The 57671-nt window shown below is 66.2% G+C and carries 53 protein-coding genes and 1 tRNA gene (1 of these 54 running past the window's edge); 23 read left to right on the top strand and 31 right to left on the bottom strand.

Going from position 1 to position 57671, the window contains the following annotated elements:
* A protein-coding gene (locus GOSPT_RS19530) for a DNA polymerase III subunit delta' (protein ID WP_005208332.1) crosses the window boundary here: on the bottom strand, positions 1–298 show its 5' portion. 1094 nt of this gene lie to the left of the window's left edge; 298 of the gene's 1392 nt are visible here — the first part of the coding sequence; its start codon is at positions 296–298; its stop codon lies beyond the left edge, outside the window.
* Between the two features lie 84 nt (positions 299–382).
* On the opposite strand from GOSPT_RS19530, the gene GOSPT_RS19525 reads away from it, so the two are divergent.
* The gene (locus GOSPT_RS19525) at positions 383–1927 is read left to right on the top strand and encodes an adenylate/guanylate cyclase domain-containing protein (protein WP_051994077.1); all 1545 of its coding nucleotides are present in this window, start codon (positions 383–385) and stop codon (positions 1925–1927) included.
* Positions 1928–2026: 99 nt separating this feature from the next.
* On the opposite strand, the gene GOSPT_RS23980 is transcribed toward GOSPT_RS19525, so the two are convergent.
* The 4 genes from GOSPT_RS23980 to GOSPT_RS19505 form a co-directional block, all read right to left on the bottom strand.
* Entirely contained in the window at positions 2027–2203 is a 177-nt protein-coding gene (locus GOSPT_RS23980) for a hypothetical protein (RefSeq protein ID WP_156527414.1), read from the bottom strand.
* A 396-nt stretch (positions 2204–2599) separates the two neighbouring features.
* Positions 2600–5659, bottom strand: coding sequence for a type I DNA topoisomerase (gene topA / locus GOSPT_RS19515; RefSeq protein ID WP_005208330.1), 3060 nt, complete (start codon positions 5657–5659; stop codon positions 2600–2602).
* A 212-nt stretch (positions 5660–5871) separates the two neighbouring features.
* A complete protein-coding gene (locus GOSPT_RS19510) occupies positions 5872–6474 on the bottom strand; it encodes a hypothetical protein (protein WP_005208329.1) in 603 nt (200 codons plus the stop codon).
* A gap of 215 nt (positions 6475–6689) precedes the next feature.
* Positions 6690–6893, bottom strand: coding sequence for a cold-shock protein (locus GOSPT_RS19505; RefSeq protein ID WP_005171662.1), 204 nt, complete (start codon positions 6891–6893; stop codon positions 6690–6692).
* A gap of 402 nt (positions 6894–7295) precedes the next feature.
* On the opposite strand from GOSPT_RS19505, the gene sftH reads away from it, so the two are divergent.
* The 4 genes from sftH to GOSPT_RS19485 all read left to right on the top strand — a co-directional run bounded on the left by sftH (position 7296) and on the right by GOSPT_RS19485 (position 15864).
* The gene (gene sftH, locus GOSPT_RS19500; protein ID WP_005208328.1) at positions 7296–9671 is read left to right on the top strand and encodes a DEAD/DEAH box helicase; all 2376 of its coding nucleotides are present in this window, start codon (positions 7296–7298) and stop codon (positions 9669–9671) included.
* Between the two features lie 161 nt (positions 9672–9832).
* Entirely contained in the window at positions 9833–11449 is a 1617-nt protein-coding gene (locus GOSPT_RS19495) for a hypothetical protein (protein WP_005208327.1), read from the top strand.
* Between the two features lie 243 nt (positions 11450–11692).
* On the top strand, positions 11693–13363 hold the full coding sequence (locus tag GOSPT_RS19490) for a hypothetical protein (protein ID WP_005208326.1): 1671 nt from the start codon (positions 11693–11695) through the stop codon (positions 13361–13363).
* 188 nt (positions 13364–13551) lie between these two features.
* Entirely contained in the window at positions 13552–15864 is a 2313-nt protein-coding gene (locus GOSPT_RS19485; RefSeq protein WP_005208325.1) for a helix-turn-helix transcriptional regulator, read from the top strand.
* Here GOSPT_RS19485 and GOSPT_RS19480 read toward each other — a convergent pair.
* Both GOSPT_RS19480 and GOSPT_RS19475 read right to left on the bottom strand, forming a co-directional pair.
* Positions 15838–18714 (bottom strand): AAA family ATPase, encoded by a 2877-nt coding sequence (locus GOSPT_RS19480; protein WP_005208324.1) that lies wholly within the window; start codon positions 18712–18714, stop codon positions 15838–15840. The genes GOSPT_RS19485 and GOSPT_RS19480 overlap by 27 nt on opposite strands.
* A 107-nt stretch (positions 18715–18821) precedes the next feature.
* A complete protein-coding gene (locus GOSPT_RS19475) occupies positions 18822–20201 on the bottom strand; it encodes a hypothetical protein (RefSeq protein ID WP_141630943.1) in 1380 nt (459 codons plus the stop codon).
* Positions 20202–20539: 338 nt separating this feature from the next.
* Between GOSPT_RS19475 and GOSPT_RS19470 the strand changes: the two genes are divergently transcribed.
* Together GOSPT_RS19470 and GOSPT_RS23710 are read left to right on the top strand one after the other, a co-directional pair.
* Entirely contained in the window at positions 20540–21118 is a 579-nt protein-coding gene (locus GOSPT_RS19470) for a hypothetical protein (RefSeq protein ID WP_005208322.1), read from the top strand.
* Between the two features lie 525 nt (positions 21119–21643).
* Complete coding sequence (locus tag GOSPT_RS23710) at positions 21644–21952, top strand: hypothetical protein (RefSeq protein ID WP_141630942.1); 309 nt, start codon at positions 21644–21646, stop codon at positions 21950–21952.
* Positions 21953–21993: 41 nt separating this feature from the next.
* Here GOSPT_RS23710 and GOSPT_RS19455 read toward each other — a convergent pair whose 3' ends face one another.
* From GOSPT_RS19455 to GOSPT_RS19415, 9 genes are all read right to left on the bottom strand, one after another.
* Positions 21994–22497, bottom strand: a complete 504-nt coding sequence (locus GOSPT_RS19455) for a hypothetical protein (RefSeq protein WP_005208320.1) — start codon at positions 22495–22497, stop codon at positions 21994–21996.
* A gap of 160 nt (positions 22498–22657) precedes the next feature.
* Entirely contained in the window at positions 22658–23074 is a 417-nt protein-coding gene (locus tag GOSPT_RS19450; protein WP_005208319.1) for an Rv3654c family TadE-like protein, read from the bottom strand.
* Positions 23071–23448, bottom strand: coding sequence for a TadE family type IV pilus minor pilin (locus tag GOSPT_RS19445; RefSeq protein ID WP_005208311.1), 378 nt, complete (start codon positions 23446–23448; stop codon positions 23071–23073). Before GOSPT_RS19445 ends, GOSPT_RS19450 begins: the two co-directional genes overlap by 4 nt.
* 1 nt (position 23449) lies before the next feature.
* Positions 23450–23683: a DUF4244 domain-containing protein gene (locus GOSPT_RS19440; RefSeq protein WP_039856757.1), complete on the bottom strand. Its 234-nt coding sequence runs from the start codon at positions 23681–23683 to the stop codon at positions 23450–23452.
* A gap of 83 nt (positions 23684–23766) precedes the next feature.
* Complete coding sequence (locus GOSPT_RS19435) at positions 23767–24375, bottom strand: type II secretion system F family protein (RefSeq protein ID WP_005208307.1); 609 nt, start codon at positions 24373–24375, stop codon at positions 23767–23769.
* The gene (locus tag GOSPT_RS19430) at positions 24372–25202 is read right to left on the bottom strand and encodes a type II secretion system F family protein (protein WP_005208306.1); all 831 of its coding nucleotides are present in this window, start codon (positions 25200–25202) and stop codon (positions 24372–24374) included. Before GOSPT_RS19430 ends, GOSPT_RS19435 begins: the two co-directional genes overlap by 4 nt.
* The gene (locus GOSPT_RS19425) at positions 25199–26413 is read right to left on the bottom strand and encodes a TadA family conjugal transfer-associated ATPase (protein WP_051994075.1); all 1215 of its coding nucleotides are present in this window, start codon (positions 26411–26413) and stop codon (positions 25199–25201) included. Before GOSPT_RS19425 ends, GOSPT_RS19430 begins: the two co-directional genes overlap by 4 nt.
* Complete coding sequence (gene ssd, locus GOSPT_RS19420; protein WP_005208303.1) at positions 26410–27471, bottom strand: septum site-determining protein Ssd; 1062 nt, start codon at positions 27469–27471, stop codon at positions 26410–26412. Before ssd ends, GOSPT_RS19425 begins: the two co-directional genes overlap by 4 nt.
* Positions 27472–28639: 1168 nt before the next feature.
* On the bottom strand, positions 28640–29395 hold the full coding sequence (locus tag GOSPT_RS19415) for a Fic family protein (protein WP_039856728.1): 756 nt from the start codon (positions 29393–29395) through the stop codon (positions 28640–28642).
* Between the two features lie 105 nt (positions 29396–29500).
* Between GOSPT_RS19415 and GOSPT_RS19410 the strand changes: the two genes are divergently transcribed.
* From GOSPT_RS19410 to GOSPT_RS19385, 6 genes are all read left to right on the top strand, one after another.
* A complete protein-coding gene (locus GOSPT_RS19410) occupies positions 29501–29980 on the top strand; it encodes a GyrI-like domain-containing protein (RefSeq protein ID WP_005208294.1) in 480 nt (159 codons plus the stop codon).
* A gap of 173 nt (positions 29981–30153) precedes the next feature.
* Complete coding sequence (gene acs, locus GOSPT_RS19405; RefSeq protein WP_005208293.1) at positions 30154–32106, top strand: acetate--CoA ligase; 1953 nt, start codon at positions 30154–30156, stop codon at positions 32104–32106.
* Positions 32107–32302: 196 nt separating this feature from the next.
* The gene (locus GOSPT_RS19400) at positions 32303–32959 is read left to right on the top strand and encodes a HEAT repeat domain-containing protein (protein ID WP_005208292.1); all 657 of its coding nucleotides are present in this window, start codon (positions 32303–32305) and stop codon (positions 32957–32959) included.
* Positions 32925–33944 (top strand): HEAT repeat domain-containing protein, encoded by a 1020-nt coding sequence (locus GOSPT_RS19395; protein ID WP_245548747.1) that lies wholly within the window; start codon positions 32925–32927, stop codon positions 33942–33944. Before GOSPT_RS19400 ends, GOSPT_RS19395 begins: the two co-directional genes overlap by 35 nt.
* Before the next feature lie 105 nt (positions 33945–34049).
* On the top strand, positions 34050–34583 hold the full coding sequence (locus tag GOSPT_RS19390; protein ID WP_005208290.1) for a phage holin family protein: 534 nt from the start codon (positions 34050–34052) through the stop codon (positions 34581–34583).
* A 3-nt stretch (positions 34584–34586) separates the two neighbouring features.
* Positions 34587–35549, top strand: coding sequence for an alpha/beta fold hydrolase (locus tag GOSPT_RS19385; protein ID WP_005208289.1), 963 nt, complete (start codon positions 34587–34589; stop codon positions 35547–35549).
* A gap of 119 nt (positions 35550–35668) precedes the next feature.
* On the opposite strand, the gene GOSPT_RS19380 is transcribed toward GOSPT_RS19385, so the two are convergent.
* Genes GOSPT_RS19380 through nth form a run of 4 tightly spaced genes read right to left on the bottom strand, consistent with a single transcriptional unit; the run spans position 35669 to position 39148 of the window.
* Positions 35669–36871 (bottom strand): MarP family serine protease, encoded by a 1203-nt coding sequence (locus tag GOSPT_RS19380; protein WP_005208288.1) that lies wholly within the window; start codon positions 36869–36871, stop codon positions 35669–35671.
* Entirely contained in the window at positions 36868–37719 is an 852-nt protein-coding gene (locus GOSPT_RS19375; protein ID WP_005208287.1) for an NUDIX hydrolase, read from the bottom strand. The genes GOSPT_RS19380 and GOSPT_RS19375 overlap by 4 nt, the downstream gene beginning before the upstream one ends.
* Positions 37716–38462, bottom strand: coding sequence for a TlpA family protein disulfide reductase (locus tag GOSPT_RS19370; protein WP_005208278.1), 747 nt, complete (start codon positions 38460–38462; stop codon positions 37716–37718). The genes GOSPT_RS19375 and GOSPT_RS19370 overlap by 4 nt, the downstream gene beginning before the upstream one ends.
* A complete protein-coding gene (gene nth, locus GOSPT_RS19365; protein ID WP_005208277.1) occupies positions 38462–39148 on the bottom strand; it encodes an endonuclease III in 687 nt (228 codons plus the stop codon). Before nth ends, GOSPT_RS19370 begins: the two co-directional genes overlap by 1 nt.
* A gap of 189 nt (positions 39149–39337) precedes the next feature.
* Between nth and GOSPT_RS19360 the strand changes: the two genes are divergently transcribed.
* Both GOSPT_RS19360 and GOSPT_RS19355 read left to right on the top strand, forming a co-directional pair.
* A complete protein-coding gene (locus GOSPT_RS19360) occupies positions 39338–39550 on the top strand; it encodes a hypothetical protein (protein WP_005171585.1) in 213 nt (70 codons plus the stop codon).
* Positions 39551–39788: 238 nt separating this feature from the next.
* Complete coding sequence (locus GOSPT_RS19355) at positions 39789–40463, top strand: Crp/Fnr family transcriptional regulator (protein ID WP_005171581.1); 675 nt, start codon at positions 39789–39791, stop codon at positions 40461–40463.
* A 27-nt stretch (positions 40464–40490) separates the two neighbouring features.
* Here the strand turns inward: GOSPT_RS19355 and GOSPT_RS19350 are convergent, their stop codons facing one another.
* The 6 genes from GOSPT_RS19350 to sp36 all read right to left on the bottom strand — a co-directional run bounded on the left by GOSPT_RS19350 (position 40491) and on the right by sp36 (position 44428).
* A complete protein-coding gene (locus GOSPT_RS19350; protein ID WP_005208270.1) occupies positions 40491–41408 on the bottom strand; it encodes an MBL fold metallo-hydrolase in 918 nt (305 codons plus the stop codon).
* An 84-nt stretch (positions 41409–41492) separates the two neighbouring features.
* On the bottom strand, positions 41493–42614 hold the full coding sequence (locus tag GOSPT_RS19345) for a flotillin family protein (protein WP_039856754.1): 1122 nt from the start codon (positions 42612–42614) through the stop codon (positions 41493–41495).
* A 152-nt stretch (positions 42615–42766) separates the two neighbouring features.
* Complete coding sequence (locus tag GOSPT_RS19340; protein WP_005208260.1) at positions 42767–42976, bottom strand: NfeD C-terminal domain-containing protein; 210 nt, start codon at positions 42974–42976, stop codon at positions 42767–42769.
* A gap of 4 nt (positions 42977–42980) precedes the next feature.
* Entirely contained in the window at positions 42981–43757 is a 777-nt protein-coding gene (locus tag GOSPT_RS19335) for a sulfite exporter TauE/SafE family protein (RefSeq protein WP_039856753.1), read from the bottom strand.
* A gap of 19 nt (positions 43758–43776) precedes the next feature.
* Positions 43777–44253 (bottom strand): RidA family protein, encoded by a 477-nt coding sequence (locus GOSPT_RS19330; RefSeq protein ID WP_005208256.1) that lies wholly within the window; start codon positions 44251–44253, stop codon positions 43777–43779.
* A 10-nt stretch (positions 44254–44263) separates the two neighbouring features.
* Entirely contained in the window at positions 44264–44428 is a 165-nt protein-coding gene (gene sp36, locus GOSPT_RS23490) for a Sp36 family protein (protein ID WP_005208255.1), read from the bottom strand.
* Between the two features lie 43 nt (positions 44429–44471).
* Here sp36 and bagA point away from each other — a divergent pair, with 43 nt between their 5' ends.
* From bagA to GOSPT_RS19315, 3 genes are read left to right on the top strand one after another with little or no spacing between them, the layout of a single operon-like run.
* Positions 44472–45515: an ATPase BagA gene (gene bagA / locus GOSPT_RS19325; RefSeq protein ID WP_005208254.1), complete on the top strand. Its 1044-nt coding sequence runs from the start codon at positions 44472–44474 to the stop codon at positions 45513–45515.
* Entirely contained in the window at positions 45515–46624 is a 1110-nt protein-coding gene (gene bagB / locus GOSPT_RS19320; protein ID WP_005208253.1) for an ArsA family ATPase, read from the top strand. Before bagA ends, bagB begins: the two co-directional genes overlap by 1 nt.
* Before the next feature lie 7 nt (positions 46625–46631).
* Positions 46632–47444: an alpha/beta fold hydrolase gene (locus tag GOSPT_RS19315; protein WP_005208252.1), complete on the top strand. Its 813-nt coding sequence runs from the start codon at positions 46632–46634 to the stop codon at positions 47442–47444.
* Between the two features lie 29 nt (positions 47445–47473).
* On the opposite strand, the gene GOSPT_RS19310 is transcribed toward GOSPT_RS19315, so the two are convergent.
* Positions 47474–47785, bottom strand: a complete 312-nt coding sequence (locus GOSPT_RS19310; RefSeq protein ID WP_005208251.1) for a WhiB family transcriptional regulator — start codon at positions 47783–47785, stop codon at positions 47474–47476.
* Positions 47786–48189: 404 nt separating this feature from the next.
* Here GOSPT_RS19310 and GOSPT_RS19305 point away from each other — a divergent pair, with 404 nt between their 5' ends.
* Together GOSPT_RS19305 and GOSPT_RS19300 are read left to right on the top strand one after the other, a co-directional pair.
* Complete coding sequence (locus GOSPT_RS19305; protein ID WP_005208250.1) at positions 48190–50643, top strand: penicillin-binding protein; 2454 nt, start codon at positions 48190–48192, stop codon at positions 50641–50643.
* Positions 50644–50785: 142 nt separating this feature from the next.
* Positions 50786–51862, top strand: coding sequence for a metallophosphoesterase (locus GOSPT_RS19300; RefSeq protein WP_005208249.1), 1077 nt, complete (start codon positions 50786–50788; stop codon positions 51860–51862).
* Between the two features lie 161 nt (positions 51863–52023).
* On the opposite strand, the gene GOSPT_RS19295 is transcribed toward GOSPT_RS19300, so the two are convergent.
* A tRNA-Pro gene (locus GOSPT_RS19295) sits at positions 52024–52097 on the bottom strand.
* Positions 52098–52413: 316 nt separating this feature from the next.
* Here GOSPT_RS19295 and GOSPT_RS19290 point away from each other — a divergent pair.
* The 3 genes from GOSPT_RS19290 to GOSPT_RS19280 all read left to right on the top strand — a co-directional run bounded on the left by GOSPT_RS19290 (position 52414) and on the right by GOSPT_RS19280 (position 54878).
* The gene (locus tag GOSPT_RS19290; RefSeq protein ID WP_005208248.1) at positions 52414–52821 is read left to right on the top strand and encodes a DUF7144 family membrane protein; all 408 of its coding nucleotides are present in this window, start codon (positions 52414–52416) and stop codon (positions 52819–52821) included.
* Between the two features lie 320 nt (positions 52822–53141).
* Entirely contained in the window at positions 53142–53774 is a 633-nt protein-coding gene (locus tag GOSPT_RS19285) for a lipocalin family protein (protein WP_005208247.1), read from the top strand.
* A gap of 60 nt (positions 53775–53834) precedes the next feature.
* Complete coding sequence (locus GOSPT_RS19280) at positions 53835–54878, top strand: acyl-CoA dehydrogenase family protein (protein ID WP_005208245.1); 1044 nt, start codon at positions 53835–53837, stop codon at positions 54876–54878.
* Between the two features lie 7 nt (positions 54879–54885).
* On the opposite strand, the gene GOSPT_RS19275 is transcribed toward GOSPT_RS19280, so the two are convergent.
* From GOSPT_RS19275 to GOSPT_RS19265, 3 genes are all read right to left on the bottom strand, one after another.
* Entirely contained in the window at positions 54886–56247 is a 1362-nt protein-coding gene (locus tag GOSPT_RS19275) for a dipeptidase (protein WP_005208238.1), read from the bottom strand.
* Positions 56248–56278: 31 nt separating this feature from the next.
* The gene (locus GOSPT_RS19270) at positions 56279–57304 is read right to left on the bottom strand and encodes an AraC family transcriptional regulator (protein WP_005208237.1); all 1026 of its coding nucleotides are present in this window, start codon (positions 57302–57304) and stop codon (positions 56279–56281) included.
* Positions 57297–57671, bottom strand: a 375-nt coding sequence (locus tag GOSPT_RS19265; protein ID WP_005208235.1) for a helix-turn-helix domain-containing protein, incomplete at its 5' end; no start/stop codon positions are given. The genes GOSPT_RS19270 and GOSPT_RS19265, both read right to left, overlap by 8 nt.

Genomic DNA, 57671 nt, shown 5'->3' with positions numbered 1-57671 from the left:
TCATCGACGCCCGCGGCACGACGACGGGCGACGGCGTGGGGCCGTCGAAGATCGGGTCGTCGAAGCCTGGGCTGTCGAAGTCTGGGGCGTCGAAGTCTGGGCTGTCGAAGTCGGCAGCGTCCAGGACCGATGCGTCGAGCTCAGCGTCGTCGTGCTCGGCGACGTCGAAGTCAGCGGCAGCGGGGGCGGGAGGTCCCGCGTCGAGGCGTGAGGCGAGGACTCTGGCGGCCGTCGCGGCGTCGGTCAGCTCCTGCGCCACTGCCCGCTGCCCGGTCAGCCGGTCGAAGACATTTGTCACATCACCAGCGTAATCCGCAGTTCGGACACCTCAGCTTGTGGATGAACGTTTAACAATTGCAAGCAGCCAGCTACCGTAAAGGGCGTGGTTGAACGTCGATCCAGGCTGTTTTACGGCTTGCACCTGGCCAGATGGCTTGCGCGCACGCCGTGGCCGATCCTCGCTCTCGACCTGTTGCGCGCAAATCTCGTTGGCGCGCTGTTCACCTTCGCGTTTCTTCGGTTCGGTATGCCGTCGCAGGATTCGTTCAAGTTCAACGACATCACCGCACTCAATCAGGGCATCTTCCTCGCCTATCTCCTCTTGGCGATGATCGTGGGCGGCGCGCTGAGTATCAAGGTGTCGCTGCCGGTGCTCGTGTGGCACCGACGTCGAACTCGACTCGACAACGACATGGCCCGCAAGCGGGCGCTGCGCCTGCCGGTGACGCTGTCGCTGGTCAACCTGGGTCTGTGGGTCATCGGCGGTGTGCTGTTCACCGCGGTCAACCTGACCGTCTCGCACAAAGATGCGTTCATCGTTGCCGTCGCCAGCGCGATCGGCGCACTCGTCACCTGCGTGCTCAGCTTCCTCCAGTCCGAGAAGGTGCTGCGCCCCATCACCGTCGCCGCGATGGCCAACAATCCCGACGACGCGATCGCGCCGGGCGTGACCACACGCATCGCCGTCTTCTGGGTGATCAGCGTCGTCGCGCCGATGGTCGTGATCGTCGGACTGATCCTGCTGCAGCGCATCCACTTCATCGAGACCGACGCTGTCGGGTTGCTACGCCCCATCCTGTGGATGTGTCTGGCGTCGCTGGCGTTCAGTCTGCTGGCCATCGTGCGCGTCGTTCGCGCCATCAACGACCCCATCAAGCAACTCCGCGCCGCCCAGACCCGAGTGAGCGAAGGCGACCTGAACATCGCCGTCAAGATCTACGACGGCTCCGACCTGGGGCTTCTGCAGGCGGGCTTCAACGACATGGTCGCCGACCTGCGTGAGCGGCAGCAGTTGCGCAACCTGTTCGGCCGGTACGTCGGCGAGGACGTCGCGCGCAAGGCCATCGAGACCGGAACAGAACTCGGCGGCGAGGAACGCTACGTCGGCGTATTGTTCGTCGACATCGTCGGCTCGACGCGGCTGGCCGTGAATCGGCCACCGCGAGAGGTCGTCGACCTGCTGAACGAGTTCTTCCGGGTGGTGGTGGCCGTCGTCGGACGCCACGGCGGATTCGTGAACAAATTCCAGGGCGACGCCGCGCTCGCCATCTTCGGTGCACCGCTGAACCTCGACGACTTCGCCGGTCAGGCACTCGCCGCGGCGCGGGAGATGCGCCAGGAGTTGTGGGAGACACTCGGCGACACCGACATCGGTATCGGGGTCTCCGCGGGCAAAGCCATCGCCGGCCACATCGGCTCGGAGCAGCGGCTGGAGTACACGGTGATCGGCGACCCGGTCAACGAAGCGGCCCGGCTCACCGAACTGGCCAAGGACGAACCGACCCGCGTGCTGGGCTCGGCCCGCGCGGTGTTCCTCGCCTCGAGCGAGGAGGCGAAGAACTGGGACATCGGCGAAGGTGTCGAGCTGCGCGGCCGCGGCATCGAGACGCTGCTCGCCCGCCCACACCTGTCGCCGTATCGGCGGTAGGGTGCCACCCGCTGATCGAGCGCCCACCCGCTGATCGAGCCCCCACCCGCTGATCGAGCTTGTCGAGATCACCCAACGTGGTTTCGACACGGCAGCTCGCTACGCTCGCGGCCTGCTCAACCAGCGGAGATGCACCCGCTGATCGAGCGCCCCACCGCTGATCGAGCTTGTCGAGATCAACGCGGTTTCGACACCGGCAGCTCGCTGCGCGCCGCCCGACGGCCCTTCCGCGAGTTTCTGCCGCACCCACCGCGCCTCCGCGAGCCTCGGCCGCACCCGGCCACTCTTCCGCGAGATTCTGCCGCACCCGACCGCACTTCCGCGAACCTCGGCCGCACCCGGCGACTCTTCCGCGAGATTCTGCGGACCCGGCATCGACCTTGTCGTCGAACCAGGCCACCGGTCGACACCGCGCGACGTTCGACGCCGCGCAGGTCCCCGCGCCACCCCGGCCCGCCCGCAGAAACTAGGGGAAAGATCCCTTCCCCCACTCTCTGACCCTTACCCGCGAAACAACCCGGGGAAACGTACACAACCCACGGAAGGATTCCTTCCCCTACTTCCTGCGCCCGCCCGATGACCCTTCCGCGGGCTTCTGCCGCACCCGGCCTGCTCAACCAGCGGAAATGCACCGCTGATTCAGCGCCCACCCGCTGATCGAGCTTGTCGAGATCACTCCTCGGCCGGCGGCGCGCTCTTCTTTCCTGCGGTCTTCTTCGCGGTCGTCTTCTTGGCCGCAGTCTTCTTGGCCGCGGTCTTCTTCGCGGCCGTCTTGGTGGCGGTCTTCTTCGCCGGCGTCTTCTTCGCGGTGGCCTTCTTCTTCGTGGCCTTCTTCGCCGGGCCGCGGGCGCGGCGGTCGGCGAGGAGTTCCATCGCCCGCTCGGGGGTGATGGTCGCGACGTCGTCGCCCTTGCGCAGGCTGGCGTTGGTCTCGCCGTCGGTGACGTACGGGCCGAAGCGGCCGTCCTTGATCACCATCGGCTTGTCGCTGACCTCGTCGTTCTTCTCGAGATCGCGCAGCGGGGGTGCTGCGGCCTGCCGGCCACGACGCTTGGGCTCGGAGTAGATCTTGAGCGCCTCGTCGAGCGTGATCCCGAAGATCTGGTCTTCGTTGGCCAGCGACCGCGAGTCGGTACCCTTCTTCAGATACGGGCCGTAGCGGCCGTTCTGCGCGGTGATCTCGTCGCCGGACTCCGGGTCGGCGCCGACGACCCGCGGCAGCGAGAGCAGTTTGAGCGCGTCGTCGAGCGTGACCGTCGAGATGTCCATCGACTTGAACAGCGACCCCGTCCGCGGCTTGGGTCCGGCCTTCTTCGCGGCCTTCTTGGCCGTCTTCTTCGCGACCGTCTTGGTGGCCGTGCCACCGCCCGCGTGCGCGTCGTCGAGCGGCACCACACCACCCTCGCCACCATCACGAGGGGTCGGACCTGCGGGGATCGTGGACGGGGCAGCGCCGCCACCCGAGCCGTCCTCGTCGTCGTCGGGCGGCAGGATCTCGGTGACGTACGGCCCGAATCGTCCTTCCTTCGCGACGATCTCGTGCCCGCTGACCGGGTCGACGCCGAGCGAACGACCCTCCTGCGGCGTCGAGAACAGCTTCTCTGCCACCTCGAGCGTCAGCTCGTCGGGAGTCATATCCGCAGGTAGATTGGCGCGCTGCAGATCCGGTTCCGCGTCGGGCGACGTCGCAACATTGCGTTCGAGGTACGGCCCGAACCGGCCGACACGCACATAGACCGGGCGGCCCTGCTCGTCGTCGAACAGCTTGATCGAGTTGACCTCGCGGGCGTCGATCTCCTCGAGGTTCACCCCGACGAGCTTCTTCAATCCGCCGTGCTTGGCAATGTCGGAGCCTGCGATCTCGGGCACCTCACCCTGATCACCGCTCGACGACTCGTCGGCCGCCTTGTCGCCGAAGTAGAACTCGGTCAGCCAGCGGGTGCGGTTCTCGTTGCCGTTGGCGATCTGGTCGAGATCGTCTTCGAGCGACGCCGTGAAGTCGTAGTCGACGAGGTTCTCGAAGTACGCCTCCATCAACCCGACGACAGCGAACGCGATCCACGACGGGACGAGCGCGCTGCCCTTCTTCACCACGTAGCCGCGGTCCTGGATGGTCCCGATGATCGACGCGTAGGTCGACGGCCTGCCGATGCCCAGCTCCTCGAGCACCTTGACCAGCGACGCCTCGGTGTAGCGCGCGGGCGGGTTGGTCGAGTGACCGTCGGCCTCGAGGTCGGTGGCCGTGAGGTGCTGCCCCTCGGTGAGCTGCGGCAGCCGCGTCTCGGCGTTGTCGGCCTGGCCACCGGCCTGCTCGTCGACCGTCTCGACGTACGCCGACAGGAAGCCAGGGAACGTGATGGTCCGACCCAATGCCGCGAACGTGCATCGCTCGCCGTTGCCGCCTTGTCCGCTCGCGGTGCCGGCGATACGCAGGCTCAGCGTGGTGCCGCGCGCGTCGGCCATCTGCGACGCGACGGTCCGCTGCCAGATCAACTCGTAGAGCCGGAATTCGTCGGCTTCGAGCTGACCGGCCACCTGGCCGGGAGTCCGGAACATCTCGCCCGACGGGCGGATCGCCTCGTGCGCCTCCTGCGCGTTCTTGACCTTGCGGGTGTACTGACGCGGAGTGGCATGCACGAAGTCGGCACCGTACAGATCACGAGCCTGTGCCCGCGCAGCGTTGATCGCCGACTCGCTCAGCGTCGTCGAGTCGGTACGCATGTAGGTGATGTAGCCGTTTTCGTACAGCCGCTGCGCGATGCGCATCGTGCGATCGGAGGTGAACCGCAGTTTGCGGCCCGCCTCCTGCTGCAGCGTCGACGTCATGAACGGCGCATACGGCTTACGCGTGTAGGGCTTCTCCTCCACCGAGGTGACCGTCATGTCGGCACCGTCGAGAGCTGTGGCCAGGGCCGTCGCCCGCTCGCGATCAAGTACGACGACGCCGTCGGCGCGCTTCAGGTTGCCGCGTGAATCGAAGTCACGACCGGCGGCGACCCGCGCGTCGTCGACCGATACCAACCGCGACGAGAAGCTGCGCGGGGTCGTCGACTCACCGGCGTCGAGCGTGGCGTCGACGTCCCAGTACTCGGCCGACACGAACGCCATGCGCTCACGTTCACGTTCGACGATGATCCGCGTCGCCACCGACTGCACACGGCCCGCCGACAACTTCGGCATGACCTTCTTCCACAGCACGGGCGAGACCTCGTAGCCGTAGAGACGGTCGAGGATGCGTCGGGTTTCCTGCGCGTCGACCAGGTCGATGTCGAGGTCGCGCGGGTTCTCGGCCGCCGCGCGGATCGCAGGCTCGGTGATCTCATGGAACACCATGCGCTTGACCGGGATCTTCGGCTTGAGCGTCTCGAGCAGGTGCCAGGCGATCGCCTCACCCTCGCGGTCGCCGTCCGTCGCGAGATAGAGCTCGTCGACATCCTTCATCAACGACTTCAGCTCGGAGACCGTCGACTTCTTGTCTGCCGAGACCACGTACAGCGGCTCGAAGTTGTCGTCGACGTTGACACCGAGCCGCGCCCAGGGCTGGCCCTTGTACTTCGCCGGAACGTCGGCGGCGCCGCGCGGCAGGTCACGAATGTGACCGCGCGACGACTCCACGACGTAGTTGCCCCCCAGATACCCCGCAATCTTGCGCGCCTTGGTCGGCGACTCGACGATCACCAGTCGTCGGATCGCTTCTCCTTTTGCGGGCGCGGTGGTGCTGGTCTCGGCCAACGGGTGTCCTTCGGTTTGGACCCGCCCGCCGCGTGCCGGTTGGCTGACGGATGGGGTCTCGTCTCGTTTGAGGTTTGTACCTTATGTATAGCGCCATTTGCACATCCGAATTCACGATGGGCGGGTATCCACCACGCAATTCGACGACGCTGCCGCCCATAACGCCTGGTCAACGCTGAATATGCCGAGCGCGAAACGAAGTGTGTCGTTCGTCAGTCGCCGACGTCCGGCCAGTCCGCACGCGCTCCCGCGAAGTGCGGCGCCTCGCCGACGTACTCGCAGAGACGAGCGAGTCGACGACGACCCGAGATCCGCAATGCGGGCGAATGGATTCGCGTGCCAACAAGAGTAGGTGCAATCCCGGTCCGCATCAGCGCAGTCGCGAGTTGGGCATGGGTATCGGGAGCATGTGGATCGAGTCCGAGCTGGTAGTGCCCGGCATCCGACGATCCCGCGGCGATCGTCCAGAGTCGCAGCGCACGAGGACCGGGAACCCAGCCTGCGGGAACAGCCTTGACCGCACCACGCGACCAGGTGGCGTGCAGGGCGTCGAGCAGCGGTGTGAGTGCGCTGCGTGCGAGCGGATTACCCTCGTCGGACTCGGTGAGCTCGGTGTCGACGCCGCAGGCCTTCATCTCCTCGACCACTGCCGCCGCGCGCCACGGCGCGGTCAGCACGATCGATACGCGCGTACCACCCGCAGCCGACCCGCTACCTGCGACGCGCGACGATTGTCCGTGCGCTGCGAGAAGGCCGCCGAGGTCGTCGAGCGACGGCTCGTCGAGTTCGGCAGAGAAGAACGCCAGTTGGCCCACGCACCAGACAATACTGGTGCCTTGCCTACTGGGACATCGAACAGAGGGACGTCGAACACCAGGACGTCGAACAGAGGGACACCGAACAGAGGGACGCCGAACGCCGGGTCACCGATTGGCGTCGACGGCAAAGGAAGGCTGACAGACGAACGCTCCCGCCCTCGAAAGAGGACGGGAGCGTTGCATCGATCAAGCTCGTCTGTTGAGCCGAAGTCTCAGACGGCGCGGACGCCGGTCGCCTGCGGACCCTTGGTGCCCTGTCCGACCTCGAACTCCACGCGCTGGTTCTCCTCGAGGGTACGGAAGCCGTTGCCCTGGATCTCCGAGTAGTGGACGAACACGTCGTCATTGCCCTCATCGGGAGCAATAAAGCCGAAGCCCTTCTCCGCGTTGAACCACTTCACAGTCCCCTGTGCCATTCCTGCAATCCTTTACATACATTCAAACTGTCCCGACACGCTGGTCACGTGTCGCGGCCGGTCGTACCGCCATACCTCGGAGAACGCCGATGGGAGAGTTCGTGGACGAACACCATTCGGCCTGACAACTTCAGTACCACGGCTGCAACCCGATCCCGCGCGATCACCGCAATCAGCGATGGCCGCCCGGGAGCTGCGGCCAAACTCAGTCAATCATGTTCGAGGCGACTTGGATAGTCGTCGCAATCACTCTGAGCCAAAACCACCCGATTTTTCGACGTTCGAGACCGAAAGGTAACATCGTATGCAAGGAAAACCTGCTGGCTATAGGACATAATCACGCACTCGCACCGATTGGGGCCTCGCGCGCCGAGATCGCCCGGTCACCACGACATTTCGTCTATGCACCACTCCACGTTCGGCACCGAACTTCTTCGTCGCTCACTGGCCGGAACAGATCCGGACTCCAGTCCGGTAACTCATCTCTCGGTAATCGATTCCCGCTCAGCAACTTTCGCGTCCTGGCCCGATTGGATTTCGAACGAGGTCCGTGCCGCTCTCGTCGATAGTGGAATCGAACGACCGTGGATTCATCAGACCGAGGCCGCCGACCACGCATTCGCAGGCCGACATGTATCGATTGCCACCGGAACCGCATCTGGCAAATCGTTGTCGTACCAAATGCCAATTCTGACGACGCTTCTCGCCGAACCACACTCGACCGCACTGTATCTCAGCCCGACTAAAGCTCTCGGTGCCGATCAACTCAAGGCGCTCACGTCGATCATCTCCGGACGCCGCGACTTTTCTCACCTCCAGCCGTGCGCGTACGACGGCGACACCGATTCCGAGATCCGACAGTGGGCTCGAGCACATTCGCGGTGGATCTTCACGAATCCCGACATGTTGCATTTGGGAATACTGACCGGTGTCGCCACGCCCGGCACACACGCCGGCGGCCCGTCGCGCGGCCAATGGCGACAATTCTTCGCGCACCTGCGATACATCGTCGTCGACGAATGTCACCACTACCGTGGGGTGTTCGGCTCCAACACCGCGATGGTGCTGCGTCGACTCTTACGTCTGGCACGTGCGTGCGGTTCGGAGCCGACGGTGATCGCGGCCAGTGCGACAGTCGCCGATCCCGCCGCCGCGCTCGAACGACTCATCGGCGAACCCGCGGTCGGGGTCACACACGACGGGTCGCCGCGTGGCGAGCGGACCGTCGCCCTATGGGAACCCGATTTCGTACCGGGCGTAACCGGCGAGAACGACGCTCCGGTACGGCGATCCGCGGATGCAGAGGCGTCCCGTCTGTTGGCCGACTTCGTCGTCGAGGGCGCTCGCACACTGTGTTTCGGACGCAGCAGACGCGGCGTCGAGATTGCGGCACTGCGGGCTCGTGATCTGTTGTCGCACAGCGCTCCCGACCTCGTCGACAAAGTGGCCGCGTATCGCGCGGGGTATCTCGCCGATGATCGGCGTCGACTCGAGGCCGCCATCTCCGATGGCAGGCTCGTCGGGGTGACGACGACCAACGCACTCGAACTCGGCGTCGACATCACCGGACTCGACGCGGTGATCATCGCGGGCTACCCCGGAACCATCGCCTCGTTCTGGCAGCAGGCGGGACGTGCTGGGCGCCAACGTGAATCCGGCGATGCGCTCGTCGTACTGATCGCACGCGACGACCCGCTCGACACCTATCTGGTCCACCATCCAGACGCGCTGCTCGCCACGCCGGTCGAGGCGCCGGTCATCGATCCGACCAACCCGTACATCCTCGCGCCGCATCTGCTGTGCGCGGCGACCGAGTACCCGTTGGGGGACAACGAGATCGAGCGCTGGGGCGCGCGCGACGCCGTGCAGCAACTCGCCGCCGACGGCCTACTCCGCAAACGGAAGGCGGGCTGGTATCCGGCCGCGGGCGTAGAACCCCACGGCGACATAGACATTCGCGGCGGAATCGGCGGGCAGGTGCTCATCGTCGACGCAACGACGTCGGAACTACTCGGGACCGTCGACGCCGGTCGCGCCCCCGCGACGGTGCATCCCGGAGCGGTACACATCCACCAGGGCGAGAGCTACGTCGTCGACGAACTCGATCTCGACGAGGGACTCGCGCTGGCTCATCCCGAGGAGCCGGATTGGACGACGTCTGCGCGTGAGACCACAGACGTATCGGTGACGTCGGTCGTCTCGTCGAACACCTACGGGCCGCTGTCAGTGGCGTTCGTCGATGTCGACGTCAGCCATCAGGTCGTCGGATATCTTCGATCACTCCCGTCGGGCGAAGTGCTCGACGCCGTCGAACTCGACATGCCGCGTCAGACACTGCACACGCGCGCGGTCATGTACACGCTGACTCCGGAGTCGCTGGCCGAGGTGGGTATTGACGCCACGCGCCTGCCCGGTGCCCTGCACGCCGCGGAGCACGCGGCGATCGGCATGCTGCCCCTCGTCGCGACGTGCGACCGGTGGGACATCGGAGGACTCTCGACCAACCTGCACCCCGACACCGGACTTCCGACCGTCTTCGTCTACGACGGCTATCTCGGAGGCGCCGGATTCGCCGAGCGTGGGTACGCGCAGTTCACGACGTGGATCGCAGCGACCGCGGACGCCATCTCCGAGTGCGGCTGTGAGCTGGGATGTCCGTCGTGCGTGCAGTCACCGAAGTGCGGCAACGGCAATGAGCCGCTCGACAAGGCGGGAGCCCTGAGCGTGCTGCGATCTATCACACACCTCATGCGAGATATGACGCACCTCGCAAACTGAGTCATTTGTCCACGCCGTTGCGGCGATTTGTCTCTTTTGTCGATCCGACGTGCACAGTCATCGGCGGTGCCGCCGGCGAGTGGCGACGGCGTCCACCTCCGGGGTCCACCTGGCGACCCCGACTACTCACGACTGCTCGCCACCGGTTTCTAGGAGTGACAATGATGAACGCTGCCGTTCGCCCGCGGGCGAGCATGATGGCCCTTGCCGGGTTCTCCGTGGCGAGTGCCGCGGTGATCGGGGCCGTCCCGTCGATGAGCCAGGCAGCCACGTATGCCGCCGCCACGCCCACCGCTGTGACGCAGGACGCTGCTGTAGCGGCCACCGCAGCCCTGGCGGCACCACTCGCCGCAACATTTTCTGCCGCAACACCTTCCGCTGCCGACACCGACCCGCTGGCGATCTACCAGCAGGTGCTCACCAAGGCACAGGCTGCCATCGAGAAGCTGAAGAAGTCGGCGTCGAAGACCGAGTACCCGATCCTCAACCAGCTGCTGGCGAACCAGACCGCGCTGGTCAACGGCATCATCAACGGGGCCGTCGCCGGTGAGTGGAAAGAAGGCAAGGCAGCCGACTTCTCGCCGATCTGGGCCCAGATCCAGGCCGCACTCGACGGCTTGGACTCCGCGGGCATCGAAGCCAACGTCACCGCGGCACTCTCCGACCAGCTCCCCAAGCTGCTCGAAGCCGTCTCGACGTCGCTTTCGTCCGGCGACATCGAAGGCGCGATGAACAACCTGCTGCTCGCCGTGGTCACGCCGGTGTACTCCGTGATCAAGCCGACCAAGGCAGGCGGCGTGGTCCCGACGCTCGTCAAGCTGCTCAACGTTCCGCTGAACGCCGGCCTCATCGCTGCGGGTGCGATCCCGAACGCCGACCTCGCCGCCGCCATCTCGACACCGATCAGCAACGCCATCAAGGTGAACAACGTGATCGGCTCCGACTTCGCCTACATCGGGATGGGGATCATCAGCCCGGTCGCAGGCGGGATCGGCGGCTTCGGTCGCGGCGTGCAGAACGTGATCGACGCCCTGGGCACCAACGATCTCGAAGGCGCGCTGACCGCACTCGTCCAGGCGCCTGCCATCACGCTCGACGGCTTCCTGAACGGCGGCTACGGACCGAGCGTCGGCGGACTGGTGGGCGTCGGCGGACTGCGTGTCGTCAGCGGCGGCTTGCTCGGAGGCGCGCTGCAGCTCATCGGAAAGGACGCCGACGGCAACCGCGCCACCATCATTCCGGGCACCGGCTGGGTGCTTCAGCGCCTTCAGTCGGACATCATCAAGGCCATCACGCCGGTGCCGCCGAAGACCGTGAGCGTCGACATGGCGACGCTGGTCGCGGCCCAGACCGACTCGACCGTGACTGCTTCCGACGCGGCTACCACTGCTTCCGATGCGGCTACGACTGCTTCCGATGCGGCTGCGCCGACGACAACGGTCGCAGATGACACAGAGGCACCCGCCCAGCCTTCCGGCGGCGATACGTCGGGCAGCGTCGAATCATCGGGCACCGCAGATGATTCGAAGTCCGCCACCGACTCGACGTCGAGCAGCACGGGTTCGAGCACCGCGGGCTCGAGCACTAAGGGATCGAGCAGCAAGGGATCGAGCACTGCGAGTTCGAAGGGAACCGGCTCGGCTACCGACGCTGACGCGGCAGACACAAAGAAGTCTGCGGACTCTGCAGCGTCGAAGTCCGGAGCGGACTCGGCAGGAAGCTCAGCGTCGAAGTCCGGAGCGGACTCGGCAGGAAGCTCAGCGTCGAGCGACAACTGATCGACACCCCTCACGACGCCTCGGCGCCCGCGGACACGTTCTCCGCAGGCGTCGGGGCGTTTTTGTGCGTCGTGTTCCGCTTCACAAGCTGAGTCACGCGGCTACCGGCTTGCGCGCATCCCGTCATTTTGCAGTGCGAACGAGGCACCCTCGACGACGGCGCGTCGGGTGGTGGCGGCGCGCTGCAATCGGGTCGCTCGGGGGCGGACGAGGTTCTGGTGCCGCCACTGACAAGGAGTGACCATGAAGAACGCTGTCGTTCGCCCGAGGGTGGGCGCGTTGGCCCTCACGGGAATGTCCATCGCGAGTGCCGCAGTGATCGCAGCCGTCCCGGCGATGAGTCAGGCCGCAACGGTGGCCGCAACCGAGGGGGCAGCGTCGACGACGCAGCTCGTCGCGGACACCGCAACCGTCGGCGCACATGCGGTGACCACCCTGGCCGCCGACGCCGACCCGACGCAGATCTACGCGGACGCCATCCAGCGCGCACTCACGAGCATCAAAGCGCTGCAGGCCAATTCGCCCGATAAAGCACTCCCGATTCTGAGTCAGGTGTTGGAGAACCAGCTCAATCTCGTCAAGGGCGTCGCCGACGGCGCTGTGAACGGCGAGTGGAAGTCGGGCACCAGCCCCGATTTCGCTGCGCTGTGGAAGCAGGCGTCCGAGGCCGCGAGCGGCGTCGGTCCGGGGCTGTCCGGCGCGGTCAAGGACGTTGCCGAAGCACTGCGCAACGACGTTCCGCAGTTGCTCGCCGCCGCCACGGCTGCCCTGAAGGCGGGCGACATCGAGTCGGCGATGAACAACATCCTGTTGGTCGCCAGCGCGCCGATCTACGCGGCAATCAATCCGTCCACCGGATCAGTGATGCCCGCACTGATGAAGATCCTCGACGTGCCGCTCGACGCCGGTCTGGCGCTTGCCGGAGCGATCCCGAACGATCGAATCAGCGCTGCGCTGTCGGAGCCGTTCGCTGCGGGTAAGCGCCTGGTCTATCAGGTACCGGACGTCGTACTCTTCGCCGGAATGGGCATCATCAGTCCGCTGGCCGGTGGCCTCGGGGCGGTCGGGAATGCTGTCCAGACCGTGGTCGACGGCGCCGAAGCCGGTGACATCGGGCAGGTCGCGACCGCGCTGATGCAAGCGCCGGGCGTCATGCTCGACGGCCTCCTCAATGGCGGCTATGGCCCGAGCGTCGGCAACATCATCGGTCTCGGCGACTTCCCGGTCATCAATGGTGGCCTACTGCATCCCGCGCTCGACAGCAGCTTCGACGAGGACGGTCAGCTCAACATCCTCCTGCCGGGCACGCTCGGCGCACTGCAGCACATCGTGACGTCAATCGCGACTGCGCTCGCTCCGCTACCTCCGAAGACGTCGTACACCGTCGATGCGTCGCCGGTCGCGAGCGCGCCGATCGTCAGGGCCGCGACGCCGGTAGCCGCCGAAGCCCAGGGCGCAACGGCCGCAACGGATCTCGCGACGACTACCACCTCGCCGGAAACCACAGACTCCGGTTCGTCCGACGCCGGTGCGGTCACGCCGAGCGAGAGCGTGACGGGGTCGGGTGGCACGGAGGATGGCGTAACGGGGTCGGGCGGCGCCTCTGCACCTGCCACCGTCGGCGACGACGCGACCGGAGCGACCGGAGCGACCGGAGCGACCGACAACTCCCCCGCAGCCGACCCCGGCACGACAATCGGCGCCGACACTGCCGGCACGGGTTCTCCCAGCACGGGTTCTGCGGGCAACGGTTCTGCGGGCACGGGCTCTGCGGGCGCCGGCACCGGAGGAGCTTCGAGCTCCGACGCCACCGCCTCGGCGGACTCCGACGCCACGTCCTCACCGTCGTCGTCACAGGCATCGAGCAGCAACGCGTCGAGCGCGTCATCGACGAGCGGTTCCGCCTCGAAGTAGCAGCTCCACGAACAACGCGGCGCCCACGACCACCTCGGTCGTGGGCGTCGCTGTGTTCTGCCGGCCGGGCACGGCTTGAAGTGCCGACTCCAGCTTCCGGCAACCCGGACATCTGGGCGCCTCCGAGGTGAGCTACATTGTTGTTTGTACTTGCAAGTAACTTAGCTCACAGGGGAGGTGCAGCAGCGGTGGTGTCACACACCCTGACGGCGCGCGACCGACTCCTCGGATCACTGGGCGCATTCGTCTCGTCGCCGACCGACCATTCGATAGCGCTCGTCGGCGAACCGGGAACCGGGCGCACCGCGCTGCTCGCCGCGGCCGAACGTATGGCGTCGGACGCCGGATACCGACTCGCACGACTGAACACGCGCGCAGGCTCCGAGTCGGTTCTATCCGAACTGGCAGCCCACCTCCGCGAATCCGCCACCTCCGAGCACCATTCGGGCATCGCCACGGACGACAACGCCAACGATCTGCGACAGACGTTGCTCAGCCTTGCTCGCCTGCCGCGATCCCACTCGCTTCTCATCGGACTCGACGACGCCGATCGGCTCGACGACGATGCCGCACAAACACTCTCGTACCTGAGTCGACGGCTGACCGGCAGCAGCGTCAAGCTCGTCACCACCTGCGTGCCCGGCGTCGCGGGTCTTCCCAGCCATGCGGTCGACGTCGCGCTCGCGGTCCATCCGCTCGACGCAGCGGCGTCTGATCACTTTCTGCGCCTGCACTTTCCGAGTCTCGATTCCGATGATCGTCGTCGAATCGTGCGTCGCGGAGACGGCCGTCCTCGCGAACTGGTCCGCGCGGGCTATCTCGCCATCGCGTCGACCGAGGCCCCACCATCGACGAGCGACCACACCTCACTCGGGCTCGACCACGACGACGTCGCAGATCTCCTACAGCGATCCGCTGCTCAGGCCCTTCGCCATGGCGACTCCCATACGGCGGCACACACATTCCGCCTCAGCGCCGCACACACCACAGAGCCGTCTGCCAAGGCTCGACGACTCGCCGCGGCGTCGGCTCTGGTATCCGCGGTGAGCGCCGATATCCCCACGGCCAGCGCACTTCTCGACGAAGCGGTGAGCATCGACGCCACGGCGACACGCTCACTCGAGGCGGTCGTCGCGCGCTCGTATCTGTCTGCAAAGGCCCCGGAGTCGATCCGCGAAGCGCAACGGACTTTTGCACGAGCGATTCGCGCACATCCTTCGGAACCGGGCGATCGTATTCTCGACGATGCGCTCTGGTCGCACTACCAACTCTGCCATCTCGACGACCGGCCGGAGCACTGGTCAGAATTCGCGTCTCTGGTGGAACAACACGACACGATCGCACCGGAGTGGGCACTCATTGCGGCGCAGACACTTTCGCCCGATCGCGCGTCCCATGAGTACCTCGACGCCAGACTTGACCGACTGATCGACACCCTGCAGCACTCAGCCGATTCCGCGGACGTGGTGCGCAGCGCGTTTGTCGCGACCTCCCGCAGCAGCAGCTATTGGTGGCGGGCCGCATTGCATCGGGTGTGGACCGACCCACGCACGTCGGTCACCTCCTCGGCTTGTGCCGCATGGATGCTCGGCTCCCACTATCTGGGCGCGGGACGCTGGGACGAGGCGCAGCGGACTCTCGACGGCGGCATGGCTCTCTGCCGGGAGTCGGGCCTGCAACTCTACGCGCTGGCCTATCTGGTCAGAGCACGAAAACTGTTGTCCGCGTATCGCGGAGAGCGCGTCCCGTCCACCTCACTCTCGGCGCCCCAATGGATTTCCAAGGGCGTGGGCGTCACACGACACGACAGCCACCTCCAGGCCGTCACGGCTCTCGGTGCGGGTAATCCGCGAACCGCACTCCGCGTCTTCCGCGCCTCCAAAGACGGACCTGCCGACGTCATCACCCGCGGCGACCGCGCCATCATCGACCTTGCCGAAGCCGCCGCTGAATGCGAATCGCCGTCGGCAACAGCGTCGGTGGCACGGGCGCTCGCCGACGTCGGCTTCGGACCCGACGTCCGGCTCGCATTCCTGCGTGCAGGTTCGTACGCGATCGTCACCGACGATGTCGAGGCGTATCGCTCTGCGATCGCAACGCCCGGCGCCGACCGATGGCCGTTCGACGTGGCGCGAGTGCGCTTGCATTTCGGGCGTCGGTTGCGCATGAACGGCCTCGGTCGCGCCGCGAGAGAGGAACTCTACCAAGCTCTCTCGACGTTCACCGTGCTCGGCGCCGACCACTGGTCTGCTCGAACCGCCGATGAACTACGGTTGCTCGGCGAGTCGGTCACCACCTTCACGCCGCCACGTCGATCCCCACAGATTTCCGCCACGGCACATCGCATCGCCGAGATGGCCGCCTCGGGGATGTCCAACCGTGCCATCGCATCTCGGATGGGTATCGCGCCGAGTACGGTGGGCAGTCATCTCTCGCACGTATACCGGACCGTCGGAGTGAGATCCCGTACGGCGCTACGTGACTGCGCGCTCTTCACCTGACCTGTCGGCCGCGCGACCACCGGGCACTGATCTCGGGACTGCGAGCACGTCGCGCAGCTCCACTCGCGACGTCACTCCCAACTTGGCGTAGATCCGATACAGATGATTGCCAACGGTGCGATGCGAGATGTCGAGTCGTTCCGCGACGGCCTTGTTGGTCAGGCCCGACGCCGCCATGTCTGCGATACGTCGTTCATAGGCGGTCAGTTCCGAGTCTGCCGCCGTGACGTTGCGAGTCGGTGCTGTGGCGTCGAGCTCCGCCTCGGCGCGCGCGGCCCACGGCGTGGCGCCGAGGTCGACGAACGTCGAGAGTGCCGCTCGCAGTTGGGTCCTGGCCGCGACGAGCTCCTGCTTGCGTCGCAGTTCCATGCCGTAGGTGTACTGGATACGCGCATACTCGTACACCCACTGGTCGGCGCCCGGCACTGCCAGCGCCTCCTCGAACAAGGCGTCCGAGTCGTCCGGACTGATCACTGCCCGGCATGCCAGCGCAATCATGTTCAGCCGCGGTGAGATTCGGTCGAGCCGGGCTTCTTCGATGGCTGCGACATGCGCTCGCGCATCGTCGCCTCGACCGGTGCGTGTCGCCGATCGGACCAGATCCAATGCGATCATTCCCGACATCGAGACGTACGGTCCGAGCTGACCCACCGGACTGACCGCCGTCGCGTGGATGTACACCGAACCCACATCTCCGCGCCCACCGGCGACCATCGTCCACAGATGTTCGGCGAACCGGACGAGCACGAAGGCACGCCGCGGTAGAGCCCACGCACGCATGCGCGCCGCGAGTTGCTCCACCACGTCGACCTCACCACGAACCGCGGCCACCATGCCGAGTAGATAGTCGGCGAGCCAGCCGAGGTGATCGTGGCCGTCGACGTCGCAGACCACCTTGGCCCGCTGAGCCAATTCTGTTGTTGTCGACCATCTCCCACGGTGGAACGCTTCCTGAGCCAGCTGCAGCATCGCCCACACCGCCGCGATCGACGGCCTGCTCGCTACGTCGCGGCGGGTGTCTACGCCGTCGATCAGTTCATCGAGTACCACACGACACTCATCGATCCGGTCGAATGTCGCAGCCATCTCGGCGATCTCACCGATCCACAGCGGAGAATGGTCGACCGACAACCCGGTGATCAGCGCGTCCAGAGTTGTCTGCTGGACGACCGACAACGTCGACGGCCCCTTCCAGAGTGCCGCCACAAGTCCCAGTGCCGACGACGCTTCGGGCGCCACCTCGTCGACGATCCGCCGATACCCCTCCCACAACTCCGCACGCCCACCGAGCCAACACAACTCGCGCAACGCCTCGACGGCTTCGACGACCACCGGATCGTCGGGGTCGTGCGGCGCAGTGCGTTCGAACGCATCCATCAGCATCCGATAGGCAGTGTCGACGTCGCCATTGTCGTCGATGACGATGACCGCCGACGCGGCGAGTGCGTCGGTGATCGAGTTCTCGAAATGTCGCTGCCCTGTCTGCATTCCGACGAACATCTCCCGCGCTGCGTCACGATCGACGCGTGCGGCAACCTGCGTTGCACGGGCCAGTCGTCGGTGACGCTCCCGGGGATCACCACTGAGCTCGACGGCCCGCCGGAGCCGGGCCAGCCCCGAACGCCACTCGCCTGTGCACAGATCGGCCTCCGCGGCCACTTCGAGTTGAGCTGCCAGCGCGTCGTCGAATGTGGTTCTTCCCGTTGACATATCGGGTGTGATCCCAGCCGAGCACTGCGGAACTCGCGCGAGTGATCGATACGCCGACGATCGCTCGTCATCGGTTGCCGCACTCATCAGCGCCGATCCGATGAGCGCTGGGGTGAAGCGGATTCGTGGGGGATCTGCCGACGGTGACTCGCCGTCGACGACGCTCAGTTCGATGAGTCCCGCCGTGATCGCCGGGGCGACGACGTCGGAACATGTGCGACTGCCGAGCGTCGCGAGGAGATCCGCGACCGGAGTGTCGGGAGCCAGCGCGTGCATCAACAGCAGGCGTCGTGTCGCGGCCGGAAGGTCGGGAATCTCGGGAACCAGCCTGTCGCGCAACACAGTTGACATCGGAAGTACCGGCGGCAACGACGCCGAGCCGTCGATCTGGTCGTAGCGTAGTTCGGTGGGCAGCGCACGCAGTGCGAGCGGATTGCCTTCGGCGGGTGCCAGGACACGGCGCCGCACGTCGAGCGCCATACTCGGATGGTTCAGAGGTAGCAGCGTCGACGCGGCGTCGCCATCGAGCGGCCCGACGTCGATGATCGTGCTCGGGCCGAACCCGCACCGCATGTGCGTCGGAGCGGTTGCCACGATGGCGACACGTGGCAACCGCGCGATCACGAGCGCCTCGAGCACCGCCGCCGAGCTCTGATCCGCATGATGGAGATCGTCGACGACGATGACGACCGGTGCGCGAGTGGACATCTCGTCAACCAGGGAGACGGCCGCGCCCGCCAACGCTGCGGGCGTTGGTGTTTCTCCGGCGTCGAGTCCGAGAGCGAGACGTAGCGTCGAGACATGCTGCGACGCAACATGTGCCGGATCATCGACGAGATGCAGCAGCAGCACCTGCAGAAGCGCATTGGGGAGGGACTGCTCGAAGGCGACCGCACGTCCGAGCAACACCGACGCTCCGGCTTTGCCTGCACCATCTGCGACGGCAGTCACCAGCGCCGTCTTGCCGACGCCCGGTTCGCCGCGCACCAGCAAGACTCCGGTGCCACCTGCGAACACGGAGTCGATGACATCGGCGAGTTCACGTTGCTCACGTTCGCGGCCGAGCAACGTGCCGCGACGCACTGGCCCAGAGGGCTCTGCGCGGTCGTCGGAACGCTCCGCGACACATTCGGCCGACACCCGATCATCTCCCGTGGGCAACACTGCCCGTAACGAACTCAACAGACGAGAGCGGACCGGACAGGCACTCCCCGCAGAGCGCCCAACCGCTGGTCACGATTTTATCGTCAGGCCGCTGCACCGGCGTCGGCGGGCGTGGAATCTGTGGACGTGGAGTCTTTGGACGCCGAGTCGGCGGACGTGCCGTCTGCCGGTGCGGGATCCGTGGGTGTCGCTTCTGCGGACACGGGGCCTGTCGACGGCTCGGACCCTTCGGCGCTCGGCGTCGGATCGGATTGTGTTCCGGTTCCCGGGTTCTCGACGCCGCTGGGTGCGGGATTCGTCGTCGCCTCGTGCTGTGGCGGGGTGGTTGGGGTCGAATCAGCGCTCGGCGTCGACGGCGTACCAGGAGCGTCGACATCATCGCGGTCGACGTCCGGTGTCGCGTGGGTCGAGGATGCACCGGAACTCGCGGCGACGGAGTCTTGCTCAGCAGCAGAATCCGCTACGACAGGGGCGTCGAGGGTCGCTTCGTCCGGGGCGTTCACAGCCTTGGGCGTCACGGCGCGCGAGGTGGATTGCGGCGGGGCGATCGCGTAGGAGATCGTCTGCGCGATGAGTTGCAGCGCAGGGATCGTGCCGGGCATCTTGATGCCGTCGTCGGAGATCTCGGCATGTCCGAGCAGCCCTCCGGTGGTGATGGACACTCCCGGGAGGTCGAGGCCGATAAAGCCCGCGACGTTCGGTTCGTAGCCCCCGTTGAGCACCCCGTCGACCACGATGGCGGGGGCTTTGAGGAGTGCGGTCACGGTCGCGTCCAGATCGCCTGTCGACAGGCCGTCGACGATCCCCTGGATCGCGGCACCAAGTCCGCCGTACGCACCGACCGCCGGGCCGATCAGTGCGAGGCTACCGAGCAACACGAGGTTGGATCCCTGCGTGTTGATCACATTGACCAGGTTCTGCATCGGAACAGTGATGATGTTGGTAATCGATTGCAGCAGTTCGGGAGTCGTGAGCAGACCGCTTCCGCTGATGATCGGCACGATGGCCGCGAGGAAGACACTGTTCAACGCGCCCTGAATGTTCCCCTCCCGCAACGCTGTACTCGCCTCGCCCAGATATCGCGGAAGCTGCGTCTGCAGTGCCGCAACGATTCCCTCGCCCGCGTTCCCGAGTGCACCACCGAGATTCGACAGCGCCGTCGTCTGGTTACGGACGACCTGGGTGAGGATCGGAGTGAGTCCCTGCTGATCGAAGGTGCCACCTATCTGGGTGATGTTGTCGATGACGCTGTTGATCACCTGCTCGTAGAACTCCGCGGCGCCTCCGCTGACCGCGGTGGGCGCGGTGGGCGCTGCCTGTGCGCTGAGGGCGGCGCGGTCGGCCGCGACCACCGCCGCCGCGGCGTGCGCAGACGGTGCTGTTGCGATCGCGACGGCACTGGCCACTGCGCCTGCCGCCACGATTCCCGCGCCGATTCGATTCCGTGTGTGAGAGCGACTCATGACGTCCATGTGCGTGACTTCTCCTAGACCCTGGATTCGAACGGCTGTGGATTCGAACGGCTGTGGATTCGAACGGCTGTGGATTCGAGCGGTGTCGGCTCGACCTGTCGAACGGATGCCGACGACACTCATCGCAGAAGTCTCAGCGAACTCTCAGGCAACGTCGGGCGAATGGCGAAAGCTGTGGCAAAACTACTCAGCTTGGACGTGTGACCAGTGGCGTCTCGATGGGTACTCGACCCAGGTCAGGTGCGGGCCACGCGGATCCGTGACACGTCGAATTCGACGAATCCGGCCACTACCGCCTGTCACAGACTGTTCTCAGGGATACTTGAACGATGCATGAGGGGACCCCCGATCGTGTGACTCCGTCGCCACTCATTACCCGTGCGCGTCCAGCGTTCTTCCTACTGGCGCGTCCGACGGGATCGGCTGACACTCTGCCCGCGTCGATCGGCGAGCCGGACGTGTTCTACTCCGAGGCACAGGCGCTCGATGCACTCGACATCCACTTCGCCTGGTGTGCCGCCCGTTTCGACGCCCACGTCGTCGACAATGCGCAGTGGTACCTGCAGAGCGCGATGGTCGGGCCACGCATCGCCACCGCGCTCGGCGAGGTCTACCTCGCGGCCGACACCGAGACCGGCGAGGTCCACGCCGCCGCAGGCGCATTCCTCACCGAGAGCGAGGTGGTGCACTGGGCGCCGTTCGTCGACGCGGTGGCACCACGCATCCCGAACAGCCGCATCTCGAGCGCCGGCATTCCCGACGGACCCACGCCCAAGGGAGGTCCTGGCCGACTCCGACTCGCCTACCGCGGCGACGCCGAGGTCTCGTTCTCCCAGGTCTGGTTCGCTCCGATGGATTCGACACGCGTGTACCCCAAACGCATCCACATCGGCGACGACGCTCTCTGAGTTTCACACCCGCACCGACGCCAAGCTCTCGGCAGCCGTTCGGCCGAATGACTCGGTGTCGCATCGCGGCTTCTCGCTGCGATAGTCGGTCAGAGGCCCGCGCTTCGTCCGATTGAGTCATGATCGCGTGTTCACGTCACCGTCGGATCGAGTACCCATCGGGTCCAGTCATCGAGAGGAACGGTCATGTGCATCGATCTACCCGAGACCAGACGACAACGGACACGGCTCGCGAACGCGTGCGTACTCGGTTCTGCCGCAATCGCGTTGGCACTGACAGCGACCGGATGTGGCACGCACCAAAATGCATCCGCGACGCCCACCACGCCATCGGTGGTCATCACGTCGACCGTCACCGCATCTGCGACCGCCCCCGGCACCGAATCTCGCACCGCCCCCGGCAACACGGACCAGACCGACGTCGACTCTGCCGCGCCAGTGAACACCGTAACGGCATCAGCGAACCCGAAAGCACTATCGGGCGCTGGCGCTTTCACCGGGGCGTGGGAGGGTCACACGCGGGACATGAACCTCAAGGCCGACGGCACCGGCGACATGTCGGTATCGATCGGTGTCGCCGACGGCGAGAAGTGGGCGCTCACCTGGAGCGCCCACTCCGACAGTGTCACCATGACGCTCGGCGACCGGATCTGGCAGCACGGCGAAGGGCTGGGCGACAACTCGATGCACGCCGGCGCCGTGTATCACGGTGTCCTGGTGAAGGATTCAGAATCGAAAACCTACATGCAGATGGCCGGCTTCACCTCCGCCGAGCACTCGCTGACCTGGTGCAACCCGGACAAGTACGGGTACTCGCGGGAGTGCGGAGCCTGATCAGGCCCCGCAACATCAAAGACCCTTAAGGTAATAGCGAACTATGCGCCGCATTCGCTGGCGTAATCGTTGGTGCGGCAGAACGGAATCGAGTCCTGGCCGGGATGCAGCGACATCAACAGGACCGTGTGTCCTTCTCGTTTACCCAGCGCGCCCTCGAACTGCTTCCCGGCGCCCAGTATTCCGTAGCTGCCCTGACCCAGCTTCTTGGTCTGCGTCTTGACCTCAGTCAGGATGCCGCAGTCGGGGAACACCGTGGTCTTCTGCGCCTTCCAGGCCAACGTCCACGTTTCGCTATTCGACGCACCGCTGCCGAGTGTGATGGTTCCGGAACCGTTGTCGCGCAGATCAATCGATCGCCCGTGCCCAACCCACTGCCCCGCATACGGCGCGCGATCCGAGCATGCCTCGGCCGGGGCCGACGATGCAGGCGGTGCCGCGTACCGCGGGTCCTTGGTCCCTCCTGCGTGTGCGGCAGCGGGCATCGACAGGACCACCGCGGCAGCACAGAGTGCAGCAGCGCCGGCGGAACGGGAGAACTTCATGGACGACCTCCGAGATTCGGACGAACGAGACAGTAGTGCGCCATTGGACGGTACCCAGCCCGATGCTGCATCGATGTAACTCGATCGGGTGAAAGCCGTCATTTGAGTACGAACGGACCACATGGCCCGGCACCTGACGGTGTCACGGGTCGGGAAGGCGTCACGGATCCTCGGCCGGGCCGGCTCGTGCCCGCGCCGACGCTGCTCGGATCCCCAACGTCCCCAACGACACCGAAACGCGCACGCCGACCACGACGTCCTCACCGACGACCGCGCACTCGAACACCTCCGCCCGTGGCCGCTGCTCGGCGGTGAGCGACCTGGCCGTGGCACACGGATCACCCCGCGCCGCAACATGATCGGCCGCCGCGGCCAACGCGGCGAGATCGGCGGCCGACTGCGCCCGATGACGAGCCAGCGTCGCCGCACCCACATAGATGACCAACACGATCAGCGCTGCGATACCCGCGATTGCCCCGGCCGCGGCCACGGTGGCGTAGCCGCCCTCGTCGCGGAGAAGTCGAGTGAAGCGTGAATCCCGCTGCGCCCGCGCCCCACCCGACCGGCGACAGGTCACCGCCCCACCCCGGGCGCGACGTCGACCTGGTCGGCACCGTCGGGCTCAGGGACGGCGACGGCCCGCGCAGACAGTGTCAGACCCGGCACCATCGGCGCACCGCGACGGACCTCGACGACGATCCGATCCGCCTGCGCCGCAACAGAGATCTGTGCACCCGGCACGATCTGCTCGCCTACGGCACGGGCGTTATCGTCACCAGCGGCCGTCAGCCGAGCGACTTCGCGGGCGGCGTCGGCACAACGGACCTGAGTGGTTACCGCCATGACCACGCCAACCGCGAGAATCACCACGATCACGACAGCCGAAATCGCATACGCTCCCTCGATCGTGACCATTCCCGACTCGTCGTCGACAATCCGTCGCGGCCGCATCTCAACCCACCGACGTGTTGAGCGCCTTGGTGATGATCCCGGTCAGAGCGCTGACAATGTTGTCGCCACTGACCACCGTGTACAAGATCGCCCCGAACGCGGCTGCGGCAATCGTGCCGATCGCGTACTCCGCGGTGCTCATGCCTTCGTCGTCGGTCATCAATCTGGTCAGGTTCGCGTTGGTACGACCCGTGATTCGTTCGATTCCGCTTCTGGTCGCGTGAAGGATCTTCATGATGTGCCTTTCGGTTGAGGTGAAACTCATTGGTGCTGCAATGCTTTGACGTTGGGAACCCACGAAGAGATCCATCGGGTTTTCTACAGACCGGAGAGTGTTGAGCCCGCGAGGCCGATCACGACCGGGACGATGCCGAGACACACGAACGCGGGGAGAAAACACAGGCCGAGCGGACCGCTCACCAGCACCCCTGCCCGCTCGGCACGAGCATGCGCGTCGTCGTGCGCTCGACGTCGGGTTTCGGTGGCAAGCTCACCCACCTGGGCCGACAGCGCCGACCCCGCACGAGCTGATCGCCGAGCTAGCATCGACAACTGCTCGAAATAGTCGGTGCCGGAGTGTTTTCGGCGTGCTGGTCGAACTCCGAGCGGCGTCGACCACGCACGCTCGGGCTCGGCGCCGAGCTCGAGTAGCTCCGCCGTAGCGGTCAGCGGCTCCGCCAACGTCGCCGGTGCTGTCTGCGCCACGGCGAGTGCGGAGGCGGGAACCGTGAGACCTGCACGCAGACACACCGCGAACAGGTCGAGGCCTGCGGCGATGGCAAACGGATCGTCGACCTCACGGTTCTTTCCGAGCCACCGCGCTTCGCCCGATGGACGATCAGGCGGCTCGACGACCCGATACAGCAGCCACCGGCGCGGTGGCAGGATCAACACCGCTGCAGCGAGTAGCAACATCGACATCGTCATCCGCGCACCACCTTGTCGGTGATGCGTTCGGTCCACACCATGCCCGCGGCGACCAGCGCCGTGCCGATCACCAGCAACATGCCGCCGAGACCCCCGCCGAGCAATACCTGGATCGGGCGCGCGCCCGTCGCCTGACCCAGCCCTATCCCGAGGAGCGGAAGTCCCGCCAGCACAACGGCAGTCGCGCGCGGCCCCGCAAGGCCCGCTCGCGTGCGCTCGGTGAATGCGCGTCGCGCGGAGAGGTCGGCGCGCAACGACTCGAGCAACTCCCCCATCGGGACGCCCGAGTGCTCCGCGGTTCGCCACGCGACGGCGATCCGCCGCCACGACTGACCCGAAGAATCCGAACCAGATCCCTGTCCCCGACTCTCAGACGCCCCATCGACGACGACGTTCCCACCGAGTTCGGCTCGTGCGGCCAACACGGTCAGCCCTTCGGCCACCTCCGATGGACTCTCCCCTCCCTCCGAGATCTCCCGCGCTGCAACGGCACATGCGCGGGCGGGCGGAGCTCCCACCGACAGCTCGGCGATCATCAGCGCCAGAGCGGTCAACATCTCGTCGCGCTGAATCTCGTGCTCGGCCGCACGACGTCTTCGCCGACGGAGCCAGACGACCAGTGCCACCACGATCGACGCCGCCAGCGCACCCGCGATCCCTCCGACGAGCATTGCCACCAGCGGCGCGCAGACCAACCCAAAAGCGCTCGGCTGCAACCGGGTCCACCGCGTCGCCGCCGTCCCGGCCAACATCGACACCCGATGCTCGGCCCGACTCGTCGGCCACCACATCACCGCAATCGCAAGCGCCGCCAACACGATGCTCATGTGCGCTCCTCGACCAACGCGTCGAACTCCGCGCGGTGCTCGGTGAATCCACTGTTGCGCAGCCAAACCGGCAGGATCGTCACCCATCCATCGGCGTTCCGGGACACCAGCCCGACTTCGACAATCCCCCGCGCTCCACCGGCCGTGCGGCTGACGCCGACGACGATTCGGACGGCGGCCGCGAGCTGTGAGTGCAAAGCCTCCCGGTTCATTCCCCCCAGTGCCGCAAGCGCTTCCATACGGGCAGGAACCTCCGACGTCGAGTTGGCATGCAACGTCCCACCGCTCCCTTCATGGCCGGTGTTGAGCGCGGTGAGGAGGTCGATGACCTCGGCACCGCGAACCTCCCCGACGATGATGCGGTCGGGTCGCATCCGCAGCGCTTGTCGAACCAGGACACGTACCGGAACCTCGCCCATCCCTTCGACATTCGACGTTCGTGCGACAAGACGCACCACATGTGGGTGCGCAGGGGCGAGTTCCAACGCGTCCTCGACGCACAGCACCCGATCAGTCGGGGCCATGGCACCGATCAACGCGTTCAGCAGAGTCGTCTTGCCCGACCCGGTTCCGCCGACGATAAGGAAGGCGAGACGTGCGGCGACCATCGCTTCGAGCACCTCGACCAACTCGGGCGGGACCGCCTCCGACGCGATCAGTCCCGCCATATCCATTCCGGCCGTGCGCAATACCCGCAGAGAGATACATGTACCGTCCGCGGCGAGCGGAGGGATGACCGCGTGGAGCCGCACGGTGAGCCCGCGTCTGCCGAGCGACGTGAGCTGGGCGTCGACCCACGGTTGCGCGTCGTCGAGACGTCTACCGGCGCCGAGAGCCAGCCGACTAGCGAGTCGTCGGACGGCCGCATCGTCGTCGAAGGTGATACCAGTCGGTTCGAGACCACTGCCGCGATCGACCCAGACCCGCTGCGGTCCGACGACGAGCACGTCGGCGACACCGGGCTCGGCGAGCAGTACCTCGAGTCGGCCCGCGCCGGTCAGTTCGGTCTGCAGATGCCGCAGTGCCGCAAGCAGATCGGTGTCGCCGAGAACACCACCCGACTCCGCGCGAATCGCCTCCGCGATGACCGCTGCCGTCGGTTCGGCCGACTCCTTGGCGAGGCGCTCACGCACCCTGTCGATCAGAGCGTCGTCGGATAATTCGGTCGCCGCCTGCACGCGTGAACTTCGCTGCGTCGCAGCACTACTCATGATGCAGCCACTCGAGCGTCGGTGAATCGGGAGTACACGGCCGACGCCGCGCGCCCCAACGGACTGCGCGGCGCGACCCGCAGACGTCCTGCTTCGAGACGCGTGGCCAGGCGCGGGTCGGGCCGGCACGCGGCGATCAACGGCACACCGACCGCATCGGCAACCTGCGCTGCCCGCAACCCGCCGGGAGACGGCCCGCGGATCACGAGTTCGACACGCGGGCACGCCGTCAGCAATCGAGCGATCAGGAGACGTGCGGCTGCGGTACCTGCGACGGTCGGAGTGGTCACCACCACCACCAATTCGGCCGACTCGGCCACTGCGCGCACCACCGGGGTGTCGGCGCGCGGGAGATCCGCGATCACCAGGTCGCCGTGCGCACGACCGGCATCTACCGCTGCGAGCACAGGTCCACGCGAGAGCGGCCGGATGTCGTCACGCCTCCCGGTGACCAACGCGAGCCTGTCGTTGTAGCGCGGCAACGCATTTCGGAGCGACGCACCGCTGACCGCACCCTCGTCGAAGGAAAGGTCTTGCCAGCGGAGTCCTTCACGCGCTTCTACGCCGAGCGTGAGATCCAATCCGGCCCCGAGTTCGTCGAGGTCGAGCAGCAACACCCGCTCGCCGCTGTCGACGGCAGCCAGCGCGCTCGCCACGGCGAGCGTCGACGCTCCCGCCCCGCCGTGCGCCGGAATGAACGCCAATGCTCCTGCTTGGCGCGACGCCGGCAGCCTCAGTTCGGTGAGAGTCCGCACCAAATGGGACTCATCGTCGGGAAGTACAGCCGAATCGACGGCCCCGAGATCGAGCGCACCACGCCATGTCGCAGAAGCGGGTTCGACATCGGAGATCAGCACGACTCCGCCGCGCCGTGGCAGCGAGCTCTGCGCGAGCGTGGCGACAGCGGGCGGATCGAGCACGACTGCACGAGTTCTCAACCACTCCCGCCGGCACTCACGCGCGTCACCGGAGATCAGGCGATATCCCGCTGCGGCAGCGCACCGGGCAACGTCGTCGTGCAAATGTTCGGCCACGAGGGCGAGGAGGTCGTCGGACATGAACTGAGCATGCGTCGAACCGCCGACCGGTACGCTCCACCGTCACGATGGGTGGCGCATCTGGGGACAGAGACTTGCCTGTGGATGAGCGCGCACGCCCAGCGCAGCTCAACCCGTAAGGGTCGACGCAGCGCAATTCACAATAGTGAATTGTTGATACGGCGGTGTACGCTGATGTCGAACGCAGCCGGATTGACGAGACGAGACCGCCTTGACGCGGCCAGACCGTCCAGCCCAGAGAGCAACCCAGCCCGGTTGCTGACAAAGAAAAGACCCCCAGACAGAGGACAACCCCGGCCAGGGGGGGAGGGGGCCGGGGTTGTCGCGTTTCAGCCCCGGGGGGTCGGGCTGAAAGGCGCCGGTTCAATAGAGAACCGGGTAGCACTGGCTATACACACTCGAACGCCAGGTGAGAATACTGATTGCAGCATTTGCGATAGTTCGCCGAGCGGTCGTTCGTCCCAAACGGCCTTCGTGATGCGCGAGGCCTGGAACTGCGGATACGTCGATCCATCCCTCCGCGAGACGGGTGCAGTTAAAGATGTCTAACCAAATCCGCACGAGTGATGTGTGGGCCAGACGGCCGGCAGGCATCTTTCGGGCCCGATCCTGATCACCTCGTTTCTCGCCCCGGGACCCGTCGGTCGAGCTCGCTTGCGAGAGTTTCCAGGGCGGCCCGCCAAGGGGCTTGATGTGACGCCGATCACGGTGTAGAACGTAAATCACGGAAACCTCGTCGAGCAAAGTCCGATCCGGAAGAGAAGGACCGAACCCCCCGGCGAGCACTCCCAGCACGGGCGGCAAGCACCCACGCGGAGCACGCCGCATGAGGCACAAGTGTTGTGCGCCTGCGACATCGCGGCTTCGAGCAACAACTCCGACAACTGCAGCGCCACGCCTGGCCCGAGAGTTCGTCCGGCACCGACATCGACGGATGCCGTGAGCGGGCCAGAGAGCAAGGGCAGCGCGACGGAGGAGACCTGTTCTCGCAGAACGTGATCCCTCGCCGAGGCGGTGACCACAACCCACCGCAGCACGCTTGGTAACTTGGGTCCGTGCTACGCGGGCGGCAACCTGTCGAGAGACAGGTGGGCCGCCCGCAGTGCTGTCTGGGGCAAGTCTTCGCCCGCTGGCAGCGTCCGGCTCCCCGGCACCAATCAGACAGCCATCATCCCGCGCGAGCGGCGTCGGCGATCGACTTCGCCTCGGTCGCTCCGGTCACCATCGCCTCGCAGCAGAACACGATCCACGCGCCGAGTGCATCTGGCTGACCGGTACCGAATCCCGTTGCCAGCGAGTGATATTCGTCGACTTTCTTGAACCAGGTCACCTCGGGTACGCCGAGGTTGTGTGGATCGAGACCACTCGACGTCGACGTCAGGCGCGACGCCGCGCGGGCGACGACACCGCTGGCACTCCCGAAGGCGTCGAGCGTCAACAGTTCGCCGTGCACCACCGCGGCCAACACCGGCGCAGGTGCCGACGTCGCTCCGGTGATCAACTGGCCGAGGAGTTCGAGTCGCGTCGCGACGTCGGCTCCCGGTCGCGGACGGCCGAGCAGGTCGGGGTCGTCGACGAGGTCGGCGGCGGCCAGCATATGCAGCCGCGCGAACGCCTGCGCGGGCGCGCGTCGATACACCGACGTCAACGCATCGAGCGAATCACCGTCGAGCGCCTGGGCCACCCGCATCGCGCCGGCCAGGATCGGGTCGTCGAAGTCTCCGTCACGCCTCAGTTCGACGCTCCCCCCGTCGATCGCCGCAGACGATCGGCCGGCTCGCCACGACGCCTCGGTCGCGGTGTTGTTCCAGCCACGCAGATTGGCCGGATGCCGGTGCACAGCGCCGAGCGCATCACGCGCACGGTCGGCGGCCTCGCGCACGCCGGGCAGCTCCACAAGCGGCGCGAGAGGGTCGGTAGTCACAGTCGGCCACGGTAATCGATGCCTGCGCTGCCAGATTGTGTGCCCCGCGGACGCTCACCCAACGAACGCCCGGTCGGAGCCACGCAACTGTGACACCGTCGGTCTATGTCCATCCTCACGCAGCACCCACAGATCACCACCGTCGACGCCGAGCAGCTGGCGCTGATCCGCGCGACGGTACCCTTTGACGCGCTGCGCGGCCTTTACGACGACGCGTTCAGCAGACTGCCTGCGGCGATCGCGTCGTCGGGGCTGGCGATCACCGGACCGCCACGTGGGCTGACCTTCGGACTCCCTACCGACACCATTGATGTCGGTGTCGGCTTCCCCGTCGAAGGAGTCGTCGAAGCGACCGATGACGTGACGCCGTTCCAGACCCCGGGAGGTCGCGCGGTCACCTACGACCACCGCGGCAACTACGACCACCTGTCCGACGTCTACGCGACGTTGTTCGCGTGGATTGCCGATCACTCCCTGGTTCGCGGGGATGTTGTGTGGGAGATCTATCTGACTCAGCCGACTCCCGACGCCGATCCGGAGGACATGGTCACACAGATCGTTGTCCCGGTGACAGACGCCGTGTGAACCGTTCGTCGCGCCCCATCGACAGCTCGGCGCGCGAGCTGTGCCGCCAGTCCCCCGGCGCCTGCAACGCCACCCCAACGTGACTACCCTCACAATGAGACCCCGGCACGCCCCACCTCACCGCGGGTGGAGTCGCGTGAATGCACACCGAGAGTGAAAGGCCCTGCTCAGAGATGTCCACAGCTGCACACCCCACCGCACAGGTGTATCCGCCGACGCCCGAGTTCGCCGCGCAGGCGAACGGCACCGCCGCGCTCTACGACCACCCCGACGCCGACCGCCTCGAGTTCTGGGCGGAGCAGGGCAGGCGCCTGGACTGGGACACCGATTTCGACCAGGTCCTCGACTGGTCGGATGCACCGTTCGCGAAGTGGTTCGTCGGAGGCAAACTCAACGTTGCGGTCAACTGCGTCGACCGCCACGTCGCCGCGGGCAAGGGCGACCGCGTCGCGATCCACTGGGTCGGCGAGCCCGGCGATTCGCGTGACCTCACCTACAGCCAGCTCAAGGACGAGGTGTCCAAGGCTGCCAACTACTTCTCCTCGATCGGCCTGGTCCCCGGCGACCGCGTGGCCATCTACATGCCGATGGTCCCCGAGGCGCTCGTCTCGATGCTCGCGTGCGCACGCCTCGGCCTGACCCACTCGGTCGTGTTCGCCGGGTTCTCCGCAGGCGCGCTGCGCTCCCGCGTCGACGACGCCGAGGCCAAACTCGTCATCACCACCGACGGCCAGTTCCGCCGCGGCAAGCCCGCACCTCTCAAGACCGCCGTCGACGAAGCACTCGGCACCGGCGACGACGCCGCGAAGTCCGTCGAGAAGGTCCTCGTCGTGCGTCGTACCAATCACGATCCCGATCTGAACTGGGTCGAAGGTCGCGACGTGTGGTGGGAGGACACCGTCGACGAGTCGTCGACTCATCACGAACCCGAAGCCTTCGACGCCGAGCACCCGCTGTTCCTGCTTTACACGTCGGGCACCACCGGTAAGCCCAAGGGCATCGTGCACACCTCGGGCGGCTACCTCACCCAGGCCAGCTACACCTTCCACTACGTCTTCGACCACAAGGAAGGCCGCGACGTCTTCTGGTGCGGCGCCGACATCGGCTGGGTCACCGGCCACTCGTACCTCGTCTACGGGCCGCTCTCCAACGGAGCGACCGAAGTGGTCTACGAGGGCACCCCCAACTCCCCCAACGAGCACCGTCACTTCGAGATCATCGAAAAGTACGGTGTCACAACGTATTACATCGCTCCCACGCTGATTCGTACGTTCATGAAGTGGGGTCGCCAGATCCCCGACGCCCACGATCTGAGCTCCATCCGACTGCTCGGCAGCGTCGGCGAACCGATCAACCCCGAGGCGTGGAAGTGGTTCCGCGAGGTCATCGGAGCCGACTCGGCACCCATCGTCGACACCTGGTGGCAGACCGAGACCGGCGCCATCATGATCTCGCCGCTACCCGGCGTCACCGCGACCAAGCCCGGCTCGGCCATGGGACCGCTGCCCGGCATCTCGGCGAAGATCGTCGACGACAACGGCCAACCCGTCAGCGCGGGCGAGCAGGGCTACCTGGTCCTCGACCAGCCGTGGCCGTCGATGCTGCGCGGAATCTGGGGCGACGACGAGCGCTACCGCGACACCTACTGGTCGCGGTTCGCCGAACAGGGTTGGTACTTCGCCGGCGACGGCGCCCGCTACGACGACGACGGCGCGCTCTGGGTCCTCGGCCGTGTCGACGACGTCATGAACATCTCCGGCCACCGCATCTCCACCGCGGAGGTCGAATCGGCCCTCGTCGGGCACTCCGGTGTCGCCGAGGCCGCCGTGATCGGGGCTGCCGACGAGACCACCGGGCAGGGCATCGTCGCGTTCGTGATCCTGCGCGAAGGCGTAGAGAACACCGGAGATCAGCTGATCAAGGAACTACGTGAGCAGGTATCGGTGGAGATCTCCCCGATCGCCAAGCCGCGTGAGATCAATGTCGTGCCCGAACTGCCCAAGACCCGATCGGGCAAGATCATGCGACGTCTCCTCAAGGACGTCGCCGAGGGCCGTGAGCTCGGCGACACCTCGACACTGGTCGATCCCTCGGTGTTCGAGGCGATTCGCAGCCGAAAGGGCTGATCCGCACCATAGTGCTCGCCCGTTTTCAGTCATTCGGCGCGGCGCCGGCCGGCAAAAGCCCAGGTCGGTGTCGACGGTCGTCGCAAAAATGACTGAAAACGGGTGAGCTGCGTCTGGAGACTCGTTGTCCCGGCGGCCTTGCTCTTGACCCTGACACGGTGACAGGGTTTTGACTCCGGTCGCGGAGGTGATCACGATGACTCAGACACTGATCGACGCGCTGTCGGCGCCGGATTCGTCGATTCGGCTGCGGGCAGCACTGGCGGCGGGGACCGAACCCGAGCCAGCGCTGGTCGACGCGCTGGTGCACCGGAGCGGCGTTGAACCCGACTTCTTCGTCCGCGACATGCTGACCTGGGCACTCACTCGGACGCCGCACGCAGCGACGGTGCCGCGAGTGGTCGCGGAGTTGGATTCGACGTCGGCGCAGGCTCGCAGTCAGGCGTTGCACACGCTGTCGAAGATCGGCGATCGCAGTGTCTATCCGCACGTCATGGGCCTACTGCACGATCCAGACGACGACGTGGCCCGGACCGCGTGGCGGACGGCGGTGGCGCTCGTTTCCGATGAGGACGTCTCCGATCTCGCAGCCGCCCTGGCCGCCGAACTCGGCCGCGGCAACCGGGAGGTGCAGCGCAGTCTCAGTCGTGCGCTGAGCGCGCTCGGCGAGGCCGCAACCGGCGTTCTCGACGCGGCGAGCACAAGCGGCCCCGAAGCAGTGCGCCTTCACGCCGACGCCACCCGGCACCTGATGAACGACCCGGACGGCGACTTCGCCGACGCGGTCGAACAGGCAAGGCGCGCACTGACACTGCGCGGTGCACCCGTCCGCATCGACGATGCTGATCGGTGAGGTGTCGCGGCATTCGGGCGTCAGCGTCCGGATGCTGCGGCACTACGACCGGCTCGGGCTGGTGCGGCCGGCGACCCGCACCGCGGGCGGTTACCGCGACTACTCCCCCGACGACATCGCGCGACTGTTCCGCGTCGTCGGACTGCGCGCGCTCGGAGTGCCGTTGGCAGGCATCAAGACACTGCTGGACACCCCGGGGACTGCCGAGCCCGCAGACATGGTCGACGAGCTCATCGCGCAGACGCGCCAACGACTCTCGCGCGAGACCGAGTTGCTCACGCTCCTGACCCGCATCGCCGACGCCGCGCCGACCGACTGGGAAGACGTGCTGAACTCGGTGAAACTCCTCCACGACCTCGACTCCGACTCCGCGGCGCTCCGCCAACGAGCCGCACTGACCGCGCACGACGGTCGACTCTCGCCGGAGGCGCTCGCGAAAGCCGTTCTGGCCGAGCCCGATACGAATGTCGCCGGCACCCTCGTCTGGGCGCTCGCCAACTCCGCGGATCCGGCCGCCGAGGCCGCACTCGCTACGGGTCTCGACTCCGCAGACCCCGAGATCCGACGCCGTGCGGTCTCGGCGATCACGAAGCTGAGCACCGACACGTCCGTCGAATTGCTGCGGCGCGCACTCCACGACTCCGACCGCGCCGTCGCCGATGCCGCGTCGCTCGCCCTCGCACTGCGGGGTGACACAGCCATGCTTCCGCGGTTGATCGACATGGTCGTCGACGGCGGTCATGACGTCGACGCCGCCGATGCGATCCGCGACCTCGCTCACACCTCAGCAACCGCCGACGAGATCGCGACAGAACTCGGCCGACTCCTCGACAGCGACCACGTCGATCCGCAGGCCCGCAGCAGACTCGCCCAGGCACTCGTCGACCTGCCGGGCGAGGTGGCCGCGCACATCCTCGACGCGCACACCGATGACCGCGATCCTGCGGTGGCCGCACTCGCCACGCTGCGACAACACCGCTCCTGACCGGGTCGACCCGCCGCCACACCACGTCGTCGTGGCGGCGGGCACAACCGCGAAGACCCGCGCATGGCAACATATGGCAGGAGAACGCCAAAGACGGAGGATGCTGTGAGTGGAAACGAGTCCGGCCGGTCCGACTACCGCAACGCAGGGGGCAAGACACCGTCGATTCCGCTGAGCGACGCCGACCGCGATTCGTCCGGCGAAGCCAGCGTCGGAAGCCTGGTCAAGAACGCCACCGCGAGTGTCTCGACGCTGTTCCGGTCCGAGGTCGCGCTGGCCAAGGCGGAGCTTGTCGACGACGCGAAGAAGGCGGGGACGGGCACCGCTCTGCTGATCGTGGCGGGCGTGATGGCTCTGTACGCGAGCTTCTTTTTCTTCTTCTTCCTCGCCGAACTGCTCGACGAGTGGGTCTCGCGCTGGCTCGCGTTCCTGATCGTGTTCGCGATCCTCGTTGTCATCACGCTGATCGCAGCGTTCGTCGGCTACCTAGTGTTCAAGCGAGTCCGCGGTCCGAAGAAGACGATCAGCAGCGTCAAGGAAGTGCAGACCGTGTTGCCGGGCCGCCACGAGGACGGCCCCGGCTCGTCGCTCGGACACGGCGGCAGTCATCCTGCGATACCGCCCGCACGCGAGGCCTGAGATTTGGCCGCAGCCCCCGACCCGTCCAGTGTCCGGTTCGCCGGGCCCTGGCGTCATCTCGACGTTCGCGCCAACGGGGTGCGGTTCCACGCGGTCGAGGCCGACGGTCCGGGTACGTCGTCGGAAGATCCAGACCGCCCACTCGCCTTGCTGCTTCACGGTTTCGGTGAGTTCTGGTGGAGTTGGCGGCACCAACTGGCCGACCTGACCGAGGCCGGTTACCGAGCTGTCGCGGTGGATCTGCGCGGCTACGGCGACAGCGACAAACCTCCTCGCGGTTACGACGGTTGGACCCTGGCAGGCGACACCAACGGCCTCGTGCGCGCGCTCGGGCATACGTCCGCGACGCTCATCGGCCACGCCGACGGCGGGCTGGCATGCTGGGCGACCGCCACGCTGCACCCACGTGCGGTGAGCGCGATCGCGGTCATCTCCTCACCTCATCCGCGGGTTTTGCGGCGCGACGTGTTGCGCGACGCCGAGCAGCGGTCGTCGTTTCTCGGAAACTTCTTGAGCAACCAGGTGCCGCGCATGGCCGAGCGACGACTGACCCGACACAACGGCGCATTCATCGGCGAATACTTCGCCGAGCGGTCGGGGCTCGCATGGCAGGACACCGACGACTACACCGACGCCGTCGACAAGAACCGATCCGCGATCCAGATTCCCGGCGCCGCACACTGCAGCCTGGAGTACCAGCGCTGGGTGTTCCGGTCGCAATTTCGACCCGACGGCGTCCGGTTCATGGACCTCATGGAGAAGCGGCTGTCCATCCCGGTCCTCGCGGTGCGCGGCGTCGACGATCCCTACATCACCGACGAATCAGTTGGTGCCAGTGCCGAATGGGCCTCGGACTTCGACTACCGCCCCATCCCCGGCAGCGGCCACTTCGCCCACCAGGAGCGGCCGAGCGAGGTCAGCAAGCTGCTCGGCGACCTCCTCGCCGGCACCGGCCGCGACAACTAGCGCACGTTCGACGTTCCGCGGCGCACCGTCGGCAGACTCGAGCGCACAGTCGGCAGGCTCGGGCGCACAGTCGACCGCACACCCTCGCCGACAGTGCGCTTCCTGCGGCCGAGCGTGCGTCAGGAGTGCACGCACTCGCCCGTGCTCACGCGCGCGGTGCGGCGCTCGGAGGCGTCGAGGTCGGACTTCACCTGCTTGGCGGTGAGCACGAAGCCGGTGTTGTCGGCAGTGTCCTCGGCGGCACCGAATACGACGCCGAGCACGTCGCCGTCCGGGTCGATCATAGGCCCGCCGGAGTTGCCCTGGCGGATGGTGCCACGCACCGTGTACACCTCGCGCAGCACCTGGTTGGTCCGATAGATGTCGGGTCCCGACAGGTTGATCGTCTCGCGCACCCGCACCGCGGTCGACGTGAACGGGCCGGCCTCGGGATAGCCGAGCACGATGGCGTCGGCTCCCGGCTTCGCCGACGAGTCGTCGAATTGCAGTGCCTTGGCGCGTAATCCGGGAACGTCGAGGACCGCGATGTCAGTGCGGCTGTCGAAGAGCACCACCTTGGCGGCCAGCGAGTCGCCGCCCTCGGTCTGCACCGTCAGTCGGCGGGTTCCGGCGACGACGTGCGCGTTGGTCATGACCCGCTCGGGCGACACGACGAATCCGCTGCCCTCCAACGCCTGCTGGCAACTCGGGGCAACACCCTCGATCTTCACCACGCTCGGCTGTACCCGCGACACCACCGCGGAATTCTCCAGCGACGTGTCGGGTGGGTCGACGTTCGCCACCGGAGTCTGCACGAAGGGGCCGATCACCTCGGGCAGACCCGAATCGTCGAGCATCGGTCCGAGTTCGCGGGTCGGGAAATCGCGCAGCCACGTCGGGGCGACGGAATCGACACCGCGCAGAATCGTGGATCCGCGCACCGCGCTTGCGATTTCGGGCGACGACGCACGTCCGAGCGGAATCGCCAGCAGCCAGGCCGCAACCAACACCGCGATGACCTGCAGCATCAGTCCGATCACGCTGTCGACGTGCCGCAGCGCCGTCGACCTGATACCGCCGCGGGCCGCTCGTCCGAGCACCATGCCCGACGTCTCGCCTATGATGACCAGCACCACGAGCAGCGCAACCCCGACGACGAGCCGCATACTTCGGTCGTCGATACGTGAAAGTATGTGGGGCGCAATCAAAATGCCTGCCACCGCGCCCAGAATCACGCCGACGACCGCCAGTCCCGACGCCACCGCGCCCTGCCGCCACCCACTGAGCGCGGCCAGCAGTGCGAGCACGATGACGATCACGTCAACCCATGTCGATCCGCTCACCGGGCGGCATCCTCGGACGCATCGGTATCGCCGTCGCCGGGATCAGCCGCGCGGCGCAGCGTCGGAAATCCGCTCAGCTGAGGCGATCCCGCGCGCGCGATCGCCTCCTCGAGCGGGCGGACGTCGTCGTGGTTCCACGGGACGTCCCACCCCGACGCATCGCTGATCGCCGCGAGGAGCCCGCCGGTGAAACCCCACACCAGAAGTCCGTCGACGAAGAATGCGGGACCGCGGTAAGCGCGGGCACCGAGCACCGAACGCTGCACCTGAAAACGGTTCTGCGGTGCCAACATCTCGCGCAGATTCACGCGCACAACACGCGACGTCTCGCCGGCGTCGACGACGCCGACCGGTCCCGGTTCACGCCAGTGCGCGACAACCGGGGTCACTTCGAAGTTCGAGACGGGCACGGGAAAGCTCGGCAGATTGGCGAGGACGTCGACGCTGCTCGCCTCGAGTCCGGTCTCCTCGGTGGCTTCGCGCAGCGCAGTGCCGACCGGATAGTCGTCGCCCGGATCGAACGAGCCGCCGGGGAAAGCCACCTGCCCGCTGTGCTGGCGCAACGTCGGGGCACGCTCGGTGAGCAGCACCTGTGCGTCGGCGGGCAGACCACCCGGATAGTCGGGATCGACGTCCCACGAGCCGGAGAACAAGATCAGCACCGACGCCGCGCGCCGGTCGCGCCGCAGCATCGACGCCCAGCGGGAGCGGTCACCACCGCGATCGAGCACGCTGTCGGTCACGGCCGAGACATTGCCGGTGAGCTGCCGCAGCCACGGCGGGATCTGCGCTGTGTCGACCAGCTGCCCGACGTGCGGCTCCTGCGACGGCTGTTCGGTGCGCGTCACGTGGCGACACCGGTGGCGTCGCGCACGGCGTCGGCGACCTCGTCGACGCTGCCGAACTCCTTGGGAAGTGTTGTGGCAATGGTTCCGTCGGCGCGGAGCAGGATGGTCGACGGGAAGACCCTCGGTGCCCGAAGTGCCGCCGCGACCTTGCCGTCGACGTCGAGGACCGTCGGGAGATGGACGCCGACCTCGCGCAGGAACGTCAAGACCGCGAACGGATTCCCCGCGCCCTGTTCGGCATGCACGGTGAGCACCGTAACCCGATCGCCCGCGCGCCGCGCGTACTCGGCGAGTACCGGCAGTTCGCGCCGACACGGCAGGCACCACACCGCCCACATATTGATGAGCACAGGCTTCCCGGCGGTTCCGGCCCCGAGGTTGTAGGCGTTGCCGGTTGCCAGACACGGCGCGACGACCCCCGCCAGTGCCCCTCCAGACGATTCCGGCAACCCGCTGTTCGGGCACGGTTCGACGGTGGCGTCGGCGCGGGCCTTGGCGAGCGTGGCGTCGTCGACATTCGCGTCGGGGACCGCCGCGACACCGGAGCTGTCGGTCGGCGAGCCGAGGTTGTTCGACGATCCCGAATCGCGCGGCCAGATGGCGACGATCAACGCGACCATGACGACGAAGAACACCAGCGTCCAGCGCAACGACGCCGGAAAACGGCTGCGTCGACGCTGCGGTGGCGGGTCGTCGTGCGGGGTCGGTGCGTCTGGGCCCGACGTCGTCGCGGATGTGCCCACTACGCGGAGATCCCTGCGAGCTCGAGGATGTGGTCGGTTTCCGGACCCTTCACGAGCTTTGCCGCCTCAGCTTTGGCCATCGGACCGAGTCCGACGGACGGACAGTCGTGCGCGAGCACACAGACACCACACGCAGGCTTGCGCGCATGACACACGCGCCTGCCGTGGAAGATCACGCGATGCGAGAGGTTGGTCCACTCCTTGCGCTCGAAGAGCTCTCCGACGGCGTGCTCGATCTTGACCGGATCGGTTTCGGTGGTCCATCCCCATCGCTGCACGAGACGCGAGAAGTGGGTGTCGACGGTGATGCCCGGGATGTCGAAGGCGTTGCCGAGTATGACGTTGGCGGTCTTGCGACCGAACCCGGGCAGGCTGACCAGCTCTTTCAGGGTGTGCGGCACCGTGGAGTCGAAACGTTCGACGAGCGCCTGCCCCAGCCCGATGATCGAGTTGGCCTTGTTCCGGTAGAAGCCCGTCGAGCGAATCATCTCCTCGAGTTCGGTGCGATCGGCCCCCGCGTAGTCGGCGGCGGTGCGGTATTTGGCGAACAGCGCGGGCGTCACCTGGTTCACGCGGACGTCGGTGCACTGCGCCGACAGGATGGTCGCGACGGACAATTCGAGCGGGTTGGTGAAGTCCAACTCGCAGTACACGTGTGGGAACGCGACCTTGAGTTCACGGTTCATGCGGCGTGCACGGCGAACCAGACCGAGATGGGTTTCCGTCCTGGCTCCCGCTGCCGACTTACGTGCACTCACACGCTTCAGGTTAGCGATCGACTCCGACCAGGTCGGTGGCGACGGCTTGATAACAAGTCAGTGAAGGCGACGATTCCAGTTATGAGCCTCGTCGGCGGTCGGTGTTTACTGATCGGTATGCAAGGACTCGCCGCACTGCTCTTCCCTGCTGTGTTGATGCTTTTCGCACTCGCGATGGAGAAGGTTCAGCACCACACGGACCGGCTCAGCGTCTCCCGCGACAACGTCGAGGAGTTTCTGCAATCGGCCGAGTCCCAGCACGTGGACACGCTGGCCAGGGACGGTTTTCCCGCAGCGCTCGACGAGCTGCGCGAGCGTCGCGCGAGCTGAGCGCGACCGCCGTCCGACTCTCGTGGGCAACCACGTCGACGTCGTCGAACTCTCGGTGAGCACGCGCTCCCCAGGTGATCCCGAACAATTCACACTGCCGCGCCGGAACATCAATTCAGCACGCGCAACACGGCCCCAAAGTGGCGCTAGTGACCCATCCAACACATATGCTTCAGGGCGAGAGTAGCGTTGCTGAGTGCGTGTGTCGTTCACGCGGCTGATGAGAAAGGTTCCTTAGGTGGAGGAAGTACTGGCGCGGGCGGGAATTTTCCAGGGTGTGGAGCCCTCCGCTGTCGCGGCGCTGACCAAGCAACTACAGCCCGTGGATTTTCCGCGCGGACACGTGATCTTCCATGAGGGAGAGCCGGGAGACCGCCTCTACATCATCCTGTCGGGCAAGGTGAAGGTCGGACGACGCTCACCCGACGGACGCGAGAACCTGCTGACCATCATGGGACCGTCCGACATGTTCGGCGAACTCTCCATCTTCGACCCGGGCCCGCGCACGTCGTCGGCCACCACGGTCACCGAGGTCCGTGCCGTGTCGATGGACCGCGACGCGCTGCGCGCCTGGATCAAGGATCGCCCCGAGATCGCCGAGCAGTTGCTGCGCGTGTTGGCCCGACGCCTGCGTCGTACCAACAACAACCTCGCCGACCTGATCTTCACCGACGTCCCCGGACGCGTTGCCAAGCAGCTCCTGCAGCTCGCACAGCGCTTCGGCACCCAGGAGGGCGGCGCACTGCGCGTCACCCACGACCTGACGCAGGAAGAGATCGCCCAGCTCGTCGGCGCATCCCGCGAAACCGTGAACAAGGCGCTCGCCGACTTCGCACAGCGCGGCTGGCTGCGCCTCGAAGGCAAGAGCGTCCTGATCGCCGACTCCGAGCGACTCGCGCGCCGCGCGCGCTAGTTCGGCTCTCCTACGCTTCAGTTCCTCCTAGGTCGCCTTCAGGTAGTCCAACTGCGCCTTGACCGACATACGGGCGGCAGGCCAGAGCTTCTTGTCGACGTCGGCGTAGACCTTGCGGACCACCTTCATGGGCTTCGCATTCTTCGCCGAGACACCCATGTCGTCGAGCGCGGCGACGATCTGGTCGAGCCGATCCTCGCGGTGCTTCTTGTAGTACCGCGCGACAGGGCCGAGGTCGGGATGGTCGGGGCCATGCGCGGGCAGTAGCGTCGCACCCTCACCCTCGACGATCAACCGGTTCAACGAGTTCAGGTAGTCGCGCAGCGTGCCGTCGCTGGGATCCAGCACGGTGGTGCCACTTCCGAGGATCGTGTCGCCGGTGAGAACCGCGCGCTGGTCCTCCCACTCGACGAGAAAGCTCACCGAATCGCCGGTGTGCCCCGGCGTGTGCAGCACCGTGATCTTCAGCCCGGCGACCTCGATGACCTCGCGGTCGGCGAGAGGTGCTGCGCCACGCGAGTGTTCGGCAAGCCGCGCCCGCGTCGGCCCGCCGGTGTACTTGTGCAGCGCCTTGATCGCGCCGGTGTGGTCACCGTGCCGGTGCGTGATCAGCGTCAACGCGATTCCCGGTTGCTCGGCGATGCGCTTGACGTGCTTCTTACGCTTACGCGGCCCGGGGTCGACGACGACGCACTCGGCACTTCCCGGAGCACGCAGCACCCAGGTGTTGGTGCCGTCGAGCTCCATCATTCCGGGGTTGTCGCACAACAGAACCGACGCGAACGGCGTCACCTCGCGCAGCACCCCGTACGCGGGATGCTGCGCGGCAGAGGCGTCGGATGCCGTGGGAGTTTCGGATTCTGCGGCGTCGGATTCTGCGGCGTCGGATTCAGCGGCGTCGGATTCACCGGCGGCAGGGGCGTCGCGATCGCCTGGAGTCGTCATGCACACAGCGTAATGCGGCTCACACCGACCGAACCCGACAGCCCTCCCCCGGCTCACTCACGCCGCACCAACCCATAGTTTCCGCTACTGGCCGGAACCGTTCTGACTCTGTTCGACGGCCGGCCCCACCTGCAGCTGGTCCTGCAGGCTGCGCAGCAACCCGGCGCCCTGGGTGATCACGCCGGTCATGATCTCGTTGACCCCCTCGGCGCCGTTGTACACGGTCAGGTTGGCCGAGCCGAGCCCCTTGGCGACCTCGGCGACGAGGTCGGGCAACTGCTCGATCAATTGCTGGTCGAGTGCGATCCGGTTGTTCTTCGCCGCCGCCTCCGAGGAGATCTCGACGGCCTTCGCCTCGGCCTCGGCGAGAATCTGGGTGCGTCGAGCCTCGGCCTCCGCAGGCTTCACGACCTCCGAGATCAGTTGCTGCTCACGGAGATCGGCTTGCGCCTGCGCCAACACCGACTGTTCGCGGATGATCTCTTGATTCACGCGCGCCTCTGCGAGCGGACCCGCCTGCGCCGCCTCGGCATTGGCCTTGTCGGTCTCCGACTTGATCTGCGCGCGCTTGATCGACGTCTCACGCTCGTAGTCGGCCTGGTTGCGCAGTGATTCCTGCTGCGCCTTGGCGGCCTCCTGATCGGCGCGGGCACGCTCGACGGCGGCCTCACGCTGCACCTTGGCGATGTTCGGTGCCGCGAGGGCGTTGATGTACCCCGAGTCCATGTCGTCGATCGACTGGATCTGGAAGGAGTCGACGACCAAACCGATCGAGCCCATCTCGCGCTTCGACGCCTCGAGCACCTGCCGGGCGAGCGTGTCGCGCTCACGGATGATCTGCTCGACGGTCATCGAGCCGACGATCGAACGCAGGTGGCCCGAAAAGACTTGTCCGGTGAGCTGATTCATCTCGGCCTCCTGCTCCGAGATGAAACGCTGACCGGCGTTCACGATGGACACGACGTCGCCGCCGACCTTGTGCGCGATCACGGCGCGCACATTCAACTGAATGCCCTGCGTCGTCACACACACCTCGCGAATCGACGCCTCGTGCAACGCCATTGACAGGTAGCGCACCTTACGGAAGAAGGGCATCACCCATTTGCCGTGTCCGACAACGACAACGAACGGCGCGCCTTCGTCACCGGACTTCTTGCCCGAGATCAACATCGCCTCGTCCGGTTCGGGAACGTGGTAGCCGAGCATGAACACTCCTCTGCGTTGGGTCGGGTACAGCATGCCGTAACCGACGCGGCGACCATCCACCGCGTCGTTCCTTTTGTCCGACGCCCCGCACGCTGCAGCCCGGGATCACATTGCGGCCCGGCATACGGCAGCGCCTGAAGACGGCGATGCCTCTACACGCCGTCGGGCGGGGCGATCCACCGTTCGACGTCGACGACGCGCCCGGGCAGCACACCGATCACGAGGATGTTCTCGCCCTCGTCGATGGCCTCGCGCGCCTGCGCGAGGTACCGCTCGGTGCCTCCGGCGATGCGCAACTCGACCTCACCGAGCGAGTCGCCACCGCCGATACCGAGCGTCACGATGCCGATCGCACCGACCATGGCTTCACCCCCGACTTCGATCCGGTGTGCCGACCATATCGAAGCCGAGCTTCGCGACCATCACGACGACCACCACGAGCAGCACCCACCGCACGAACGAGCTCCCTCGCCCCAGCGCCATATGCGATCCCAGTTGGGCGCCTGCGATGTTCCCGACGGCCAGCGCCAGTCCGAGGAGCCACATCACGTGCCCCTGCGCCGCGAACACCGCGAGCGCACCAAGGTTGGTTCCCGTGTTGATGACCTTGGCCATCGCCGAGCTCTCCAGAAAGCTCGTGCCGACGAGCGCTGTCAGCGTGATGATCAGGAACGTGCCGGTACCGGGACCGAGCACGCCGTCGTAGAAGGCTATGACGACACCGCAGATCACCAACCCGAGAATGATGGACCGGCGCGACTTTCCCGTCACGTCGTGGGAGCCGAAACGCGGGTTGAGTGCGACGAACAGGCCCACCGCGACCAGCAAGACCAGCACGATCGGGGTGAACACGTCGGCGGGCAGCAGACCCGCGACGAGCGCACCCAGCGCCGAGAAGACGACCGCACAGGCGAAGACCGGGGCGAGGCGTCGAACATCCATCGGTACCCGACGCGAGTAACGCCACGCGGCAGACGACGTCCCGAAGATCGCCATCAGCTTGTTGGTGCCCAGCGCCGTCGCAGGAACCAGACCGGGGTTGGTGATCAGCAGCGCCGGAATCATGATCAGCCCGCCGCCGCCGACGACGGCGTCGACCCAACCCGCGGCGACGGCCGCGACGAGGAGGACTACGACGTCGATACTCACCAGTTGGTGGGCATCACGACTCGGGCGTGACCTCGACGATCAGCTCGACCTCGACCGGCGACGCCAGCGGGAGTTCGGCGACGCCGACTGCCGAGCGCGCGTGGACGCCGGCTTCGCCGAAGATGTCGGCGAGCAGATCCGACGCCCCGTTGAGCACCTGCGGCTGGCCGGAGAAGCCCGGACCGGAGGAGACGTATCCGGTCACCTTCACGATGCGAGTGATCGAGTCGAGTCCGACGAGCGCGTCGATCGCCGACAGCGCATTGAGTGTGCACTGCCTGGCAGCACTGACCGCCTGCTCCGGCGTGACGGTGCCGTCTGCACCCTCGTGGACCTTGCCCCGAAACTCGAGTTTGCCCGACACGAAGGGCAACTGCCCCGACGTGTAGACCAGGTCACCGATGCGCACGGCCGGAACGTAGTTGGCCACCGGCTTGGCCGCCGGAGGCAGGGTGATGCCGATCTGCGGAAGTCGCTCACTCCAGCTCATGGATCGCTCCTCAGCCCTTGGGTCGCTTGAGATATGCCACGTGTTGTTCGCCGGTCGGGCCGGGCAGCACGCTGACCAGTTCCCATCCGTCGGCACCCCAGGTGTCGAGGATCTGTTTCGTGGCGTGCGTCAGCAGCGGCACCGTCGCGTACTCCCAGGCGGTCACTTCAGTCATGGACCCACCCTAACCCGAGAGACCCAGCATCTAAGGTGAACCTGTGGCCGACAAAACAGCCGACGGGCAGACACTGCCAGGCACCGCCGACGAAGCGGAGAACACCTGGCCCGACAGCGCTTCGCGGGCCCGCCTGCACTTCGTCTCCGGCAAGGGCGGGACGGGTAAGACAACCGTCGCCGCAGCACTGGCGTTGGCGCTGGCCGCCGACGGTAAACGGGTGCTGCTCGTCGAGTGCGAGGGGCGTCAGGGAATCGCGCAGCTCTTCGACATCCCGCCCCTCCCGCCGAACGACACCCGCATCGCCACCGCCGAAGGGGGCGGCGAGGTGTGGGCGCTGGCCATCGACATCGAACACGCCCTGCTCGAATACCTCGACATGTTCTACAACCTGGGGTTCGCCGGGCGCGCGATGAAGCGCATCGGCGCAATCGATTTCGTTACGACGGTCGCGCCCGGCCTTCGCGACGTGCTGCTCACCGGCAAGATCAAAGAGCGCATCATCCACACCGACAAGGCGGGCAACCGCGTGTACGACGCCGTGGTCGTCGACGCCCCGCCGACCGGCCGGATCGGCAACTTCCTCGACGTCACCACCGCGATGGCCGATCTCGCGAAGACCGGACCGATCCGCAATCAGAGCGACGGCGTCGCCCGGCTGCTGCACTCCGACGAGACCGTCGTCCACCTGGTGACACTCCTCGAGGCGATGCCCATCCAGGAAACCGTCGAGGCCGTCGACGACCTGCGGTCCAAGGACGTCAACGTCGGAACGCTCATCATCAACAAGGTCAGCCCCGTCTACCTGCCCGCCGACCAGATCGACGCGATCGCCGAGGGAGTCATCGACGCCCCAAGGATCGCGTCGAGTCTCGCCGACGCACAGATGCCGGTCTCCGAGACCGACCTCGCGGGTCTGCTCACCGAGAGCATCGAGCACGCGACGCGCCTGCAGGCCCAGCAGGTCGCCAAGGCCCAGCTCGACGAGGTCGAGGTGCCGACACTCGAGCTACCACTGCTCAACGAGGGCATCGACCTCGGCTCGCTCTACGAATTGGCCAACCTGCTGCAGAAAGCCGGTGCGTGATGCCGCTCGACCTCAAGATGGGCTCGGTCCTCACCGATCCGGAAACCCGCGTCGTAATCTGTTGTGGCGCAGGCGGTGTCGGCAAGACGACGACTGCCGCCGCGATGGCCGTCTACGCCGCGGAGCACGGCCGCAACGTCGCGGTTCTCACCATCGACCCCGCTCGACGGCTCGCACAGTCGCTCGGCATGACCGAGCTGACCAACGACCCCCAGCCGGTCAGCGTCTCACCGCTCACCGCCGACGGTTCCGGCTCGCTCGACGCGATGATGCTCGACATGCGGCGCACGTTCGACGACATGGTGCTCGAACATTCGACGCCCGAGCGCGCGGCGGCGATCATGGAGAACTCCTTCTATCAGACCGTCGCGTCGTCGTTCTCCGGCACGCAGGAGTACATGGCGATGGAGAAGCTCGGCAAGCTGCTCGAGCAGGATCGCTGGGACCTCATCGTCGTCGACACCCCGCCGTCGCGGAATGCACTCGACTTCCTCGACGCCCCGCAACGCCTCGGGTCGTTCTTGTCGGGGCGCCTGATGAAGGTGCTCGTCGGCGGCGGGCGCGGCGTCGGGCGCATGGTCACCGGCGCGATGAGCCTCGCGATGCGCGGTGTGTCGACGATCATCGGCGGCGACATGCTGCGCGACGTCGCGACATTCGTGCAATCGCTGGATTCGATGTTCGGCGGATTCCAGGAGCGCGCACTGCGCACCTATGAGCTGCTCAAACAACCCGGCACCCGGTTTGCGGTGGTCGCGGCGGCCGAGCCCGACGCCCTGCGCGAGGCGGCGTTCTTCGTCGACCGACTCAGCGAGGAGTCGATGCCGTTGGCGGGCTTGATCCTCAACCGCACACATCCCAACCTGACGAGCATCTCCGAAGAGGCCGCCCACGTCGCACTGGAGAGAGTTTCCGACGACCTCACCGAAGGCGTGCTGAGACTGCACGCCGCGCGCGCGGCAGCCGGCAAACGCGAACTGCATCTCCTGCAACGGTTTACCGCGTCGCACCCGACAGTTCCGATCGTCGGCGTTCCGTCGCTGCCGTTCGAGGTCGCCGACCTCGACGCCCTGCACGCCGTCGCGGAAGAGATCACCGGCAGGGGCTGAGTATCTGATGGCGCAACGTCGGCGGGCACGCACGCAGCCGACCCCGACGCTCCGCGGATTCGAAGGGTCCTACGTCGACGTCGCGGGCCATCGCGAATGGCACGAGGTCGCGGGGAGCGGACCGCCCGTCGTCCTGCTGCACGGCGGGTACGGCGGGGCTACGTCGTGGGCGCTCACCGCGCCGGTGTTGGTCGAGGCCGGATTCCGCGTGCACGTCCCCGAACGTCGGGGGCACGCGCGGACGCCCGACGTCGACGGCCCGATCACATATCAGGCGATGGCCGACGACACGATCGCGTATCTCGAGAATCACGTCGAGGGTCCGGCACATCTCGTCGGCTGGAGCGACGGTGCCGCTGTGGCCGTGCTGGCCGCGCGCGAGCGCGCCGAGAAGATCACGCGCATGGTGTTGATCGGCCAGTACTACAACGACGACGGCAAGGTTGCCGACAGCGCGTTGACCGAACTGCTCGATTCCGGGAGTGCGATGGCGGGCCTGCGGTCGCAGTACGCGGCACTGTCGCCCGATGGCGCCGACCATTTCACGACGTTCGACGCAAAGATGAAGCACCTGTTCGCCACTGAACCGCAGATAGATCTGGATTCGTTGGCGCCGATCACGACTCCGACGATGGTTCTGCAGGGCGATCACGACGAGGTCACCCTCGAGCACAGTTCGGCGGTCGTGGCCGCGCTCCCGCACGCGCGTCTGGCGGTACTGCCGGGCAGTCACATGGTGCCGGCGGAGCAACCCGACGCACTCAACGCGTTGCTGATCTCGTTCTTGCGCAACGGGTTTCCCCGTTCACCCTGGGGTTGAACCCGGGGCGGGATCAACCGACGGCGAAATCAACCGACAGATACCTCACGGCGTCGACGCTGAGCCGCGAAGAACTCTGCCCACGAGGTCACCTCGGGATGCTGACGCAACAACGCACGACGCTGACGTTCGGTCATGCCACCCCACACACCGAATTCGACGCGGTTGTCGAGGGCGTCGGCTCCACATTCGAGTTGCACCGGGCAGTGACGGCAGATGACTGCGGCCTTACGTTGAGCCGCTCCACGAACGAAGAGCTCGTCGGGGTCCTCACCGCGGCAGCGTGCCCGTGCCACCCACGTCAGTCGAGTTTCGTTGGTCGATACCGCCGATGTCGCCATGAGCCGACCCCTGTCTTTTGTCGTTGCGCGCTGTGCGCGACCCGTGCCCGGCACAACGACCCTGCGTCGTTGCCGGCGAATGCTCGCCTCCAACACCACGTCACCGATTTCTGAGGTGGTCGAACGATTCAGAGATGCTCGTGCCACTTCTCGTCACTGTTGTTATGTGAGTCACATTCTGCACTCAATCTAAGGATCTGTGCATGTGACCGCAACCCCTGAGCCGGAGAAAAATGGCACAACCGTGCAAACTCGCAGGGAAACCGACAAAAGCGTCCCGACAAACCCCCGTCGGATCGGCGCCGAGCGTCGATTCATGCAGACGGAGCGTTCGATCTGAGACCATCGGGCACCTCACCGGCGGGCCAAACGGTTGTCTCAGAAATCACACGTATCCTGTCCGAGTGCCGAAGTCGAAGAAGCTGTGGTCGCTCGCAGGGGCATGCGTGCTGGCCGGCGTGCTCGTAGCCGGATTGCTCTATCCCGTGGCCAGCGGCGTGGGTATCGCGTCGAATCGCGCGGCGTCGGCAGTGGAGAACGTCTCGTCGGAGTTGCTCAGCGGAACACTGCCCGAGGTCACCACGATGACCGACGCGGCGGGGACACCCATCGCACGACTCTTCGATCAGTACAGGTACCAGGTCGGATACAACGACATCTCCCCCGACATGATCCGCGCGATCATCTCGATCGAGGACAGACGCTTCCTCGAGCACGACGGCGTCGACTGGAAGGGCACGATCCGCGCCTTCCTCAAGAACTCGTCGTCGGGCGAGGTCCAGCAGGGCGCGTCGACGCTCGATCAGCAGTACATCAAGAACTACCAACTCCTCGTGCTGGCCCGCACCGAGGCCGACCGCCAGGCCGCCATCGAGACGACCCCCGCCCGCAAGCTGCGTGAGGTGCGCATGGCGCTCACGATGGAGCAGTCGCTGCGCGACGAGGCAAAACGAAAGGGACTCGACGACGCCGCGGCCAAGCAGGAGGCGAAGAAGCAGATCGTCACCCGCTACCTCAATGTCGTGCCCTTCGGCAATAACGCCTACGGCATCGAGGCCGCGGCACAGACATACTTCGGCAAGAGCGCCAAGGATCTGACCGTAGGCGAATCGGCGCTGCTCGCGGGCATGGTGCAGTCGAGTTCCGCGCTCAACCCCTACAGCAATCCCGAAGCGGCGACCGTCCGACGCAACACCGTCCTCGACACGATGATCGCCAACTTCCCCGACCGACGCGTCGAGCTCGAAGCTGCCAAGAAGGCCCCACTCGGAGTCCTTCCCCAGCCGCGGACGCCGGTGCAGGGCTGCATCGGCGCCGACAACAACGGCTTCTTCTGCGACTACGCACTGCAGTTCCTGGCCGAGAACGGCATGTCGCGATCGTCTGTGACCCGCGGCGGCTACATCATCCAGACCACTCTCGAGCCCGAGGTGCAGCGCAACAGCGTGCGGTCCGCACAGGCCAATGTCAGCCCCGACGCCGACGGTGTCGCCGCGGTCATGAGCGTGATCCGGCCGGGCACCAAGTCGCACGACGTTCTGTCGATGGCATCGAGCCGCAACTACGGACTCAATGCCAACGCAATGCAGACCGTGCAGCCACAGCCCTTCTCGCTGGTCGGCGACGGCGCGGGCTCGGTCTTCAAGATCTTCACCGTCGCCGCGGGCCTCGAGAAGGGGTTGCCGGGAAACTCCAACATCCCCGTTCCCGGCAGCATCGCGGTTGAGGGCATGGGCGACAGCGGCGGTGCCTTCGGCTGCCCGGTCAACTATTACTGCGTCAAGAACGACGGTAAGTATCCGGCGTCGATGTCGATCACGCAGGCGCTCGCGCAGTCGCCCAACACGGCGTTCGTGAAGTTGTTGCAGCAGGTCGGCGTGAAGCCCGCGGTCGATATGGCCGTTCGCCTCGGCATGCGTTCATACACGGTGCCCGGCTCGTCGGGTTTCGGCGACAAGAGCATCGCGCAGTACGTCAAGGACGGCAATCTCGGTTCGTTCACCCTCGGCCCCTGGCCGGTCAACGCCATCGAGCTCTCGAACGTGGCCGCGACGCTCGGCTCCGGCGGCATGTGGTGTCCGCCGAACCCGGTCAAGTCGATCAGCAAGATCAAGCGTGACCAGTACGGCAACCCGGTCCTCGACCCCGACGGCAAGCCCGCGACCACTCCGGTCGCGTTCAATCCGCCCGCATGCGAGCGGGTCGTCGAACCCGGTATGGCCAACACGATGGCCAATCTGATGAGCCAGGACGACAGGGGCGGCGGCACGTCCGCGGGCGCAGCAGGCGCAGCGGGCTGGAACCTTCCGGTATCGGGCAAGACCGGTACGACGGAAGCGCACCGCTCGGCGGCGTTCGTCGGATTCACCAACCAGATGGCCGCGGCCACCTACGTGTACTCCGACGGCCCCAACCCGTCGGGTGTGTGTTCCGGACCCGCACGACTGTGCGGCGAGGGCGACATCTACGGCGGCATGGAACCCGCTCGGACGTGGTATTCAGCGCTCACCCCGATCGCGACGAAGTTCGGTCCTGTCAGCCTCCCGCCCGCCGACCCGCGCTACATGAACGGCAACAACAGCGGTCGAATACCGCAGGTCACGGGACTGCCTGCCAGCGACGCGACGTCGCGTCTGCAAGAAGCGGGCTTCAAGGTCAACCAGCTCGAGGTCGACAGCAGCAGGCAGCAGGGCACAGTGGTGTTCACAGCGCCGTCCGACTCTGCGATGCCGGGCAGCACCGTCACGATCTACGTCAGCAACGGCAGAAAGAACGACAGCGGCGACAGCCCGGGCCCGACTCAGACCACAGTCCAGGTGCCCGGCGTCGGCCCGGTGGTGATCCAGCTCCCCGGCTGACACCGAACGGTGAGTTGATCCCGGCTGACGCCGACCGGTGAGCTCATCCGGCTGACGCCGACCGGTGAGCCCGCTGGCGTGAGCTCATCGAAGCGTGCCGTTGAGGTGGTTGGCCTACCATGGTGGCGCGTATCCTGGGTGAATGTCTGATGTCCACACGGATGCCGCATCACGCGTGCGGGCCGCACTCTCGTCTATCGCGTCCTCTTCTGTCGCGTCGTCGTCTATCGGTTCGTTGTCTCCGTCTGGGTTTGTCCGCGAACAATTGTCGTCGCATCGCACCGCGCGTGCCCTCGGCGCGGCGGCGGGCCTCGCCGCGGGCGGGCTCTTCTATTCGACAGTGATCGAGCGCAACGCCTTCACGTTGCGGCACGCCACCATGTCGGTCCTCGAACCGGGCGCCGCGCCACTGCGCGTCCTGCACATCAGCGATCTCCACATGATGCCGAACCAACGTCTCAAGCAGGCGTGGGTATCTGAACTCGAGTCGTTCGAACCCGACCTCGTCGTCAACACCGGCGACAACCTCGCCCACCCCGGCGCGGTACCTGCCGTGATTCAGTCGCTCGGCGGATTGCTCTCGCGCCCAGGGCTTTTCGTGTTCGGTTCCAACGACTACTTCGGGCCGAGCCCCAAGAACCCGCTCAAGTACTTCAAAACCGATCACGAGCGCACCCACGGCACCCCGCTGCCCTGGCAGGATCTGCGTGCGGCGTTCATCGAGCGTGGCTGGCTCGACGCGACGCACTCCGTGCGTGAGCTCGAGGTGTCCGGTGTCCGCGTCGTCGCATCGGGCGTCGACGACCCGCACATCGAGCGCGACCGCTACGACACGATCGCAGGCCGGCCCAACCCGCTCGCGCATCTGCGCCTGGGATTGACGCACTCGCCCGAGCCACGCGTCCTCGACCGCTTCGCCGACGACGGCTACGACCTCGTGATGGCGGGCCACACGCACGGCGGACAGCTCTGCCTGCCCGGCATCGGGGCGATCGTCACCAACTGCCACCTCGACCGTTCCCGCGTCAAGGGACCGTCGAATTGGGGCACGTCGATGAAGTTGCACGTCAGTGCCGGACTCGGCACCTCGCCGTGGGCGCCCGCGCGGTTCTGCTGCCGCCCAGAGGCCAGCCTGCTGACCCTCACACCGGTCTCGCACGGCGACGCCGAGTTCGACGAAGACCACTCGCTGCCGCAGCTGGCCTCCGAGACGAGCTGACGGCTCGATACGGACAGGCGGCTCGATACGGACGTCCCAACAGGAACACGGGATAGCCCCAGAAACGAGGAGGCCCTGACCTGGATCACTCCGGGTCAGGGCCTGCTACTACTTCTCAACCACAAGAAGCTTTGTCGGATCCGGTTCAACCAGATCCGTTGTCGGGGTGGCGGGATTCGAACCCACGACCTCTTCGTCCCGAACGAAGCGCGCTACCAAGCTGCGCCACACCCCGTGTGCAACCTGCGATAGCTTACCCCCGCGACCGCCCAGCTACTAAATCGCCTGGTCAGAGTGCCGATTGCAGCCAGCACGAACAGGCGGCCGCGCGGCGCGAATCCAGACGCGGACAACGCGAAGCACGGAGCACAATCCGACCTCGCATGGTCACCCAAGGACTCAGAACAACGCATTCTGAGACAAGGTTTGGCATCACTACCACACAAAAAGGACACATCTGTCCCTGTGGTCACTAGTGTCCACACCAGACAATCACCTCTCGACCAGCGCGACCAATTCATCAGAATCGACAATGCGAAAGGTACGGGCACATGAGTAGTGAGTTCGAGAAGTATGAGGCGAAACAAGGCACCGCATTCGGAATCACCGTCGTGGCCGCTGCACTTCTGTTCGTGGCAGGCATCGTCGGAGTATTCGCCGGAATCTCCGCGATCGCAGGCGACAACCTCTATGTCGCCACTCCCGACTACATCTACAAATTCAACCTCACCACGTGGGGCTGGATTCATCTGATCATCGGCATCATCGCGATCATCGTCGCGGGCGGCCTGGCGGTCGGATCCGGATGGGCGCGGGTCTCGGCGATCATCATCGCGTCCCTCTCGATCATCGCGCAGTTCCTCTGGCTGCCCTACAACCCGTGGTGGGCGATCCTGATCATCGTCCTCGACATCGTTGTCATCTGGGCCGTGTCCACCTGGGAACCCGACGTCGTCTGACGCTGATCTCCTGACCTGCCAGTTCACACCAGAAAGCGGGCGAGCCCTGGACAAGGGCTCGCCCGTTTCATTCATTCCCGTTGTCAGTCATTCCCGTTTTCGGTCATTCTGCGCGGTGCCGACCAGGAAAAGCCCAGGTCGGCGTCGACGGTCGGCAAGAAAATGACTGAAAACGGGAGAGCGCTGACCGGCCGCCGGCTCCTCGTATGACAGACCCGGCTTCTTGCGTGACAAATGCGGCGCGCGAACCCATCCACCGTGTCGTCGGTGTCGAATCCTGCAACGTTCCCAGAACACCACCCGACCCCAGGAGTCGTCCGATGCACACGCAGCGTCCCGTCCGGATTCTCGTCGTACTCGCCACAGCACTGCTCGCCGCCATGACAGCGCTGCTGTCGATACCCGCGCCCGCTCGCGCCGACACCACGCTCCAGCCGGTCAAGAATCTCGACGTCGAGCGCTACCTCGGCACCTGGTGGCAGCAGGCAACCATCCCGGCGTTCTACGGAGTCCGCTGCGCCAAGGACACCAACGCCACGTACACACTGATCAATCCGACGACGGTCGGCGTCGACAACAAATGCACCAGCTTCACCGGGCAACCCGACGGCATCAAGGGAAAAGCGACAGTCGTCGACCCGAAGAAGAGCAATGCCGCGCTGGCGGTGTCCTTTCCGGGAATCCCCAACACGATCAACACCGGCTCGTTCCCCAATTACGTGATCGCGTGGGTCGCAGATGGCAAGAATCCGAAGGGCCCGTATGAGTACGCCATCGTCGGTGACCCGTACCGGCTGTCGGGTTTCGTGCTGAGCCGACAAAAGGTCGTGAGCAACGAGGAGCTTCACATGCTGCGGCTCAAGACGGAGTCGCTGGGCTTCAACTCGTGCACCTTCCTGATCTCCCCCATCACGGGTGGCCGCTCGGACTACTCGCCGCTCTGCACCGTGTGATCGACCGGCCAGGCGGTGGACTCGGCTCGAGTTCACCGCCGGGCCGATTACCCTGAACGCGTGGACACCGCGCCAAGCCCCACCGCACTCATCGCCGCCGCGTACCGCATCGCCGACGACCTCCTCTTTCCCGACGCCGCAGAAGTCGACCGCACCGGTGAGGTCCCCGCCACCCACTGGACGGCACTCGCCGACGCCGGGCTGTACGGCATCGCAGCACCGCAAGCAGTAGGCGGGCCGGGGCTCGAACTCACCCAGGTCATCGAGATCATCGAGGTCCTCACCAGCGGCTGTCTCTCCACGGCCTTCACCTGGCTACAGCATCACGGTGTCGTCATCTCGCTGGCAGGCACCACCAACGACGCCCTGCGCGACGAACTCCTCGACGACGCCGTGACCGGCCGCGCCCGCGCAGGCGTCGCCTACGCGGGCGCCGTTCCGACACCCCCACGGATGAGTGCGTCGCGGACCGACGGCGGCTGGGTCTTCTCGGGATACGCGCCGTTCGTCAGCGGGTGGGGCCACATCGACCTGCTGCAGATCTCGGCGCGCGACGTCGACTCCGACGACATCGCCGCAATCGTTCCCACACACCCGATGTCGGCAGCCATCACGGTCTCGCCGATGCGACTCACCGCGGGCAACGCATCGCACACCGTCAGCCTGCGCGTGGATTCGCTCCCTGTTCCCGACGCCCTTGTGGTCAGCAGGGTCGCGCTCGACGACTTCTTCGCCACCCAGAACATCGGCATCCGACTCAACGGCGCGCTGCCGTTCGGCATCCTCCGCCGCTGCACAGCGCTGCTCGACCGTGGCGGCGCAACCGCGCAGGCGCGACGACTCCGCGAGCGCGGCAGCGAGATCCGCACCCGTCTCGACACCTCACTCGCCGACGCCGACGCACTGCTCGCCGCGCGCGCCGACGGGGCACAGCTGGCCGTCGACGCCGCCGCGGCGCTGGTGGCGGCAGACGGCGGCCGCGCGCTGGTCGTCGGAAGCGACGCCGACCGCCTCTCCCGCGAGGCGACGTTCACCCTCGTCGCCGCGAGTCGCCCCGAATTGAAAGGCTTACTGCTGCAACGCTTCAGCGGAGAGAACGAGTAATAGTCGACTACTCGGGCCGCACGTAGTCGCGCAGGAACAATGCCTCGGCGATGGCGAGATTCTCGATCTCCGACGGGTCGACGCTCTCGTTGGGCGCGTGGATCAGACACGACGGCTCTTCGACGCCGAGCAGCATGATCTCGGCGTCGGGAAAGGTCTGCTGCAGCACGGTACACAGCGGAATCGATCCACCTTGCCCCTGCATCACCACGTCGCGCCCGTAGGCGGAACTCATCGCGTCGACCAACGCGTCGAAAGCAGGCCCCTCGGTCGATCCGGAGAACGGCGCCCCGACGGCCTCGCGCTCGATCGACATCTTCACATGCCAGGGCGCGACCTCTTCGAGATGCGCGATCAGCGCGTCCTGAGCGACCTTCGCGTCCATGCCGGGCGGCACCCGCAGGTTGATGCGTGCACGTGCACGCGGGGTCACCGCAGCCGACGACCCGACGACCGGCGAACAGTCGATACCGAGCACCGTTGCGGCCGGGCGAGCCCACACCATGTCCGAAATACGGCCGGAGCCAACGACATCCACGCCGTCGAGCACAGTGGCGTCGCGCCGGAAGTTCTCCGCGGGGTAGTCGATGCCGTCGAATTCCTGTGTGGCATCCAGCCCGCGAACAGTGGTGTTGCCGTGCTCGTCACGCAGGCTCGCGAGCATCGAGATCAACGCCGCCAATGCGTCGGGAGCCGCACCACCGAACATGCCCGAATGCATTGCGGATTCCAGTGTTTCGACGCTCACGACCACATTGGCGACACCACGAAGACTCGTCGTCAAGGTCGGTTGTCCCACAGTACAGTTGCCGGAGTCGCAGATGAGAATGGCGTCGGCGTCGAGCAATTCGGGATGTTTCGGCACAAAGTCCTCGATGCCTCCCGAGCCCTGCTCTTCCGACCCTTCGCCGATGATCTTGATGTTCACTCCCGCCTCGCCCGCGAGAGCGCGCAGCGCGGTGAGGTGGACGGCGATGTTGCCCTTGCAATCTGCTGCACCGCGCCCGTACCAGCGGCCGTCGCGTTCGGTGAGTTCCCATGCGGGAGACTTCCACGCGTCGGGATCCATCGGCGGTTGCACGTCGTGGTGAAAGTAGAGCAGCACGGTCGGGGCGCCTGCCGGACCCGGGATGTGCCCGGTCACGGCCGTGCTTCCGTCGGCGGTCACATGCGCTTCGACGTCGCGCACCCCGACCTCGGTGAACGTCGCGATCAGCCACTCGACCATCGCGTCGCAGTCGGGCGGCGGCTCGCCCGCGGGATCGTAGACGGATTTGAAGGCAACCATCTCGGCGAGGTCGCTGCGGGCCTGCGGCATCAGCTCGTGGACTCGAGCACGAATGGGGTCGACGGCCGTGGAATCGGTCATGCTTCGAGTAACTCACATCGCGGGGACCCTGTCACGTCGACGGCGCCGTGCCGCGGTCGGCTTGTGGTCGCGCCCTGGTCACCGCGGCGCGATACTCGTTGGGAGTCATCTTGAACTCGTCACGAAAATGCTTGCGCAGCAATGCTGCTGACGTGAAGCCCGATTTCGCGGCAACGACGTCGAGCGCCGACGAATCGTGTTGGTCGAGCAGTTCACGGACGTAGGCGACCCGTCGTGCCACGATGAGCTCTGCAGGCGACTGTTCCGAATCGACGAAATGTCGGTAGAGCTGTCGCCGACCGATCCCCAGTAGTTCGGCCATCACGTCTGCGGTGAACTCCGGATCGGCGAAGTGCCGCTCGGTTGCCTCCCGTGCGGCAGCGATGACCAGTCGTGTGTTGTCGACGCGGTGAGCGCCGACGTAGCCGATGGTGCTACGAATCAAGCTGATCGCGGCGAGCTCGTCCTCTTCGGACACGGGCCGATTGCGCACCGCGGCGTCGACGGCAAACGCTCGCACAAATCCCGCCGTCGCCAGACCCAACGTCGTCTCCTCGATCGTCGGCAACATGCCGCTGCGCGCGGACGTGAGGCCGTCGTCGATCTTGTGAGCCGGGATCATCAGCATCGCCGATTCGCACACAGCGTCGAACTCGCCCACGAACGGGCTGGCCGTCGTGATCAGTGCCAGTTGGTTCGAGAGGTAGCGTTTCGTCCTCCCGAACTGGCGAAGGCGCAGTGTTCCCGCCAGGCGATGTACCGCGGCAATCACCAGCGGCGGCCCCTCCTGCGCCGCTACGTCGTCAGCTGTACGTTCCGTGTGCCGTGGCGTCGACAATGCGCAGAGCGCGTGCACTACCGACAACGGCCGGTAGAACACCGACGCGACGAACGAGGCCGGCTCCGAGACGGTGACCCTTCCGAACCCGGCCGAATAGGCCGCGATTCCCGACTCCCCGCGCATCAGCATCGAGCTATCAGGGCGCGCGGCCTTCAGTTCATGTTTCCACGCCTCGACCGCCCTGTCGTCGAGTCGCGTCGACGTAGCCTCAGCCACTCACGCCACCATCGTCGCGAATGAGGCCCGCGATGTCGTCGTTCGCCTGCAGACGACGTCGGAACTCCTGCGGCGTGACGCCGTATCGGGACCGAAACCTGTTGCGCAGCGCGTTGGCCGACGGAAAGCCGGAGAATTGCGCAAGGCGGGCGATGCTGATGTCGGCCTCGCCGCTCAACAGCTCTCGCGCACACTCGAGTCGACGTTCGACGATCATCTCCGCGGGAGATTGTCCCGACGGCGTGAGGTACCGGTAGAGCTGACGCCTGCTCAGATACAGCCGGCGCGCAAGTACATCAACGTCGAAATCGGAATCCCAATAGTTCCGATCGGTCACCCTTCGCGCTGCGACCTGCGCGAATAGGGG

It is taken from the genome of Gordonia sputi NBRC 100414, assembly GCF_000248055.1.
Taxonomy (GTDB): domain Bacteria; phylum Actinomycetota; class Actinomycetes; order Mycobacteriales; family Mycobacteriaceae; genus Gordonia; species Gordonia sputi.
This window is presented reverse-complemented; position numbering and strand designations above follow the sequence as displayed.

Excerpts from the sequence above, each read along its gene's own strand:
- GOSPT_RS19505 (WP_005171662.1), bottom strand. The coding sequence starts at position 6,893 with ATGGCACAGGGGACTGTGAAGTGGTTCAACGCGGAGAAGGGCTTCGGC.
- sftH (WP_005208328.1), top strand. The coding sequence starts at position 7,296 with ATGCACCACTCCACGTTCGGCACCGAACTTCTTCGTCGCTCACTGGCC.
- GOSPT_RS19495 (WP_005208327.1), top strand. The coding sequence starts at position 9,833 with ATGATGAACGCTGCCGTTCGCCCGCGGGCGAGCATGATGGCCCTTGCC.
- GOSPT_RS19490 (WP_005208326.1), top strand. The coding sequence starts at position 11,693 with ATGAAGAACGCTGTCGTTCGCCCGAGGGTGGGCGCGTTGGCCCTCACG.
- GOSPT_RS19475 (WP_141630943.1), bottom strand. The coding sequence starts at position 20,201 with ATGAGTCGCTCTCACACACGGAATCGAATCGGCGCGGGAATCGTGGCG.
- GOSPT_RS19470 (WP_005208322.1), top strand. The coding sequence starts at position 20,540 with ATGCATGAGGGGACCCCCGATCGTGTGACTCCGTCGCCACTCATTACC.
- GOSPT_RS23710 (WP_141630942.1), top strand. The coding sequence starts at position 21,644 with ATGAACCTCAAGGCCGACGGCACCGGCGACATGTCGGTATCGATCGGT.
- GOSPT_RS19455 (WP_005208320.1), bottom strand. The coding sequence starts at position 22,497 with ATGAAGTTCTCCCGTTCCGCCGGCGCTGCTGCACTCTGTGCTGCCGCG.
- GOSPT_RS19445 (WP_005208311.1), bottom strand. The coding sequence starts at position 23,448 with ATGCGGCCGCGACGGATTGTCGACGACGAGTCGGGAATGGTCACGATC.
- GOSPT_RS19440 (WP_039856757.1), bottom strand. The coding sequence starts at position 23,683 with ATGAAGATCCTTCACGCGACCAGAAGCGGAATCGAACGAATCACGGGT.
- GOSPT_RS19435 (WP_005208307.1), bottom strand. The coding sequence starts at position 24,375 with ATGACGATGTCGATGTTGCTACTCGCTGCAGCGGTGTTGATCCTGCCA.
- GOSPT_RS19430 (WP_005208306.1), bottom strand. The coding sequence starts at position 25,202 with ATGAGCATCGTGTTGGCGGCGCTTGCGATTGCGGTGATGTGGTGGCCG.
- GOSPT_RS19425 (WP_051994075.1), bottom strand. The coding sequence starts at position 26,413 with ATGAGTAGTGCTGCGACGCAGCGAAGTTCACGCGTGCAGGCGGCGACC.
- ssd (WP_005208303.1), bottom strand. The coding sequence starts at position 27,471 with ATGTCCGACGACCTCCTCGCCCTCGTGGCCGAACATTTGCACGACGAC.
- GOSPT_RS19410 (WP_005208294.1), top strand. The coding sequence starts at position 29,501 with ATGTCCATCCTCACGCAGCACCCACAGATCACCACCGTCGACGCCGAG.
- acs (WP_005208293.1), top strand. The coding sequence starts at position 30,154 with ATGTCCACAGCTGCACACCCCACCGCACAGGTGTATCCGCCGACGCCC.
- GOSPT_RS19400 (WP_005208292.1), top strand. The coding sequence starts at position 32,303 with ATGACTCAGACACTGATCGACGCGCTGTCGGCGCCGGATTCGTCGATT.
- nth (WP_005208277.1), bottom strand. The coding sequence starts at position 39,148 with ATGAACCGTGAACTCAAGGTCGCGTTCCCACACGTGTACTGCGAGTTG.
- GOSPT_RS19360 (WP_005171585.1), top strand. The coding sequence starts at position 39,338 with ATGCAAGGACTCGCCGCACTGCTCTTCCCTGCTGTGTTGATGCTTTTC.
- GOSPT_RS19350 (WP_005208270.1), bottom strand. The coding sequence starts at position 41,408 with ATGACGACTCCAGGCGATCGCGACGCCCCTGCCGCCGGTGAATCCGAC.
- GOSPT_RS19345 (WP_039856754.1), bottom strand. The coding sequence starts at position 42,614 with ATGCTCGGCTACCACGTTCCCGAACCGGACGAGGCGATGTTGATCTCG.
- GOSPT_RS19340 (WP_005208260.1), bottom strand. The coding sequence starts at position 42,976 with ATGGTCGGTGCGATCGGCATCGTGACGCTCGGTATCGGCGGTGGCGAC.
- GOSPT_RS19330 (WP_005208256.1), bottom strand. The coding sequence starts at position 44,253 with ATGAGCTGGAGTGAGCGACTTCCGCAGATCGGCATCACCCTGCCTCCG.
- sp36 (WP_005208255.1), bottom strand. The coding sequence starts at position 44,428 with ATGACTGAAGTGACCGCCTGGGAGTACGCGACGGTGCCGCTGCTGACG.
- bagB (WP_005208253.1), top strand. The coding sequence starts at position 45,515 with ATGCCGCTCGACCTCAAGATGGGCTCGGTCCTCACCGATCCGGAAACC.
- GOSPT_RS19315 (WP_005208252.1), top strand. The coding sequence starts at position 46,632 with ATGGCGCAACGTCGGCGGGCACGCACGCAGCCGACCCCGACGCTCCGC.
- GOSPT_RS19310 (WP_005208251.1), bottom strand. The coding sequence starts at position 47,785 with ATGGCGACATCGGCGGTATCGACCAACGAAACTCGACTGACGTGGGTG.
- GOSPT_RS19300 (WP_005208249.1), top strand. The coding sequence starts at position 50,786 with ATGTCTGATGTCCACACGGATGCCGCATCACGCGTGCGGGCCGCACTC.
- GOSPT_RS19290 (WP_005208248.1), top strand. The coding sequence starts at position 52,414 with ATGAGTAGTGAGTTCGAGAAGTATGAGGCGAAACAAGGCACCGCATTC.
- GOSPT_RS19285 (WP_005208247.1), top strand. The coding sequence starts at position 53,142 with ATGCACACGCAGCGTCCCGTCCGGATTCTCGTCGTACTCGCCACAGCA.
- GOSPT_RS19275 (WP_005208238.1), bottom strand. The coding sequence starts at position 56,247 with ATGACCGATTCCACGGCCGTCGACCCCATTCGTGCTCGAGTCCACGAG.